Source organism: Corynebacterium sp. LK14 (assembly GCF_008042215.1).
GTDB lineage: Bacteria > Actinomycetota > Actinomycetes > Mycobacteriales > Mycobacteriaceae > Corynebacterium > Corynebacterium striatum.
On record NZ_NOVQ01000006.1, the window covers coordinates 1 to 57,671 of the forward strand.

The following is a 57,671-nucleotide window of genomic DNA, read 5'->3' on the forward strand; positions in this document are numbered from 1 at the left end:
GAAGGAGCACAACCCACCACAAGGGAAATGCTCCTTCTTTTCGTCTTTCTGGAGGGCCCGTTCCTGACTACAACGTCAGGGACCAGCCCTCTTTTGAACGTTTTGCCAAAGTTGACCACGGCCTTAGCGATGAGCAGTGCATCAGTACTTGGACGTCTTCTGGTTCGATCCAGGTGCCGGCACTCGGAACGATATGCACCGAATGATTTGAATTTTCTCTCCTACGACTCTCTTAGAAGGGGCGGGTTTGAAGAAGGTGTTAATGACGGTTGAAAAGTAGCCCAGTAGCAGCGGTCGAATAGTAGCCCATTCAATCAAAATTGGAAAGGTGATTTCCATGGATAATTGGGCGCAGATTCGAGTACTGCGCGCGGAGGAAGGCGATTGGTTGTGCGCGTCGGCTATATGTTTCCTCGTCTTATTCTCTGATATCGGTCGGCCTAGCTGGTTGTCTTTTTCTCCATTTGGGCTCCAGGGGTGGATCGGGCCGGGTTTCTATAACTCCGTATTCAGTCTCTTCTGTTTCAAATCACATCATTCCTTTGGCCCGGCGTGGTCTCGTTTCAAGTCTGGTGTCGTAAGGGGAATGCTGGAGTGTTTGTATTGAGGTCGCCCGTAGCCTTGGGCGGGGCATTTTGTCGATCCGATAGGTTTTAATGCCTGGGAGCGGGAACGCGACTAGTGGTTTCCGCTTTCTGTTGTAGCGTCGTGGTCGAGTCTTTGGGAGCTGCGTGGGGTTAGGCCTCAGATCGGCGGGGCTTGTTTTGTTGATATTCCTATCGCGCGTTGGTGCATGGGGCGCCTTCGTGTTGGTGTGCTCGGAATTGGGGCAGGATTTGATCCTGGGTGTTGATCGCGGGTGGAGGTGCATGCCACCTTATTGGCTGGGGCTCTAACCTATGGACACAGTGACGTTAAAGTTTAGTCCGGTAGGCGAGCTAGGCGAGCCTATTTGCGTCGTGCTCTATCCCGCTGCGTGCGATTAGGGCCAAGCGTTTGTCGCCTAGAAGTCGTTGTTTGCGACTTTAGGTGAGGCCAACGTCTCCGTTGATGGTCTGATTTTCTCGTTATTTTGGGAAATTAATCTTGGGCAACTGGGTGTTTATTGCTTGTTTCTGTGTTTGGGCGTATCAATAGCCGTGTTCGGTTTGGATCATTTCCGCTGCTTATTTTGTCGCTGGGATCGACGTACGAATTACAACATTTATGGGTGGAGGAAATGATGGGCTACTAAAGGTAAATTCGAAACGAATTCCCTTGGTTTTCCAATCAGAGGATCGATGAACTCGATGCGTGTCGCGGTGAGATGCATTGGTACGCGCATGTCTTCGGCGTCGGCGGGGAAGGTAACCGGGTAGACGGGGTCGCCAAGGATCGGCACACCGGCATCCCACATATGTAGGCGAAGCTGGTGCGTCTTTCCGGTCTTCGGCTTGAGCGTGTACTTAGCCAAAGGCGGCTGCGGACCGTGAATAGCTTCGTAGGGTTCGTTATCCACGGGGTTAACGCCGGCAACCTCAGTGAAAGCATTTGGTTCGCCCGCTACCAGCCTGCCCTGGATCTCACCCGGGGTTTTCTCAATGCGTGACTCCCACATGGCGCCGACGGGGACGTCGGAAAGTGGGGCGATAGCCTCGTAAGTCTTGTGGACTCGTCGTTCCGCAAACAGTGTTTGGTAGGCGCCACGAATTTCTTTGGTCTTTGTAAACACGAGGATGCCTGACGTGAGCCGGTCTAGCCGATGCGCGGGCGACAGGTCATCGATGCCCGTGATGCGCCGCATCTGAACCGTGGCGGACTGCACGATGTGCTTGGCACGCGGCATCGTGGCCATGAAAGGTGGCTTGTCCACCACCAGCAAATGCTTGTCTTCAAACAGGATCGGAATGTCGTAAGGCACCGGCGCCTCCGGTGCAGGAATCCGATAGAAGAAGACGTCCTGGTCCTTGGTGAGCAGTGTCTCTGGTTTCAGCACGGTTTGATCGCGCAAGACCACTTCGCCTGCGTCGAAGCGTGCTTGGAGCGCCGCCGCGTTGTCGTTTGGGTGCCGGTGGCGTTGAGACTGAATGAGGTGCTCAAGAAAAGCCCAGGCTGAAATAGAGCCTTCCGGTACACGTGCACGGGTGGGGTTCAACCCATCTTTAATCGGCAACGGGCTGAAGCCTTTGCGCATATGTACTAGTCTGTTCTCCATGGATTTTGACTCTCTTCTTGCACCGGTAATTGAATTCTTCTCCACCGGCATTGGCGCTGTAATTGCCAAGGTCGCGGAGTTTATTTACAGCGTACTTTTCCCAGCTAACGCAGGCGCTGCAACAACTGCGGAGATTGGTTAATACGTACTACACTTGATGGTATAACCACCTGAAAGGAAAGAACATGGCCAAGGAAGACATTGTTGTTGTTGCCGTAGATGGTTCGGAAGCCTCCAAGAACGCTGTTCGTTGGGCAGCAAACACTGCCCTCAAGCGTGGTATTCCTCTCCGCATTGCCTCCAGCTACACGATGCCACAGTTCCTCTATGCAGAAGGCATGGTTCCCCCAAAGGAGCTCTTTGAGGATCTGCAGGCTGAAACCCTCGAGAAGATTGAAGAGGGTCGCGCGATTGCGCACGAGGTTGCTCCAGAGCTGAAGATCGGACACACCGTCGCAGAGGGTTCCCCGATTGATATGCTCCTGGAGATGTCCCAGGACGTCACCATGATTGTCATGGGCTCCCGCGGCATGGGTGGCCTCTCCGGCATGGTGATGGGTTCTGTTTCCGCTTCCGTGGTTTCCCACGCTGCCTGCCCGGTTGTTGTTGTCCGTGAGAACAACAACGTCACCGAGCTGAACAAGTACGGTCCGGTTGTTGTCGGTGTCGACGGTTCTGAGGTTTCCCAGAAGGCCACCGCGTACGCTTTCAAGGAAGCTGACGCTCGTGGCGCAGAGCTGATTGCGGTTCACACCTGGATGGACATGCAGGTTCAGGCTTCCCTCGCCGGACTGTCCGCAGCCCAGGCTGAGTGGGCAGAAGTCGAGAAGGAACAGGCGGAGCTGCTGACCGAGCGCATCGCTTCCTTCCAGGAGGAGTACCCGAACGTTCAGGTAAAGAAGCTCATCGCCCGTGACCGTCCGGTGCGTGCGCTTACCGACGCCTCCGATGGCGCCCAGCTGCTCGTCGTTGGTTCCCATGGACGTGGTGGCTTCAAGGGCATGCTGCTCGGATCTACCTCCCGTGCACTGCTGCAGTCGGCGCCTTGCCCAATGATGGTTGTGCGCCCAGACTCTGCTTAATAGCTGGCAACCAGCCGAATTGGCTGGCAATCTACTAACGATTGAGACACGATTTTAGGAGCGACCTGCGGAAAGACAGATCGCTCCTTTCTTTTCCCAAAAATGCTGGAACCATGGTACCTGTAGCTGAAACAACTGATACTAAAAGGAGAAGATTGCTATGGGTATGGGTCTAGGATTCTTTGGTTCGATTATCGTGGGTATTATTGCTGGCTGGTTGGCTGAGAAGATCATGAAACGCGATCACGGCCTGCTGACTAACCTTATCGTCGGTGTGCTTGGCGGTCTCTTGGGCGCAGGCATTATGTCCTTCTTCGGTTCGAGCTCCCCGAATGGCTGGATCATGATGATCGTCGTCGCCACCTTGGGTGCTTGTTTGCTTCTGTGGATTGTTGGTCTCGTTACCAAGAAGTCGGCGAAGTAGATCCGAATCTAATTCGCAAACATACCGGTTTGTCTATATTGTGTAGATGAACCGGTTTCGTCGTTTTAGGAGAGGATATGCCAGAAAAGAAGTCGCGCAGGAATCGTCCGAGCCCGCGCAGCCGACTCCTCGAGTCCGCGACCAATCTCTTTACCACTGAGGGCATTCGTGTCATCGGCATCGACCGCATTCTCCGCGAAGCTGACGTGGCTAAAGCATCCCTTTACTCCCTCTTCGGCTCAAAAGACGCACTCGTCATTGCGTACGTAGAGTCCCTCGATGAGAAGTACCGAGCTGACTGGGAAGCGCGCATTGAGGGGCTTACGGATCCGCACCAGAAGGTGCTTGCGTTCTTTGATAAGGCAATCGAGGAACAGCCCGATATGGAATTCCGCGGCTCGCACTTCCTCAACGCAGCGGGCGAATACCCGCGCCCCGAAACTGATGCTGAGCGGGGAATCGTTGCAGCCTGTATGGAGCACCGCAATTGGATGCACTCCACTATGACGGCACTGCTGACTGCGAAGAATGGCTACCCCTCGGCAACACAGGCTAGCCAGCTACTTATTTTCCTAGATGGCGGCATGGCGGGTGCTAGGCTGACCCGCGAAATATCGCCTCTTAAGACGGCGCGGGAACTCGCTATTCAGCTTCTTTCTGAGCCGCCTGCTGACTATTCAATCTAATTTGCTTGCGCGCCTCACCTAGGATCTGGGCGTGGTGCTTGCGCTTTGCACGTAGGTCTTCCTTGCTGAGTCCCTCGGGATTCTTATTCTTTTTAGTCTCCTTGTTGCGCCAGGCGCGGAAGCTATCACGCCGCAGCTGTATCACGGCGTCGGTAAGCGGGTAACGGCGGTACATGATGTATTCGTAGACCAAGGTCTGGACCAGTGTGTAGAGATAGGTCCAAGCCCAATAGAAGATGATGGCGACAGGGATTGGTCCACTCATTGCTGTGCTCCACAATATCCATGGCAGCAAAATGATCATCGCGAACATTAACCAGAACACGCGTCGCGGCACCTTCTCATCGAACTGCAAGGTGAGGAAGCTGCGGTATTGGGTGATGATCATGTTAAGAACGGTGAAGCCGATGGCCAGCACCAGGAGGGGAACTACGAGATCACGGTGGTCACGGGCAAAGTCCGTAATCGGCACGCCGTTGAGTAGCGCAGCGCGAAATGACGTGACATCGCCAGGCGTGAGCAGGCCGACGTGGTCCACCTGCCCGATGCGCGAGGCACGCAGCACAACTTGGTAGAGGCCGAGGAAGAAGGGCACAATGATGAAAACAGGTAGACAGCCCACGAGCGGGTTGTACTTATAGCGCTCGTGTAGTTCTTTTTGATCCTGTAAGGCTGCGACAGCCTCTTCTACCGTGGTTGCAGCGTTAAGTCTATCTCTAATTGCATAGGCTTCGGGGCGCATCAAAGCACTGATGCGACCCGAGCGAACGGACAGCCAGTTCAGTGGTGCGATGAAGCTGCGAACAGTAAGAACGAGGAATACGATCGCCACGAGCCAGGCCATGGATTCATCAAGAAAAGAGGCAAAGAGCAGGTGCCATAGTTTCAAGATGCCGGAAACGGGGTACATGAAAACTTCGAGCATGATTGTCCTTTGCGATCCATGGATAGGGCACTCTTACTGTACAGCGGTTAAGGTAATTCCATGACTAAGACCGGAGTGAGCACCGTCATCGGTGAGTTGATGCTGACCGCTGGCGTGATCTTGCTGCTTTTTTCCTTCTATGAGGCGTATTGGACCAATCTAGAGTCCGGGAAGTTGCAGGACAAAGCCAATGAGAAGCTCGATACCCAGTGGCACAACCCTCGCGGTAAACTAAAACCCGAGCTTGGCGAGGCTTTTGCGCGTATGTATATTCCTACCTTCGGGTCCGATTTCCACTTTGCCATCTTGGAAGGCACGGAAGATGAAGACCTCTTACGCGGACCTGGACATTATGCCGACACCCAGATGCCAGGCGAGTTAGGAAATTTTGGTGTGGCGGGTCACCGCGTGGGTAAAGGTGCACCTTTCAACGATTTGGGCAATCTTGAGACCTGCGACGCCATTGTGATTGAGACCCAAACAGAATGGATTACCTATCGCGTCATGCCAATCGATGGCGTGCAAGCCGATTGTTTTACCCCGGAACAGCAGGCTAAGCCCGAATACCAGGGCATCAATGGCCGCCACATAACGCTGCCCGATGATGGTGCCGTAATTAACCCCATCCCAGGGATGGATACGCCAGTGGAGCAGGCATCAGAGGCCTTGCTCACCCTAACCACTTGCCACCCGCAGTTTTCGAATGCAGAACGCATGATCGTCCACGCGATGGAAGTCGGGCACGAGCCGAAGGTAAAGGGACAGACCCCGGCCGTACTGGAGGAGAGTTAAATGTACCGCGCACTTTGGAATCTTTTGCCAGGCCCCACAGTGGTCAAGGTGATACTCGCGATTGCGATTGCGGTTGGAGTGTTCTTCCTTCTTATGGAAGTTGTTTTCCCGTGGGTCTCGACGATGATGCCGTACAACGACGTCGCAGTCTAACGTCGCTTCAACTCCTGAGGGCTTAGAGTGCCAAGTTCTTAATCGTTTCCTTGGTAATAAGCTCCGCCTTCAAGGTCTGCGCCTGGTTGGACCAGACGAGCACGGCCTTGTTGTCCTTTTGCACCGCGAAGACCGAGTAGGAATCCTCGAAGACACCACGTCCGCCGGACCAGCCATCGAATTCCGCAGGCTCTGTGGAGTCAACGGGCGCTGCCCAGTCAACCACCGCACGAGCTTCTTCTACCGAGGGCATTTCGCGAACGATGACTGTGGCCTGTGGGTCCTCTGGGTAGGACCAGAAGATGCAAGCGGGCGTCTTAAAGCGCTGATCGACGGCCACACGGGTCATTCTCTGGCCGTTGGTATCGGCAACCCACTGGGAGTCCAGGTAAGGGCAATCCTGGTCGGCGCTGGCCTCTGCGGTGGTATCGATGGGCAAACCGTCGTTGGGTAGTGCCGCGGCGGTGGGGGAGGCGTCGTCAGGCGCTGCCGAAAGTTCGGGGGAAGATAAGCCTTGGGAATCGCAGGCAGATAGGGCGAGCGTGACGACCATGAGGGAGGACAGTAGGCTTTTTCGCATGATGTCCACAATAGATCAGCGCTCGCCAGATACGGAGGCCTTGCGCAACGGCATCCATATTCTTACTGCAACGTTGCTTATCGTTGCGATTTTTACCACCGTGCGTTTGCCGCTGTGGCAGGCAGTCATCAACCTGTTGTTGTTGACCGCTTTTGCAGTGGTTTACTTCGCGGGTTCCGTCTACGTGGAGCAGTGGCCGCGTGGGGCGCGGTACCTGTGGCTCGTCATTCTGACGGTGGTGTGGCTGGCGGACATGTTCGTAGCTCCGGCAGCTATCTACTTGGTCTTCGCCCTTTTCTTCCTCTACCTTTACGTGCTCGACTTGTATGCGGGTGTGGTCTGCGTAGTTATCGCGACGATCATTTCCGTTACGGTGCAGATTCCTGGGGGTCTGACCTTCGGTGGCGTTATGGGCCCAGCGGTCTCTGCACTGGTGACCGTGGCGATCTATTATGCGTTTCGTGCCTTGTCCCTGATGAACCGTGAGCTGATTGAGACCCGCTCTCAGCTGGCAGAGTCAGAAAGGGAGAGCGGAATGATTGCTGAACGCCAGCGCATTGCGCACGAAATCCACGATACTCTCGCCCAAGGCCTGTCCTCCATCCAAATGCTGCTGCACGCAGCGGATCGAGATCTCGACACAGAAGACGTGCCGCGCGCCAAAGAGCGTATCGAACTTGCACGCCGCACCGCAGCAGATAACCTGCATGAAGCGCGCGCCATGATTGCAGCACTCCAGCCGCCAGCGCTTGCTGAGGCCTCCCTGGAAGGGGCGCTCACGCGCATGGCGGAGAACTTCGCTGCCACGAGCGGGCTTGACGTTGAAGTCGACTCTGAGGGCGACGTGCTCAAATTGCCGATGAAGGTCGAGGCTGCCCTCTTGCGCATCGCGCAGGGAGCGGTGGGCAACGTGGTCAAACATTCGGAGGCAACACGTGCGCGCATTACCGTAACTTACGCGCCGGGTGAAGTGCGCGTGGACGTAGTCGATAACGGGCACGGTTTTGACGTAACGGCAGTACAGAACAAACCGGCGGGGTTGGGGCACATTGGGCTCTCGGCGATGCGCCGACGCGCGGAGGAGCTCGGCGGCGAAGTGATCATTGAGTCCACCCCGGGGTCAGGTACCGCGGTGTCAGTTAGTATGCCCTTAAATAACCCTGTAAATTAAACTTTTGGATGATTTTCTCAACCACTTTAGGAGGAAGAGCACGTGATTAGGGTCTTGCTGGCAGATGACCACGAGATCGTTCGCCTCGGGCTGCGATCTGTGCTCGAAGGCGCAGAGGACATTGAGGTTGTCGGCGAGGTAGCAACGGCGGAGGCTGCGGTTTCCGCGGCGCAGGCCGGCGGTATCGACGTGATCTTGATGGATCTTCGTTTTGGCGCAGGAATCGAGGGCACGCGCGTGATGGGTGGCGCTGAGGCAACCGCGGCCATTCGCTCCTCGATGAGCACTCCACCAAAGGTCCTGGTGGTAACAAACTATGACACGGATGCAGATATCCTCGGCGCCATCGAAGCAGGCGCTGTGGGATACCTGCTGAAGGATGCGCCGCCGCACGAGCTGCTGGCTGCCGTGCACTCGGCCGCGGATGGTGACTCTGCGCTTTCGCCGATTGTGGCGGACCGTCTCATGACGCGTGTGCGCACCCCTCGTACCTCGTTGACTCCACGCGAGCTAGAGGTACTCAAGCTCGTGGCCGCGGGCGCGTCAAATCGCGAGATTGGACAGGACCTTATGCTTTCGGAAGCCACGGTGAAGTCGCACCTGGTACATATTTACGACAAGCTGGGGGTGCGCTCCCGTACTTCTGCTGTAGCAGCAGCCCGCGAACAAGGCGTTCTTTAGAAGGGGCTTTTGTCGGAACTTAGTCCTGTAAACGCTTCTGGATTTCAGCAGTGATGTTATCGATCTCGCCCTCGATGGTCTTGTGAACACGGCGGCGCTGCTGATCGGTCATGAACTCAGCGTTATCGATGGAGGCTTCCACCTCGGTCAGGCGCTCCTTGATGTCGCGCTTAAAGCCAGCCGGAAGGTTGGATTCCTTAAGGGAGTTACGGATACCTGTGGTGCGTGCCTTCAGGGAAGCTCCATGGCCGGAGAAGGAAGCGAGCTGGTCAGTAGTCAGGCCTGCCTTTTTGGCACGGTTGGCCTCCAGCTGGCCTTGAGCGGCTACGACGCCGCGGTAAATGAGCGGCAGGAGCAGCGGCGCAGCGGTTCGCAATGCGCCTGCGTAGCGCTTGACATTGTTCTTGTTTAGACGGCCATTCTTGAGCTTATCCAGCTCCAGCTGTGCCATCTTCTTTTCATGCTTGCGGCGCTTCTTTAACCCCTTTTCCTCGGACTTGATGAGTGCCTTCTCTTGCTTTGCCAGCAGCTTCTGCTGGCGCTTCTGTGCCTTGGAGGCTTCCTTAACTTCCGCCTTTACGCGGGTTTTAGCTGCTTTGAGCTCCGCGCGTGCTTCGCGGCGGGCCTTCTTAATCTTCTTAATAATGCTCATTTTCATCCTTTGCTTTTTGTCTGGGTTCAACTTTACCTTGCTGTTCTATTAAGCTCACCCGTTGTGAAGGATGTGCTTGGTGCTGCGGACCTCGTGGGGTGTCGTTATAGGCTCGTGCAGCGGCGTGCCCACCCGGAGATTCCGCGCACGCATGCTTCGCTGGCTAGGGCCGAGCGGCATGCTGCGGCTGTCGACGCAGCCTTGGCGAATTTGCCGGTTAAGGCACCCGGGCGTTTCCGACGCATCGATATTGAAGGGGATGAGTGGGAACGCTCCATGGCCACGCTGGAGGCGCTGGCTTATGGCTACACGCACATCACTAATGCCGTCTTTGCCACCGATGAATGGAAGGTGGAGGTAGATCTTCTCCTGCAAGAGGGCGAAAAGTACACACCAGTTATCGTGTCGAATCACCGCGTCGCTCGGCGCAATGAGAGGGCACGCACTCTGGCGGTGCCGACTCATCGCATCGGTTTGAGCGAGCCGCTTGAGATGCCGTATAAGATTCGCCACCATGCCGTGGATGGTTACCGGCTGGCATTTGCGGCGCTGGCGCTGGAGGAGTTGGGCTTGAACTCTGGCCGGGGCGGCGCGATAGGGCAGGATCGCTCCCAAGCCTTTTTTACTGACACGTCCCGTTACAACGTTGAGGGTGCGCTAGCGCAGCCTCTGCCGACGGGGCCGCGTCGGGTAAAAGAATGTGCGACGTGCCGTTTCTGGCAGCTTTGCGAGCCTGAGTTGGTAGAGCGCGATGATATCTCGTTGTTCTTGCCGGGCGATCGTGCGAACCCATACCGGGAGCGCGGCATTGAGACAGTGCAGGCGCTTATCGATGCCCACCTTGGCGAACCCTCTCAGTTGGCCCAGGCCTGGCGGGAAGGGCAGCCGCTGCTGCGGCGCGCGGCGGCGTCGCCAAGCGTGGGCATCGAAGTGCCCCGTGCCGACGTGGAAGTAGACGTGGACATGGAGGCCTATCTCGACCAAGGCGCCTATCTCTGGGGTGCTTGGTACCAGGGCGAGTATCGCGCATTCGTGACGTGGGAGCCGCTCGGTGGCAGAGCTGAGGCGGCAAACTTTGAGGAATTCTGGTCCTGGCTCATGGGCCTGCGCGCGGAAGCACACGCTGCGGGTAAGACCTTTGCTGCGTATTGCTACTCGGCGCACGGGGAGAACCACTGGATGCGGATGTCAGCGAAGCGCTTTGGCAGACCTGCCCTGGCGGAGGTGGAGGAATTCATCTCTTCGGGCGAGTGGGTCGATATGTTTGTGCATGTCAAGCGTAATTTCGCGGGCCCTTATGGCCTGGGGCTGAAGACGGTGGCGCCGCTGGCCGGATTTGAGTGGCCGGAGGACTTCGACGGCGAGGAATCCGTCAACGCAAGGCGCGAAGCTTTGGCAGGGGATATGGAAGTTCGCCAGCAGATCCTTGACTACAACGCAGGCGATGTACAAGCCACCCGCGCAATCCGCGAATTCATGAGCGCCGGCGCGCCAGGCGTGCCCAACCTTGGAGCCATTTCCGTCCCCTAAGCCTTAGACCTCTTACCTTGACGGTGAGCCCTGTCTGGCCCACCGACGACAGTGAATACGACTCTGACTACGAGCCCGAGACTGGTACGGGCTTTTAGAGGAGCAGAAGCGGGGCCAAGATGACGAGGCCAAGTGCGACCTGCTCCCAGGGGACAGTGGTCTCTGGGGCTGGACCCTCGGCCTTTTTCTGTAGAACGGCTTTTTGCGCCTTCACGGCCCGGACGATGAAGATGGGGTAGACCGCGAGCGAGCCGAGACACAGCAGCGCTGCCAGAATCATGGCCCACGAGCTGGAGGTACCCATCCAGATGGCCACGCCGCCATTGATGAAAGTCGCGCGCAGCAAGCCCGCGCGGTTAAGCTCACGCAGGCCAGCGCGGGTAGCAGCGGGTCCGCCGCCCATCGTGGTGGGCAGCAGGTAGCTCATCACACCGAACAACAACTGCGCGGCGAAGCCAATCACCAAAGCTAGCGTTGGGATAGCCGGCTCAGAACTAAAGAAGTGCTGCACCGTGTAATAGGTCAGCGCGCCCACCAACCAAAAGGCGGCAGCCAGTATGGAGACAGACGGGTAGTTGATGCGCCCGCGCGGATCTTTGGCCACAGTGAGGACATTGCCTACCCAGCCCTCGAGGCTAAGTATCCAGCCCAGGCAATAGACGATGAGTCCGGCTTCAGGGTGGTTCACAATCGTGCCCAACAGGGTGACCATAACGCCCACCGCCAGCAGCGTGAAGCTCGAGCGCATCCGCTTGTTGACGCCCTTGGTGCGCCAGATGGAGGGGAACAAGATGGTCAGCGAACCTGCGGCTGCCAGCCCAACGAAACCGCCAACGTTGGCGGTGACGTGCGCGATGAGTAGGCGTGGATGTGCCGGATAAACCGAAAGTAACGCGCCCAGAGTAGCGCCCACCGCCAAGAAGAATGCCGAGGCTACATAGGCCGCAATCACCGGACGGAAGCGCTTGTCCTTTGCCCCACGCCATTGCCCAAAGAGGGAAACTCCATGCCAGGCCACCATTGCGGCAACAATCGTGGCGCCCACCTGCGTCAGAATCCAGTGCTGCTCCCAAGCCTTGTGGAGGAGTTGGCCGATGAGGACCAAGACAATGCCCGCATTGAGGGTATAGATGCGATAGAGCTGGCGCGGCCGGGCGGAATCAGGAAGGCGTGCTTGGACGAACTTCTCAGTCAGGTGCTGCGACCACACCACGATGGAATTGGTCAGGATGCCCAGCGTAAACAGGTGAATGAGCACCCAGCGGGTGTTAGGGGTGAAAGTATGGATCGCACCCACGATGATGAAGACCATCATCCATACCGTCACGGGACGAGAAGCCCGTCGATGCCACGTGCGTGCTGACCACTTATCCATAAAACACGAGTTTATTCGTTTTTTCTCAAGGTCAAAGTCAGCACAGTAAGCACCACCGCGAGTCCCGTATAGACTACGACGAAACCGGCCCAGGGGAGGGCGTCGAAAAGCAGCCCTGCCACCGCGCCCACCACGGAAGAGCCGAAGTAATAACAAAACACGTACATGCTTGAAGCCTCAGCGCGGTCGTGCGTGGCAAGGTGGCCCACCCAGCCTGAAGCCGTGGAGTGCGCTGCGAAGAATCCCACCGTCAGTGCCACGATTCCTACCAACACCACCGGCAGCGGGCCGGCGCATAGCGCGATGCCCACCGCGAAAAGCAGCGACGAGGCGAACAACGTCTTGCCATGACCAATCTGCTGCACCAACTTGCCCGCGCGTGCTGAGGACCACGTGCCGGTGAGGTAGAAGAGGAACACCGAACCCGCCAACGCCGGGGCGAGACCGAAATGCTCAATGAGCCTAAATCCCAAGAAGTTATACATGGACACGAAGGTGCCCATCGCCAAAAATGCGACTAGGAACAGGGGTGCGAGCTGGCGATTATGCCAATGGGCGAAGATGGCGCGGAGCTCATTGCCCAGGCGGATGGACTTCGGCGTGAAGTTGCGCTGCGCAGGAAGCAGGATGATGCAGATCACCGCAAAGAGCAGGGAGACGCAGGCAGAACCGAATAGCGCCCAGCGCCAAGAACTAAATTCCAAAATTCCCGTGGGGATAAGACGCCCGCTAAGGCCCCCAATGGAGGTGCCGGCAATATAGAGACCCATCGCACGGGCAAGATCCTTGGCGTCGAGTTCTTCCGAGAGCCAGGCCATTGCCGTGGCAGGTGCGCCAGCCATCACTGCACCTTGGAGGCCGCGCAACGCGATGAGCGTGGCGGCATTCGGGGCTAGTGGCACCACGAGCCCGAGCACCGTCGCTGCGATGGCGGAGATGATAAGCAGACGCCCGCGGCCGAAGCGCTCCGACAGGATCGAGGCGGGGACCACGCATACAGCCAGCGAACCGGTCGCTGCAGAAATCGTCAGCGCGGCTTGCGTGGAGCTTAGACCCATCTGGGCGACCAAGGTCGGCAGCATGGCCTGTGTGGTGTACAAACAGGAGAAGATTGCGAGGCCCACGAAGAGCATCGCGAGTGTGGCGCGCCGGGTTCTGGTCATGCATCTAGGATGCTCGCTTCCAAAGCATGTGTAAAATGTGTGAAACCATATATTTCCATGCATGACATGCATGATGAGATGCGCATGGCGTGATATGCATGATTTTGCTCGGCAGGAAGAAAGTACAGGAAGAATCCAAGCGATGAATCTCGAGGATGTGCGCGGAGTAGTCGCCGTGGCCGAGCAAGGCTTGGTGGGTGCTGCAGCTGATGACCTGGGGATCTCCCAATCGGCGTTGACTCGGCGTGTGCAGCGAATTGAGCAGCAGCTCGGGGCGAGCTTGTTCTCCCGCACAGGGTGGCGGCTGGTCCTCAACTCCCGCGGGGTGGCCTTTGTTCAACATGCGCGGACTATGCTCAACGCGCAGACCGCTGCGCGCGATGCGGTGGCACGCCTTATGGATCCTGAGCGGGGAACCGTGCGCCTTGACTTCATGCATTCGTTGGGCACTTGGATGGTCCCTGACCTGGTCAAGGCCTATCGCGCCCAGCACCCGCACGTCGATATACGGCTGCACCAAGGAGCCGCGCGTGAGCTCGTCGAGCGCGTGCTTGCCGGTGAGTCGGACCTCGCCCTTGTGGGCCCGCGTCCGGCAGGGGTGGCGCAGTCAGGCGAATCGGCGCCTTCATCGAGCGTGACGGAAATTGGCTGGCACCAGATTGAGCTGCAGCGTCTCGGCCTCGCCGTGCCTGAGGGGCATTGGGCAGCGGGGTGGGAAAGCGTGGACATCGCTGATTTCCGCGATGAGCCATTCATCGGCATGTTGCCTGGCTATGGCACGCGCATGCTTCTCGATGCCCTCGCTGCCAAGGCGGGGTTCTCCCCGCAGCTGGTGTTCGAATCGATGGAGCTGACCACTGTGGCCGGGCTTGTCGACGCCGGACTCGGCACCGCACTGCTTCCCCTCGACGACCCCTATCTCCAAGCCCGCAACCTCATCCCGCTGGAGCCGCCTGCCTTCCGCGAACTCGGCCTCGTGTGGCGCCCCGGCGATGACGCCCCGCCCGTGGAGCAGTTTCGCGACTTCATCGTGGCGCGCTCAGTCTGACGGCTTAAGGGACATTTGGCCCTTAAGCCGTCAGACTGGGGCAAGAAAAAGACCGCCCGAAGGCGGTCTTAACTAATGCAAGCTAACGCGTATGCGGCTTACTTGGAAGCAGCAGCGAAGCGCTCTGCAACGTCATCCCAGTTGAAGACGTTCCAGACAGCCTTGACGTAGTCAGCCTTAACGTTCTTGTACTGCAGGTAGAAAGCGTGCTCCCACATATCGAGCATGAGCAGCGGGGTGAAGTTGATGGAGGTGTTGCCCTGCTGATCGGTCAGCTGCTCAACGAGGAGGCGGCCAGCGATGTGGTCGTAACCAAGCACTGCCCAGCCGGAGCCCTGCAGGCCAAGAGCCGCAGCGTTGAAGGCCTTCTGGAAAGCCTCGAAGGAACCGAAGTCACGGTTGATAGCCTCTGCCAGCTCGCCGGTTGGCTCGCCGCCACCATTAGGGCCAAGGTTCTTCCAGAAGATGGAGTGGTTGGTGTGGCCACCCAGGTTGAAAGCAAGGTTCTTGTACAGAGCGCGGAGGCGGTCTGCATTGCCCTCGCCCTTAATCTCAGCGTCGATAGCCTCGAGAGCTGCGTTTGCGCCAGCAACGTAGTTTGCGTGGTGCTTGGTGTGGTGCAGCTCCATGATCTCTGCGGAGATGTGTGGCTCGAGAGCGTCGTATGCGTAGTCGAGTTCTGGAAGTTCGTAGACAGCCATTGTTAATTCCTTTCTTTGGGTACGGTGCCCAATGATAGGAGCGCTGAAAGAATTCCGCCACAATTTATCCGGAACGAAATACACTCGGGGCGCGTTAAAACCTATATGGCCGTCATGGGGCGGTGTGCGAACGCCTGCCCCGTGGGCAAAGTTGCCGCCCAAATGCCCCCAGACAACGAGCAAGGAGATGTCATGTCGTGGTTGTTTAAGCCGGAACCAAAGATTGTGAACAGGGAAGATGCCCTTCCCGGCCGTGCGGAGCCGATCCTGGATCCACGCCCGCACGCGGTGCTCGGCACTCCGATCACTGGCCCGTGGAAAGAGGGACAGAAGTCCCTTCTGATCGCTATCGGCTGTTTCTGGGGCGCGGAGAAAATGTTCTGGGAAACCCCCGGTGTGGAGTCCACGTCCGTTGGCTATGCCGGTGGCACCACCCCGAATCCTACGTACTACGAGGTCTGCCGCGGCCTGACTAACCACGCTGAGACCGTGCAGATTACCTATGATCCCGCGCAGGTTAGCCTGCGTGACTTGGTGGTCAAGGCCTTGGAAGCCCACGATCCCACCCAAGGTTTTCGGCAGGGCAATGACGTGGGCACGCAGTACCGTTCCGCGTTTTACCCAGAGACTGAGGAAGAGCGTGCGGAGATCCAGGAGATCGTGGATTCCTACGCAGGCAAGCTTGCCGACGCCGGCTTCGGTGACACCACCACTGAGGTCAAGCTCCTCTCAGAGACGGACTCCGGTGCCTACTACCTCGCCGAGGACGAGCACCAGCAATACCTGCACAAGAACCCCAAAGGCTACTGCCCGCACCACTCCACTGGCGTCAAGTGCGGCTAGAACCGCTTCCTTACTTGGTGGCGGAAATCTGAGGGCTTGTTGAGCTGATCGCGTTCCACGAACACGCGCATTCTCTCCGCCAGCTCTGGCGTGAGCTGGGTGCGTGCTTGTGAACCGAGGACGCAATCCCAGTACCAGAATGTTTCCTCAAAGTAGTTGTGGCCGTGGCCGCCCGGCACATTGAGGGAGTTGAGCTGATCGAGGGCTACCTGCCAAAAAGTGATGAAAGGTACCCACGGCAGGCGTTTGAATGTATCGGCATACAGCGTGTTTGGTGCCGGTTCATGAATCCAGTCTGGGCGCATGAAGATAAGGCGGCGATCCCACCACACGATGGCATCGGATGCGTGCTGGCCAAAGACCACGCGGGGACGGTGCCAGCGCTCATAATCGCTGCCGAAGGCATCGTGTTCCATGTGCGCTGGGGTGGAGGCAAAACGCACGTGCTTGCCGGCGTCGATAAGCGGCAGGCGCTCCAAGGAACCGCGATCACGCCCGCGGGCCAGCCGCCGCGTAAACGTAGTCATGCGAGGAGGGCCGGTGAATACCGCACCGTCGCAAGACTGCAGGAGATCGTCTAGGTCACGGTAGTTTTCCACGATGCCGTAGCAGCCCAGGGATTCGCCGGCGAAGTACAGCTTCGGGCGATCGTCTTCGGGCAGCGTCGAAAGCCGCGACTGCACAGCGTTGATGAGCTCCCGCGCGGCGTCGACTGGCGCCTGACGGTCAACGACGTAGCAAAACACCGAAGGCAGATAGGAGTACTGCAGGGTGACCGTGGCGCAGTTGCCATGGGTTAAGAACTCGTATGCTGAAACCGAATAGTTGTTGATCCAGCCGGAGCCAGCGGGCAACTGGATGGCGATGGTCTCCCGGCGAAAAGCGCCGGTGCGTTCTAACTCGGCCAATGCCTGCTGAGCGGCGCTGATGGGGCCGCGCCCTTGGACTAAGCCGACGAAGATGCGGATGGGCTCATGGGCGCGGTTGCAGATCATCACCTCTTTAATGTCGTGCGCACGCGGGCCGCGGTCCAAGAAGGCGCGGCCTTGGGAACCGACTGCGGTCCACGGTTCAAGGGACCATGGGCTGCCACTTCGCTCCGGTTCCCATGGCATGACCGAGCCGGGATAAACCAGCTTGTTGAGCTGCAGTGCTTTTAGGGAGGCGTCGTGGATGAACCGGCGCCAGAGCATGCGATTGCTGAGGAAAGCAGCGGCGTAGCTGACCGCGGCACCGGCCAGCGGCCAAGCGACCCACCGGGGGAGCCACCGCTGGACCCCGCGGGAGAGCTGAGTGACAGTGATCTGTGCGGCTTCCCCGACGATGAGCAGCGTGCCGTAACCAACTGTTCCGAGGGCAATGCCGAGAAAGGCGGATTCAGGGCCGCGCTCGTTGTGCTTGCTGACCAGCTTTGCCTGTGCGCTCTGGTTGCGAAGGGAACGCACGCCTACGGCCAGGGTGATGGCGCCCAGGGCAAGGTGCGTACGGCTGCGCAGGGTAGGGCCAACGTGATCCTGGGGGCGTTTCCCGGTGTAGCGCAGGCCGCGTTTGGTGATGAACGCGGCCGTGGTCGCGGCCAAGTGGCCTACGCCTTGCCCGATGGCGACGTTGGCGGCCGTGACCCACCACGGGCGCGGAAGGAGCGAGGGTGAGACCGCCGCCCAGGTGGCAATCTCGGCGGCAAAGATGCCGGGCGCCATGTTCTGTGGCAAACGTCTCCTGCCAGTCATGCGTACACCAGGTGTAAGATCGCTGAGCACTTCCAGCCCAAAAACCGCAAATGACAAGGTACGAATCGCTGCGGCGCGGGCGAATTTGCGGGCGAGTTGGCGCATGGGCACCATTCAACCAGCTCGGAAAGCACCCTGCAGAGTATGTCCGATCGGACATTTTGTGTGTGAGATCAGACTGCCGACTATGTGAGATCGGGCGCACAACGGGCACAAATCAGAAATAGGGGGCACAATGGGAGCCATGGGAAATCATGTTGGAAACAAAGTTGTACTCATCGGCGCAGGCGACGTTGGAATTGCCTACGCATTCGCATTGGTAAACCAAGGCACCGTCGATCATCTTGCAATCATCGATATCGACGAGAAGAAGCTCGCCGGTAACGTAATGGACCTCAACCACGGTGTTGTCTGGGCGCCATCCCGCACCCGTGTCACCAAGGGCACCTACGAAGACTGCGCTGACGCCTCCATGGTCGTCATCTGTGCTGGTGCTGCACAGAAGCCGGGCGAGACCCGCTTGCAGCTCGTGGACAAGAACGTCAACATCATGAACTCCATCGTTGGTGACGTCATGAAGAACGGCTTCGACGGCATCTTCCTCGTGGCCTCCAACCCGGTGGACCTGCTCACCTACGCAGTGTGGAAGGCCTCCGGTCTGCCGCACGAGCGCGTCATCGGCTCCGGCACCATCCTGGACTCCGCTCGTTACCGCTACATGCTCTCTGAGATGGATGACATCGCCCCGACTTCCGTACACGCTTACATCATCGGCGAGCACGGCGACTCCGAGCTCCCGGTTGTCTCTTCGGCCAACATCGGCGGTGTGTCCTTGTCCCACCGCTCCGAGAAGGACCCGGGCTACAACGAGCGCATCGAGAAGATCTTCGAAGAGACTCGCGACGCTGCCTACACCATCATCGACGCTAAGGGTTCCACCTCTTATGGCATCGGCATGGGCCTGGCACGCATCACCCGTGCAGTCATCCAGAACCAAGCAGTTGTGCTTCCGGTTTCTGCGTACCTGCAGGGCGAGTATGGCGTTGAGGATGTCTACATCGGCACCCCAGCTGTCATCGATCGCTCCGGTATCAACAAGGTTGTTGAGCTGCAGCTCGACGAGCATGAGAAGGAGCGTTTCAACGCTTCTTACGAGACGCTGAACGAAATTAAGACCAAGATTTTCGGCTAGTGAAAATTGTCGCCCACAGGGGATACTCCGGTAAATATCCGGAGCTATCCCCGCTCGCATTTGCTAAGGCGCTCGAGCTGCCTATCCACGGCGTCGAGTGCGATATTCGTTTGTCCAGGGACGGAAAAGTTGTGGTCAACCATGACCCCACCTTGGATCGCACCGCAGGTAGGCCCGGCCGCATCGCGCAGATGGACTGGGACGAGCTGCGCCACGTCGACATCGGCGATGGGCAGAACATGCTACTGCTGGATGAGCTGCTAGAGATGCTGGGCGATAATCCGCACCATCTCTACATTGAGACCAAGCACCCATCTGGCCAAGGTGATGTCCTCGAGGAGCAGCTGGTGCTGCGCTTGCGCTACGCTGGGCTTCTCGACGACCCCCGCATCCACATGATTTCCTTCTCCCATAAAGCAATCCGCCGGATGCAGTCCCTTGCCCCTCAGGTGGACCGTTTCTACTTGCGGCGTGACTGGGAACGCCATTTCCCAGATATCCTTCTGTCTCGTCCGACGGGGCTGGGAATGTCACTGTTGCGTGCAAAAATGCGTCCCGATGACATTGGGGCGTTCGACCTGCCCACTTATCTGTGGACCGTGGATAGGTCCGACGATATGAAGTGGGCGTGGTCGAACGGCATCGATATCCTCGCCACGAATCAACCAGAAGTAGCCCTACACGCCATAGAACTGTAGGCAGCAGGTAAATTGGTGGGCATGGCCAAGAAGAAAAAGAACAACGAACAGCTGCCTGAGGGCATGTCCCGCCGTCAGGCAAAGCTCGCTGCTCGCGCCGCTGAGCGCGCTGCCCTCGAAAAGGATCCCCGCCCCTTCGGCGGTTTCGCCGCTGAGGCGTCCCTCGTTGCTATGCAGGAATTCGTTCCTTCCGCAACGGCAAAGCTTTCCCTGAAGGGCTTTGACAAGGACGTTTACGTTTCGACCGTGCTCCCAGGTGCATCCGCGGCCCTCATCCGTGATGAGGAGTTCGGTGGTGAGGCATTCGTGGGCCTGCAGGTCCAGTCCCATACCCACAACCCTGGCCGCGACCTCGCTTATGCGCTTAATTGGGTAAAGAACAACAAACCTGGCTCCACTCTGGAGTCCACCGCTGCGGACGGCTCCGAGCCGGCCTTGAGCGAGTTGCTTGAGGAATCCGCTGAGCTGGATATCAATGTCTACCAGGACTTCGCTTGGTGGATGCCGGAGGGCGCGCAGATCACCCCGCAGGTGGCGCAGTCCATGCAGATGGCCAACGATTCCGTCATTGAGTCCCACCAGGTGGGCAACGACATTGAGGGCATCGCATTCTGGGCTAACGCTGGCGGCGGCAAGGCACACATCCGTTGGGTCCGCCCTAACGATGATGAGAACGCTTTCCTCAACGCTCTGGCTCGCGTCGCTGCACGCGGCGAGCTGAACCTGGGCGAGGGTACCAAGTTCGCTGGTGTCTTCCGCACCCACGGCCTCGTCGCGCCGGTCTTCGACCTCAAGCCTGAGGTGGCCCACGACTCTTACGAGGTTGAACTTGCCCGCGTGGACAAGGCGCTGGCCGAGGAGATCAAGAATGACGCTAACCTCACCGCTGACGAGCGCAAGCAGCTGGAGAACATCAAGTCCCGCCAGGTGACCCTGCGCTAGAGGCAGCTTAAGATACTTAGCCTGAGCCTTAGTGCTACACGGCAAAGGGGAGAGAAACCAAGATGGCTTCTCTCCCCTTTTATTTTGTTGCGCAGCTTACTTCATCGAGTCCCACAGCTGCTGCGCTGCCTCGTCATCCCACAACACCACGTTGCCCACGGTGGTGTCTTGGAATCCGCCAATTGGCACGGTCTCAGTTTCCACGCCGCTGGCCATGGCTAAGGCCACGCGAGCGAGGTGCCACACGTGATCCTTTTCACCCACTATGAAGGAGCTTGCGGTGTGGTTGACCAGGGATATCGTGCGGAACGGGTTAATGAGCGTACCCGGTGAGGTGATCTTGTCGAGCAGCGCTGCGAAGAATTCGCGCTGACGCTGCACGCGGTCCAGGTCGCCCATTGCTGTGGCACGAGTACGCACGTAACCCAGCGCATCACGTCCACGTAGCTCCTGACATCCAGCCTGCAGGTTGATGCCCGCTAGTGGGTCGTCGATGGGCTCCTTGACGCAGATGTCCACGCCGCCGACGGAGTCGACCACGTTGGCAAGTCCGCCCATACCGATTTCCGCATAGTGGTTGATGCGCAGGCCAGTGGATTGCTCTACGGTTTCGGTGAGTAGCTGCGGTCCGCCGTAGGTAAAGGCGGCATTGATCTTGTCCATGCCAAAGCCAGGGACCTCAACGTAGCTATCGCGCGGGATCGAGATGAGCTTCGCCTTGCCGGAGGAAGGGATGTGCAGCAGCATGATGGTGTCAGTACGGCCCACGCCCACGTCACCACCGGTTCCGAGCTCTGCTTGTTCTTCTTCGGTGAGGCCTTGACGGGAATCGGAGCCCACCAGGAGCCAGTTGGTTCCGGCGGTTTTGGCCACCTGCTCAGCCGGCATGGCCTCGATGCGGGTCAGGCGCGAGTCCGTCCACAGGGTAAACACGAGCGTGAAAACGAGCAGAATAGCCACGGCCCAGCCAAAGCAGCCCAGGGATTGCCTGATGGGGTTGGCCTTTTTGCGGCGTCGGTGTGGGCGTTGCTTCGGCGCCGATTCGGGCGCACGATAGCTGCGTGGCACCTCGGGAGTGGGGCGGCGTGGGGCGGGAGCGGCCGGGGTGCTCCGATATCCGGTGTTCTGAGCAGGGCGCTGGTTGCGCTCCATGTAGGCGCCGACGTCGAAGCGAGTTTCCTCTGCGCGCTGTGCTGGGAGCGAGTTAGCCCGCGGCGTAGCACGCGACGCGGAAGGGGAAGAAGCGACGGCAGAGGCGCTGGAGGAACCTGCACGAGGTGGGCGCTGCTGCGCTTGGCGACGCCGCACCGGGCGGCCGTAGCGGTCCCTGATGGGTTTGCCGTCGGCGCCGAGGACATAGTCGGCGGGCGAGCTGGAATTCGAATCTGCTCCAGGGGCGGGGACAGGGCTATCGCCTGCGCGGCGCGCCTCGCGATGCGGGTCTCGTCCAGATTCAGTCATGCGCTCAACCTTACAACGAATTCACATCCGCCCCACAAGGCACACACCGCCCTCCTCCTCATAAACCAGGAGACGGGTGGCGCCGCGGAATGGTTCACAGACCTCGGGGTAGTGATGTGGGTCTTAGAAGAGGAAAGCGTATCCCACGAACGCTACCGCGTCGATGAGGAAATGCGCAATGACAAGCGACCAAACTTTTCCGGTCTTATGGAAGAAGTAGCCGTAGACCAAGCCCATCACAATGTTGCCGAATCCAGCGGATACGCCCTGGTAAAGGTGATAAGAACCGCGCAGGATCGAGGAGGTTGCGAGAGTTGCTGGCAGGCCCCATCCCGATTGACGCAGGCGCGTCATAAACCAGTAGACCACCACGACCTCTTCCGCAAAGGCATTGGCCGCAGACTTCACAAGCAGCACGGGCATCTCCACCCATGCATTGTCGAAGGAGGTGGGCACTACCTCCTTGGTCCAGCCAAAAAGCAGCGCGGTGTAGTATAACGCCAAACCCGGGAGTCCAATTAGCGCTGCTAGACCAGCGCCTTGCAGCCAATCCCTGCCCCAGGGGCGAACCCGAGTGCTCGGCTGAGCATCGCTTCCGCCGAGCATAGTGCGCGGCGGCATGTGCACGTGCAACAAGTACAAAGCCAACGCACCCCAGGCAAAGAGCACTGCAGCAGAGCACAACTGGAGCCCGATATCGATGAGCGGCAGGGTGGATTGGCTCGCGTTAATCGTCACCGACTGCTCGTTGAGCGGAGCCGGATTGAGCAGCGCATCGGTCAAACGTAGTGCGGAACGAACACCGGAAATGCCAAAGGTGATGACGAGGACTATCAGGATTTCGGTCCGGAGCGCCTTTCGCGTCTTAAGCGATTTTGCTGTGCTCATATCCTTGGTCATCGGTGGAGAGCCTTCGCTAGGCCGAGAAGCTCGGCGTCGTCAAGCGTGATGCTTCCCAACTGGACGCCAACCGGTGGGTGATCGCGTACCGGCCAGGGAATCGATACCGCCGGAAGCTTGGCCACATTAAACAACGAGCCCCACGGCGACCAGCGCGTCTGCTCGTCGAAGTTCTCCTGATGTTCCAGCGACAAGAAGGTGCCGCGCCGGGGAGGGTCGTAGGCCAGCATCGGGCTTAAAACCGCGTCTACCTGCCAGTACTGCGCCAGAAGCTCAGGCAGTGCTGCCGCATGTAGGCGCGCGGCCGTGTGCTCTTCCTTACTGATTAATTTGCCCCGTTGCCTGACCCAATCGGTGTAGCCGGCAGCATCAGGAAGCGTGGCCAAGCGCCACATGAACAGGCGCTGGAAGGTCTCGAAGGTCTCAGCTGCTTGCGGATATGGCGAGATAGCCACCGTCTCAAAGCCTTGCGCTTCAAGCGCGGTCGTTGCCTCTTTAACTGCGTGGAGCATGTGCGGTGCAATTTCCACGTCAGCAAAGAGCGGCTGCGTCAGCACGCCAATGCGGGCCCGCGGCGTGCGGGGAGTGAGGCCGTGGAGAAAAGCGGCGTCGGCAAGCGTGCGCGTGATGAAACCCTGCACCGAGAGATCCTCCCCCGCGGGCTTGAAGCCCACCACACCGCACGCGGCTGCAGGAACGCGGATGGATCCGCCGCCGTCGGAAGCGTGCGCGGCCCGGAGCAGACCGCGCGCTACCTGCACGGCTGCGCCACCAGAAGAACCACCTGGCGTGTGTCCCGGATACAACGGATTGTCTGGATGCGGCAGGCCTACCGGCTCCGTGTCCACGCGCAAACCCAACTCGGGGGCTGCCGACTTGCCGATGAAAAGCGCGCCCTGCGCCTCCAAGTCCGCGATGAACGGGTCCGTGACGTCGGGAAAATACGTGCGCGCCTTATGCCCCAGCGTGGTGGGCATTCCCACGACGTCGTTCAAATCCTTGGCCGAGAGAATCCAACCGCTCAGCCTTCCCTGCGTCTGCGGGCGGCGGTCCAAGTCGAGGTGGGTGAAACCATGCTCTTCTGCGGAAAGAGAAGACACAGACTCGCGCAGCTTTTCCAGGGTGAACTCCATGGCAGCACAGTCTAGTGGGCTAAGGTTTCCCCTATGAGCACCACCACAAAAGCCAGCACGAAGATTGCTTTCTTGGGCCCTGCGGGGACCTTTACCGAAGCCGCTATGCAGCAGTTGAGCGTGCACTTTGAACAGGTGGAACCCTTGCCTGTGAGCTCGCCTTCGGAAGCCCTGGCCGCGGTGCGCGCAGGTGTTGCTGACTTTGCTTGTGTGGCGATTGAGAACTCTGTCGATGGCGCTGTGACTGCGGCTTTCGACGCCCTCGTGGAAGGCGAGCGTGTGCAGGTCTACCGCGAGGTGGACCTCCCAGTGGTGTTTAGCATCATGGTGCGTCCAGGAATGCAGCTTGGCGACGTCGCGACATTCGCCACCCACCCCGTGGCTTATCAGCAGGTGCGTGGTTGGCTGAAGGAGAACCTGCCAGGCGTGAAGTTCGTGCCGGCTAGCTCCAACGGTGCCGCTGCCCAGGCGGTGGCGCAGGGGGAGATTGACGCAGCGGCCGCGCCCGCGCGTGCGGCTGAGCTCTTTGGCTTGGACACGCTTGCCGACGGCGTCGCAGACGTCGCAGACGCTACCACCCGGTTTGTGCTGGTTGGGCCTGCTGGCAAGCCGACTGCGCGCACGGGGCACGACAAGACCTCGGTGATTTTTACGCTGCCTAATGAACCTGGTTCGTTGGTCGGTGCGTTGGAGGAATTTGCTCACCGTGGCGTGGATCTTTCCCGCATCGAGTCGCGCCCCACCCGCAAGACCTTCGGTACCTACCGCTTCCATGTGGACCTCATTGGGCACATTGAGGACCAGCCGGTAGCAGAGGCGCTGCGCGCGGTGTGGCTACGCGCAGAGGAACTCATGTTTGTGGGCTCGTGGCCGTCTGTTGCGGAAATTGGTGAACAGCCGCGTGATCTCGATCGCTTGGTGGCCGCGGATGAATGGGTAGCGCAGGCGCGTCAGGGCAAATAATGTAGGTGCCATGTCCGGAAGAATCTTTCTTGTGCGCCATGGCCAGACGTTTTCCAACGTAGAGCGTCTCCTCGATACCCGCCCTCCGGGAGCCGAGCTTACTGAGCGCGGCCGTGACCAAGCCACTGAGGTAGGCCGCGAGCTCGCGGAGCTGACCGCAGGCCGCAAGGTGCGCTTCTACTGCTCCGTGGCACTCCGTGCGCAGCAGACTGCGATGCTGGCAGCTGCCTCATTTGCGGAGGCTACCGACCAGTTCCGCGTCCCGGTTGAGGTCAAGGCTGGGCTGCACGAGATCTTCGCAGGCGACTTTGAGATGGACGGCAGCGAAGAAGCGCACCGTTCTTACATGGTGGCGTTGCGCGGCTGGATTGACGGCGACGCCGCCGCCTGTATGGAGGGTGGCGAGACCTATTCCGACGTCCTGGCCCGCTACCAGCCGGTGGTTGAGGAGATCGCGGCGGAACTCGGTGACGATGACGACGCCGTGATTGTCAGCCATGGCGCGGCCATGCGCGTGGTAAGCCGCCATGCCACCGGCATCGATGCCGACTTCGCGTACACCGGATACATGCCCAACGGCAGATTTACCCTCATGGAGCCAGGCGGCAGGCCCTTTGGCCAGTGGACGCTCAAGCGCTGGGCCGACACCGATATTGATGAAGCCAGCGGTGTCGCACCGACCATGTACTAAACAGGCGATGGGGAGGAGGCTGACTAACCCCAGCCCAAGTGGTGGAGCTCGTGCTCTTCAAGGCCGAAGTAATGTCCCAACTCGTGGAAGACGGTTACTTCGACTTCATGCGCGAGCTCTTCTTCGCTGTTGCACCAGTGCTGCAGGGCGCCGCGATAGATAAAGATGGTATCGGGCAGAAAACCCGTGTGGTCGAAAGTGCGTTCAGGGAGTGCGACCCCTACGTATAAGCCCAACAGGTGGGGGTTGTCCTCGTTGTAATCCTCCACGAGGATGGCCAGGTTTCGCATGCGGTGCACGAATTCATCTGGGATCTTGTCCAGGGCATCCGTGACCATCTCGTCGAAGCGTTCTTCACTGACCAGGTACATAAGCTTTCCGATGTAGACCGAGGCAGACCGAGGCGTGAACCTACTGACCTGGTGCTACCGCAGGGGTTGGTGCTGCCGCGCCAGGGGCCGCAGATGGTGCAGCGGACGGCGCAGCCGAAGCGTTGTTGCGGATCGGGTTGCGCTCAGGCTGCTGTGCAGGTGGGGCACCATCGATGGTCAGCGCAGCGCGGCCACCCGTGGCCGAGCCCGTGATAATGGAGAAGGAACCATTATTAGGGTGCATCAGCGAGCAGTTCACTGAGCGGGAGCCACCGTTCCAGGAGGCCTCGCTGACAGAGCCCCAGAATGGCTGCAGCGTGGATTGGTAGAGGTTTTCTTCCCCGCCCAAGTACTTCTCAGCGGCAGCGGTGCAGGTCTCGTTGAGGTAGGTGTCGAGCTCCTCGCCGGCTGGGTAACCGTTAGGGAAGCGTTCGCCCAAGTTAACAACGGATACGGTCTCAAGCTGGTGCGGTTGAGCGCAGTCAACGGTGCGCATGATCTGCTTGTCATCGATGCTGCGGCACTCGCCGGCCTTGGCCACGACAGCTTGGTCCACTGCCTCCACGTTGCCGGTGCTCAGCTGCGGTACACCAGTTTCATCAGTGGTTTGTAGGCCGCACAGTAGGGTGCGGTCGCCCTTGTCCCAAGCGTTAGACGGCGGCAAGACTGAGGCGATGTCATACTTTCCTGCCGGATCCCATTTGCTGTTTAAGTAACCCAAAGTGCTGGACGCGCAGAGCTCATCGCGTAGCGCGTTCTGGCGGGTGACGTCGGGGCGTTTGGCGGTAGGGCCAAACTCGCTGGTGGGGTAGGTGCTGAGATCCTCGCGAGCGGCGACCTCAAAGCGGTGCGGTTCAGCGCAGGAGATGGATTGGAAGTTAGAGATTTCGCCCTTGGGGTCGATGTCCCATGTCAGGCAGGTTCCAGACTCGGCAGAGGTAAAGGAGGCAACTCCCATTTCGGAGGTCGGCGCGGTCTTATCCGTTGAGGTTTCGCCCGCGGTGGTGCCGGTGGAGGGGCTCCAAAATCCATATGCGCCCAAGAAAGCGGCCGCGGCGAGGGCGGCCACTAGGAAAAGGCGGACGGCAAAGGATGAGCGCCAAGGGGAAGTTTTACTCATAAGGCCTCCTATAGTACCCGCTAGTGCTGCATAGCTCGGAAATCCTGGGAGGCCGCTCGCCCATGCGGCCTGCGTGGAAGAAGGTCGCTAGTTCTCGAGGGCGCGGCTCACGCGGGTGGTGAGACGGTAGCGGTCGGTCCGATAAACGGAGGAACACCACTCGACGGGACGGTCGCCTGAGCGGGACTTGCGGATGATGTGCAGCAAGGGGGTTCCAGGTTCGACGTCGAGAAGCTCGGCGATCTCCGGGTCAGCCGCAATAGCAGTTACTGTCTGGTCTGCCTCGGTAATCGGCAGATCGAAATTAGAGTCCAAAATGGCGTAGACAGAGTTGTAAATATCATTTTCTAGGAGGTTGGGGACAAAAGAAGAGTTGTACCAACCGTCGTCGATGGAATAGGGTTCCCCGTCGCCCAGTCGCAGGCGTCGAAGGTGAGTGTGGGTCAAAGTGGAATCGGTGCCGAAGAACTCGGATACCTCATCTGGGGCTGATGCCCGCCCGCCTAACAAGATTTTGCTCGAAGCGTGGACGTGCTGTGCGCCCATTTCGTCGGAAAAAGAGGCCAAGTGAAGGCGTGAAACGAGGGGATTAGGGGCCACGAAAGTGCCTTTTCCGCGTACTCGCCGTAGGCGACCAGCGGCCACAAGATCACCGATGGCGCGGCGAACCGTGATGCGGGAAACGCCATACGTCTCCTCCAAAATGCGTTCACCAGGGAGAATGTCCCCTGGCTTGAGCGTTGTGTTGCACAGCTCAGTGAGGATGTCACGAAGCTGGGCATGCTTGGGGACTGGTCCGTCGGTGATGATTTGTGCGGTCATATTCACATAATAATTCGCTGGTTATTACCACTGCAAGGCTCATGTAGTGCGGTAAGCTTTTCAACGTGATTGATCTTAAGTTCCTCCGCGAAAACCCAGACGTTGTCCGTGCCTCCCAGGTCACCCGTGGGGAGGACCCAGCTCTTGTCGATCAGCTCCTGGCTGCCGACGAAGCTCGCCGTTCCGCTATCTTGGCGGCAGACGAGCTGCGTTCCGAGCAGAAGGCGTTTGGCAAGAAAATTGGACAAGCTTCCCCAGAAGAGCGTCCTGCTCTTCTGGAGGGCTCCAATGAGCTGAAGGAAAAGGTCAAGAAGGCCGAGGCTGAGCTAGCTGAGGCTGAGGCAAAGGTTAACGATCTTCAGTTCCAGATCTCGAACGTGGTCGAGGGAGCACCAGCGGGCGGCGAGGATGACTTCATCGTCCTTGAAGAGGTTGGCGCTATCCCAGAATTCGACTTTGAGCCGAAGGATCACCTCGAGCTCGGCGAGTCCCTTGGACTTATAGACGTCAAGCGTGGTGCCAAGGTTGGTGGCGCTCGCTTCTACTACCTCACCGGTGACGGTGCCTTCCTGCAGCTGGGCATGCTCATGCTGGCCGCGCAGAAGGCGCGTGAAGCAGGTTTCCAGCTGATGATCCCGCCAGTTCTGGTTCGCCCAGACATCATGGCTGGCACCGGTTTCTTGGGCCAGCATTCCGATGAGATCTACTACCTGCCTGCTGATGATTTGTACCTGGTTGGTACCTCCGAGGTCGCCCTCGCTGGCTACCACAAGGATGAGATCCTGGACCTCAGCGATGGCCCTCTGAAGTACACCGGTTGGTCCTCCTGCTTCCGCCGTGAGGCTGGTTCCCACGGTAAGGACACCCGCGGCATTCTTCGCGTCCACCAGTTCGACAAGCTGGAGATGTTCGTCTTCTGTAAGCCAGAAGAAGCAGAGCAGATGCACCAGATGCTGCTGAATATGGAAAAGGACATGCTTGCTGCGATGGAGCTGCCATACCGCACCATCGATATCGCTGGTGGTGACCTCGGCTCCTCTGCCGCCCGCAAGTTCGACAACGAGGCATGGGTTCCTACCCAGGGCTGCTACCGCGAGCTCACCTCGACCTCGAACTGCACCACTTTCCAGGCGCGCCGCCTGCAGACTCGCTACCGCGATGAGAATGGTAAGACCCAGTACGCTGCAACACTCAACGGCACCTTGGCCACCACCCGTTGGCTTGTAGCCATCCTTGAGAACCACCAGCAGGCTGACGGCTCCGTTGTTGTTCCTGAGGCACTGCGCCCATTCGTGGGCAAGGATGTTCTGCGTCCGAAATAAGGGACTGTAAAAAGTATTGATTATGTACGCCTCTCCCCCGGGTTCTTGCAGCCCGGGGGTCCGTGTATCCCAGACCCTTTAGCGCTTTGATTTCACTGCTCTATCCAATCCGCCACTCGTCAGGGGACCATGATGAACGCAATTAAAGACTTCTTTTACCAACGAATTGTCACCCTGGCCCGAGGTGTCACCATCGCGCAGGGGTTGCAGATCCGTACGTGGGGCGAAGAGAACATTCCTGACAAAGGCGGCGCAGTGTTGGTGGTCAACCACACTGGCTACATGGACTTCGTATTCGGTGGCTTCATTCCGCATCAAAAGAAGCGTCTGGTGCGTTTCCTCGCCAAGGCCGCCATATTCAAAACCCCAGTTGTGGGCCCATTGTTGAACATGATGGGTCACGTTCCAGTCGATCGCATCGACGGGGGCGAATCCATCCGCTGCGGGATCGAGCTGGCGAAGGCGGGCGAGCTTGTCGGCGTTTTCGCCGAAGGTACGATTTCCCGCAGTTTTGAGATTCGCAGCATGCGCAGCGGCGCGGCCCGCATCGCCTATGAAGCGGGCGTCCCCGTCATTCCCATGGTGGTCTTTGGCTCGCAGCGCATCTGGACAAAAGGGCAGAAGAAGAACCTGGGCCGCAGCAACACCCCGCTATTGATCCGGGCACTGGAGCCATTTACGCCGACTGGCGACGTCGAGGCAGACACCGCCGAAATCCGTCGCCGCATGCAGGCCGGTGTTGAGGGCCTGTGGAAGGATTACGAGGCCGAGTTTGGCCCCATGCCCAAGGGCGCTTTCTGGGTTCCTGCCCGCATGGGTGGAGGAGCGCCCACCCTGGAGGAAGCCGAGCGCGAGGACAAGGCCGTGGAGTCGGAGCGCTACCGTGTGCGCCGCCTCCGTGACGATCTGATGGGGCTCAAGACCCGCATCACCGAGGCAACCTCCGAGCTGCTCAGGGAACGTCTTGCTATCACCGCCAAGCCTTCGACGGACGAACTCGAAGAGCTTAAGCATACGGCCCCAGAGACACTTGATTGGGTCAAGGAGAACTTGAACTCGGTCCTCGAGGAGGCTACCCGCGGGCTTGAGGAAGGGCGCGACAAAGTCACGGAGATCATGGCCCAACTCAAGCTCGACGTTGCAGAAGCTCAGGCTAATCTTGCGACAAGCAGCAAGGAGGTCTTCGCCGGTTCTGTCGTGGAGCAGGGCTTGCTCAGCGCCGCGACGCAGTCGCGCCTTATCGTCTCCCGCCTGCCGCATCGCATGAAGGCTAACTTCACGCAGATCCCGCGCATCGTTGTGGCCGATGAGTCTGCGATGAACTATGACGGCGACTCCATCACCACGCGTCTGCACGATGCATTCGCTGGAATCTATCCCGAGTCGGAGATCCTCATCTTGGTGTCGCCGCAGGCGGCGCAGCATCCTGACTCGACCTTTGATCCGATCCAACAAGAACTATGGAGGATTGAGCATCAGGGAGGCGTCGTCAAGCACGGCTCCGAAGTGATCGCCGTGCATGCGCTTGACGACGCCACCGTCACCGCCATCGAATCCATCCCTCACATGGTCGTCGAGTGGTCGCGTGAGGGCGATGACATTGTTTCCGGTCATATCAAGCGCGAGCTGAATGAAGTGGCGGAGCAGCTCGGAGAGGTGCCAGGTATCGGCCTCATTGATACTCCTGCTGGTCTCGTCGTGGTAGCAGCTGAGGTTAATCGCTGGAATGCAACGCAACGTATCTTGGACACCGTTGCCGCTGAGCCTAAGGACATTACTGTCTTTGCAGGAGAGGATGGCGACGAGGTCTATCTCGACCATGCGCAGGTAGTGGCCCTGGAGACCGCACCGATTGAGCTGGTGAAGGAGGCGTCCTCGGTGACGTATTCGGCGGATCGTGCCGGCATTCCTGAGGTGCTCGAAGCAATGGCGAAGCTTAATACGCGCCGTTAGTACCACCCGCATCAACCAAGGGGCTCTGGATATGACCAGACGCCCCTTCTTCTATGTCCACTACTCCCCCTTAATTGGGGTGAAAGAGCTTTGTTTCCTTTATAAAAACTCGTGAAAATTGCTGGTGGCCCACGCGAAAGTTACGGGTGAGTAGCTTCACATTCGCGACCACGCCGTGACCTTTAACATGAATCCCAGGAGAAAAGATCTTCAAGGCCCGAGGCGGGGAATGGACCACTTTGGGCGACGATGAGGCTCCATTAGCCACCGTAGCGTCCTTGCACAAGGTGGCGCCAGGGGCAAGAGAGGAGATGAGGTCAGTAATGGCCACGCTAAGCAATCAAAGTTTCAATCCGGAGTACTACGAGAAGGCTTGGGAGAACTATTCCACTGAGGAATACGACGTTGTCATCATCGGCGGCGGTTCCGTGGGTGCGGGTGCTGCCGTTGACGCCGCAACCCGTGGCCTGAAGACGGCAGTAGTGGAGACCCGCGATTTCGCAGCAGGTACCTCCTCGCGTTCCTCAAAGATGTTCCACGGCGGCCTGCGCTACCTGGCCATGCTCGACTTCCGTCTCGTAGCCGAGTCACTCCACGAGCGCGAGCTCAACATGTCGACTCTCGCGCCGCACCTGGTTAAGCCACTGAAATTCATCTTCCCGCTCACCCACCCAGTCTGGGAGCGCGTCATGATGTTCGGTGGCTTTACTTTGTATGACCTCATGGGCGGTGCAAAGAGCGTTCCTATGCAGAAGCACCTGACCCGCAAGGGCGTGCTCAAGGTTGCGCCGGGTCTGAAGGACGACGCTGTCGTGGGCGGAGTGCGCTACTACGACACGCTTGTCGACGACGCCCGCCACACCATGACCGTCCTGCGTACCGCCGCCGAGTTCGGCGCCAACGTGCGTACCGGCACCGAGGTTATCGGCTTCGAAAAGGATCGTGGCGGCCGCATTATCGGTGCGCATGTTCGCGACCTCGCAACCGGCCGCGAGGCCACCATCAAGGGCCGCGTCTTCATCAACGCCACTGGCGTCTGGAATGACAAGATTCAGGAGATGGCCGGCGTGGAGGGCAAGTTCACTGTTCACGCCTCCAAGGGCGTGCACATCGTTGTGCCGAAGGATGCCCTCGACGCTGACGCAGCCCTGTGCTTCGTCACCGAGAAGTCCGTGCTCTTCGTCATCCCATGGGGCGAGTACTGGATCATCGGTACCACCGACACCGACTGGGAGAAGGGTCTGTCCTTGCCAGATCCAGCACCGACCAAGGCTGACATCGACTACATCCTCGACCAGGTCAACCAGCGCGTTACCCGTACTATCACCCGCTCCGATATCGTCGGCGTCTACTCGGGCCTGCGCCCGCTTTTGACCGGTAAGTCCGACACCACCACCAAGCTGTCCCGCAACCATGCCGTGGCCAAGGTTGCTCCGGGCCTCGTCTCCGTTGCAGGCGGCAAGTACACCACCTACCGCGTCATCGGTAAGGACGCCGTTGACCTGGCCGTCAAGGAGCTGTCCTTCGACGTCCCAGAGTCCGTCACCGAACGCACCCCAATCCTGGGTGCCGAGGGCTACCATGCGCTGGCTAACCAGGTACCGTCCTTGGCTAAGCGCTACGGAGTGCACCAGGACGTCATCGAGCACCTGCTCGGCCGCTACGGTTCCCTGCTGGGCGAAGTCCTGGCTCCAGCAGAGGACGACCCTGAGCTGCTCAAACCGCTGCCGAATGCGGAGCACTACCTGTGGGCCGAGGTGCGCTACGCCGTCACCCATGAGGGCGCACTGCACCTCGAAGACGTTCTCTCCCGCCGACTGCGCATCGCCATTGAGTACGCCGATCGCGGCGTCGATTCCGCCGATGCGGTGGCCGACTTCATCGCGCCTTTGCTGGGCTGGGATGAGGCTACCAAGCAAGCAGAAATCGCTGCATTCAAGGAGCACACTGAGGCTGAGCTCCAGGCTGAGGCAGCACTTACCGATCAAGAAGCAAACGACATCCTCGTGCGCGCGGCAGGTAAGCCGCAGGTATAAGGACCATTCAAGAGAAAGACTAAAAGCATGACCGCAATGGATGCTTTCCTCTGGGAGTTCATCGGAACTGCCCTGCTCCTCCTGCTGGGTAACGGCGTGTGCGCCTTGGTCAACCTGCGCACCTCCGGTGCTAAAGGATCTGACTGGATTGTCATTGCCCTGGGCTGGGGCATGGCAGTTTTCGTGGGCGCCAGCGTGGCGGACCCATCCGGCGGCCACCTCAATCCGGCCGTGACCTTGATGGTTGCCATCAACGGCGGCCTTGAGTGGAACCTCGTTCCTGCCTACATCGCAGGCCAGCTTTTGGGCGCAATGCTCGGCGCCTTGCTGGCCTGGGCGGCCTTCAAGCAGCTTTTCGACGCCAATAACCTCGACGAAGCTGGCAATGAAACCGGTGCGAACGCCTCCACTGGTGGCATCTTCTTCACTGGCCCTGCTCACCCGAATAATTTCTGGAATGCGGTCACTGAGTTCATCGGTACCTGCGTACTGTTGATGTTCATTGCCTTTGGTCCTTCCGGCGGTGAGATTGGTGCACTGAAGTATTTCGCAGTCGCATTCGTCGTCGTTTCGGTCGGCCTTTCCCTGGGTACCCCAACCGGCTACGCCATCAACCCGGTCCGTGACCTGGGCCCGCGCTTGATGTACGCATTCGTCCTTCCCATCAAGGACAAGGGAAGCGCCAACTGGGGCTATGCCTGGGTACCAATCGTCGCCCCGATGCTCGCTGCAGTAGCCATCGGTTTCCTTTCCATGGCTTTGGCTTAAATACGCATCTCACCGCATCTTTAGAAATACGCAAGGAGTAAACCCATGAGCGAAAACAAGTTCGTAGCAGCAATCGACCAGGGCACTACGTCCACCCGCTGCATCATCTTCAACCACGACGGCGAGCAGGTCGCTGTCGGCCAGTTCGAGCACGAGCAGATCTTCCCGGAAAAGGGCTGGGTTGAACACGACCCGAAGGAAATCTGGGACAACACCCGCCGTGCTGTCGGCGAGGCTTTGGCCAACGGCGACGTCGCCGTCGAGTCCATCGTTGCACTGGGCATCACCAACCAGCGCGAGACCACCGTTGTGTGGGATAAAAACACTGGTGAACCGGTCTACAACGCAATCGTCTGGCAGGACACCCGCACCACCCAGATCTGCAAGGAGCTGGCGGGGGAAGAGGGCCCGGACAAGTGGCGTCGCCGCACCGGCCTGGTCATCAACTCCTACCCGGCAGGCCCAAAGGTCAAATGGATCCTCGATAACGTCGAGGGTGCTCGCGAGCGCGCCGAGGCTGGTGACTTGCTCTTCGGCACCATCGATACCTGGCTGCTGTGGAACCTCACCGGCGGTGCTGAGGGCGATGGCGATGAGCCAGCTCTGCACGCAACCGACGTCACTAATGCGTCCCGTACCCTCTTGATGGACATCGAGACTCTCAAGTGGGACGAGGAACTGTGCAAGGAGATGGGAATTCCTACCTCCATGCTGCCGGAGATTCGCCCGTCTCTGAGCGACTTCCGCACCGTGCGTTCCCGCGGTTCGCTGGCGGGCGTTCCGATTCACGCCATCCTCGGTGACCAGCAGGCAGCTATGTTCGGCCAGGGCTGCTTCCGCCCAGGTTCTGCAAAGAACACCTACGGCACCGGCCTGTTCCTCCTGCTCAATACCGGTACCACTCCGAAGTTCTCCGAGAATGGCCTGCTGACCACGGTTTGCTTTCAGCGTGAAGGTGAGAGGCCGGTCTACGCACTCGAGGGCTCCGTCTCCATGGGTGGCTCCCTGGTTCAGTGGCTGCGTGACAACCTGCAGATGATTCCTAACGCTGCGTCCATTGAGAACATGGCTCGTTCCGTGAAAGACAACGGCGGCGTCTACTTTGTTCCTGCTTTCTCTGGTCTGTTCGCACCGTACTGGCGTCCGGACGCACGCGGTGTCATCGTTGGCCTGACCCGCTTTGCAAATCGCAACCACATTGCACGTGCGGTCCTGGAGGCGACTGCCTACCAGACCCGTGACGTGGCAGATGCCATGGTCGCTGACTCCGGCGTGGAGATTACCGAGCTGCGCGTGGATGGCGGCATGACCCACAACGAGCTGCTGATGCAGTTCCAGGCCGACATCCTCGGCGTGGAGGTCCACCGTCCGAAGAACGTGGAGACCACCGCAACAGGTGCGGCCTTCGCGGCTGGCCTACAGGCCGGTTACTTCGAGGACCTGAAGATCCTGGACACCGGCGCCGGCGAGTTCAAGGTCTGGAAGCCGCAGATGGAAGAGGGGGAGCGCGCTGGCCTCTACAGCGAGTGGAAGCGCGCCATCAAGCGCTCCCTCGACTGGGAGGATTCGGACGAGGATGACACCATCCAGTAGTCGCAGTTAGGTACTGAAACTGCTGACTGTAGTTAGAACAAAACCTCCGTGGCTCCACATCTTAAGATGTGGAGCCACGTCCTAAGCTGTGGGGCACGTAGACTATGAGGCATGGTCCATCCCCAGTCGGCACCGCGCCTTATCGCCAGTGACATTGATGGAACTCTTTTGGACAGGAATCACCGTGTCACGCGGCGAAACCGTGAAGCAATCGCCCGCGCAGTTAGTGCGGGTGCCTACTTTGCGCTTTCGACTGGGCGGCCTTTCCGCTGGATTGCGCCCGTTCTTGAACAGCTCACCGTGCGCCCTGTATGCGTGACGTCGAATGGCGCCGTGATTTATGATTCCGCCGCCGATACGATCCTCAGCGCACATGAATTACAGCCCGCCGCCATCAGTGATGTTATCGCCGTGGCCCAAGAAGCCTTGGCGCCTTATGGGGGAGTGGGGTTTGGCGCCGAGCGCACCGGTTCCTCGTTGGCGGACCCAGTCGAAGAGCTCTTTGTGGTGGAGCCCCACTATTCAGAGAATGCGCTCTTTGACGGATTCGGCCTCGTAAGCATCGACGAGCTTGCCTCCCAACCCGCGGTAAAACTGCTGGTCCGCAACACTCACTTCACTGCTCCTGAGCTGTATTCACTCATCGCCCCACGGGTTGACCCAACGGTTGCGCATGTCACCTACTCGATGAACGAAGGAATCCTCGAAGTTGCGGCGCCGAATGTAACCAAGCGCAAAGGGGTGGAGTGGCTCGCCGAGCGTTTCGGTGTGGCCCGTGAGGACATCATCGCGTTCGGGGATATGCCCAACGACATTGAGATGCTCTCCTGGGTGGGTCACGGCGTGGCGATGGATAATGCGCATCCCTACGTCAAAGAGGCCGCAGATGCAGTGACCGTGGCCAACCACCAATCCGGCGTCGCCAAAGTCTTGGAGCAGTGGTTCTAAACCGATAGCAAAAGGAGCCGTCTCCTCCTCAACTCCGGTGAGGTAGGAGGACGGCTCTTTCTATGCTGTCTGCGGCGCCTTAGTTGGTGAAGACGTTAATCTTCTCAGTCGCAGGGTCGTACTGAATGTAGCCGCCCTGGAAGTTGACGCGGATCTCGCGACCGTTGCCGGTGGAAATCTCATCAGTCGTCGGCAGTCCGAGTTTGGTGGAGTTGTCGTTCTCAGCCCAAGTCTTGGCGACCTTGCCCACCAGCGCGTGGGTGCCGGTTTCCTTGGAGGAGAGCACCACGCCGTTTTCGAAGAGCTGCGAGACAACGCCAGCGTTGACATCTGGGCCGCCTACTGCCAAACCGAGAACCGGTCCGAAGGCATTCAAGATGGCGGTCCAAGACTTCTGGAGACCTGGGGTGCCGGAGAGCTGGACGACCTTGTTGACCACAGTCGGAACCTCAGCGGCGGTGAGACCGCCGACGACTTTCTGACCGCCATCAATGCTTGTGCCTGAACGCCTGAGCAGGACGGCAACCAATGCAGCGGCAATGCCTGCGACGGCCTGGATGACGGCGACCGGAACCTGTGTGCCGCCAAGGGAAGACTGGACGCCGGCTGCCGGCGGCGGGGTGTTGCCGCCAGTATTGCCGCCAGCGTTGCCGGTGCCCGGGGTGACCCAGGAGCCGGTACCGGAAGAGCCGCTCTTTACAGCCTGGTACTTCTTGTAAGTCGCATTACGGATCTCATTCCAGTGCTGAACGGTGTAGTTGCCTGGACAAGTGTGATAGTGCAGGTCGCGGTGTCCGTGGAAGACTGGAACGTGAGCTATCTGTCCCGCGGCAAACTTGGAGCCGCTGAAACCGCCGGAGCGTAGGTCCGCGTAACCGCGAGGGTCGATGTTGGAGATAGCGGCCTTCCAGCCAGCGATCTCAGCCACGGAGTTGAGCATTGCCTGGGTTGGTTCAGCCTGATCGTAGTTACCAATCATGGAGATACCCCAGGTGTTCGAGTTGAAACCGCCGACATGTGCGCCCTGGACAGCCTTGTCGAGTCCGCCGTAGCGGCCCTCATAGATGGTGCCGAACTTGTCCACGAGGACGTTGTATCCGATGTCACACCAGCCGAGGTTCACGGCGTGGTACTGGTAGATGCCGCGCATCTGTGCAGCCGCGTCAGCCTTGGTGTAGTTGTTGTTGCCCGCGGTGTGGTGCAGGGTCATGGCCTTGACGCCGTTGTCGTAGGTCGGGCCCATGCAACGCTTGGACTCGTCAGCACCCCAGCCCGCGCGGGAGACAACCTTCGGCATGCCGTCGGTAACGGCGGTCTGCTCGATAGCCTCGCCAGCTTGTGCGTTGCCGTCGATGAAGACAGCTTCCATGCCCTCGACGCTGGTGTTAGCAGCGTCCGCCGGCTGCCCTGCCGGTTGCTCGGGGCTTTCGGCACCGAGCTCCTCGACGTCAGCTACAGGAGCGATGGCGCCCACGTTGTATGGCAGCGGAGCCGGACGAGGGTTGGCGGCCTGCTCGGCGGCTTGTTCGGCTGCCTGGTCGAGAACGGAAGTCTCGGAAGGTGCGGCCTCAGAAGGTGCCGCTTCGGAAGGTGCAGCAGATTCGGTTGGAAGGGACTCCGCGGCACCCGGCTCCACCTCGGTCTCCTTGAAGCTCTCATCCAGGTTGGAACCAGAGACGAGGTCCACATTGCTGATGGAAACCTGCACGTCGTTGGTGGTTCCGGTGTAGATCAGCTCGGTGCCGTTGACGGCGTTGGGGTCGTCGTTGTTGTAGCTCAACGAATCCATGTCGTACCACTGCGTCCACGAGCCGTCGGCCTGCTTTGCACGCACGAATGCTGCCACGTCGCGGGGGCCCTTCCAGGTCACGGCGAACATAGAGAAAGGCTCGTCGCGGTGGAACTGCTTCACGGCGCGGGGGCCGTCGCCCTCGCCCTGTGCGGAGATGGCGGCGTCTTCGACAATGACGGTCTCGCCATCGCCAAAGCTGGTCGAGGCCGAGGAAACGTCAATTGGGCCGGAGCCGTTTTCCTGCGTGCGCAGGACCTGATTGCTGCCGAAGGCAGCGGCCGCGACCATGGAGATCGAGGTGACTGCGGCGATGAGCGGCGTGGACCACTTCGACTTGGTGGGAACAATGCGGCGTCGTAGTCGTAATTGCACGTTTTCTCCCTAGGGTTTTGCGTAGCGTGTGTGGACTGCACGTGATGGATGCTCACGCACCGAGAGCGCTTAGCGCACTACGCGGGGAAAGCTGGAAATGGCAGTTAACCAGTGCAGGAGGTTTCGACAGCTAAAAACCGCATACAAAAGTTAACAGTTGGGCAAGATGTTACTTCTGTTATTGCTGTGAATTTTGTTGCGACACGCATCGAGAGTGCATTCTTGGGAAGACTTCTAATGCGTGTTATCTGGGTGTCCTCCGCGGTAGTGAGCGGGATCTGCAATAAGGTGGTGGCATGACTTCTTATGACCTCATCGTTGTTGGATCTGGATTCTTCGGCTTGACCGTGGCCGAGCGTGCTGCCTCGCAGCTGGGCAAGAAGGTGCTCATCGTCGAGCGCCGTAACCACCTAGGCGGAAACGCCTACTCCGAGGCCGAGCCAGAGACCGGCATCGAGGTGCACAAGTACGGTGCGCACCTGTTCCACACCTCTAACGAGCGCGTGTGGAACTACGTCAATCAGTTCACTGATTTCACCGACTACCAGCACCGCGTGTTCGCCATGCACGATGGCACCGCTTACCAGTTCCCGATGGGTCTGGGCCTTATCAATCAGTTCTTCGGCAAGTATTACTCGCCGGATGAGGCGCGTCAGCTCATCAAGGATCAGGCAGGCGAGTTCGATGTCGATGAGGCACAGAACCTGGAAGAAAAGGCCATCGCACTGATCGGCCGTCCGCTGTACGAGGCTTTCATCCGCGACTACACCGCCAAGCAGTGGCAGACCGACCCGAAGGAGCTGCCGGCCGGCAACATCACCCGCTTGCCGGTTCGCTACACCTTCAACAACCGCTATTTCAATGACACCTACGAGGGCCTGCCAGTAGACGGTTACGCGGCATGGCTGGAGAACATGGCAGACCACGAGCTTATCGACGTCCAGCTGGACACCGATTGGTTCGAGGTTCGCGAACAAGTTTGCGAAGAGAATCCGGATGCGCCGGTTGTTTACACCGGCCCACTGGATCGCTACTTCGACTTCTCTGAGGGCGAGCTGGGATGGCGCACCCTGGACTTTGATCTTGAGGTCTTGCCGACCGGCGACTTCCAGGGCACCCCGGTGATGAACTACAACGATGCTGACGTTGACTACACCCGCATCCACGAGTTCCGCCACTTCCACCCGGAGCGGCAGGATAAGTACCCGAAGGACAAGACCGTCATCATGAAGGAGTACTCGCGCTTCGCTGAGTCGGGCGACGAGCCTTACTACCCAATCAACACTCCAGAGGATCGCACCAAGCTCGAGGCTTATCGACGCCGCGCTGCGGCCGAGGCGAAGGAGAACCAGGTTCTCTTTGGCGGCCGCCTGGGCACCTACCAGTACCTCGACATGCACATGGCGATCGCCTCTGCGCTGAGCATGTTTGACAACAAGCTGGCTCCGTTCTGGAACGAGGGCAAGGCGCTTGAGCAGGAGCGCGGCCACTAAGCCGAACTCCGTCAACAGAACACTTAACACTCAACACACCACCCAACACTCCACTCAACACACCACACTATGGAGTGTTGGGTGGTGTGTTGTATGTGGTGTTGTGTAGTGTTGTGCAGACCGGGAAAATATGATTGACCTGCGAAATCATCCCGTACTGTGAGAATTTCGGACGAGGAACGCGCATGAACATTACACACAACACCCCACAGTGTGTGTAGTGTTGTGTGTAGTGTTTGAGGGTGTTCAGGAGCGTTGAGCGCTGATAGGGGGTGAGTGATTGTGGTCTGGGACGATGACCAGGCGGAGATCGCCGAGATCATTGGAAGCCTGCGATCTCAGGACACCGATACGCGCGCCGTCGAGGTCAAGGCAGCTGCGGGAGGTTTTCCCAAGAAGCTCGTTCGCTCTATCTCTGCCTTTGCTAACGGGACCGGTGGAATCATCATCTTGGGGCTGGATGAAGACAACGGGTTCGTTACGGTATCAGGCTTTGATGCTACTGCCATGGCGGATGCCCTGGCTGGCGCATGCGCAGACCACGTGACCCCGTCGGTTCGCGCCCAGATCGACATTGTTGAGTGGGAGGGCGCGAGCATTGTCGTTGGCACCATTCCCGAATGTGCTCCTTTTGAGAAGCCTTGCTGGGTCGTTTCCCAGTCGAAGTATCACGGCAGCTATATCCGGGTCCATGATGGGGACCGCGTACTAAAGCCATACGAGATTGACCGGCTGGAGGAAAACAAGACCCAGCCGGAATGGGATCTGGAGCCGGTTCCGGCTGCTGACATCGACGATCTGGATCCTGACATTGTGGCCGAGATCTTGGCCCGCGAGCGCTCCATCCATGAACGCATTTTTGGACGGTTGAGCGATGAAGAGGCGATGTTAGCGCTCCACCTGATTACCCGGAATGACAACGGAAAACTAGTGCCAACTCTGGGCGGACTTATGGCAGCGGGCACTTACCCGCAACAGTTTTTCCCGCGGCTCAACGTGACCTTTGCAGCATATCCCGGCACCGATAAATCGGCCGGAATAGGCAAGCAGCGCTTCCTCGACAACGAAAGTCTGGTGGGGCCCATTCCGGTGCTGGTCGCGGATGCCGTGCGGGCAGTCCGACGCAATATGCGCGTCGGAGGCGTAATCGAGGGAGTCTTCCGTAAGGACTTGCCGGACTATCCACCGGAGGCTGTGCGTGAGGCAGTCGCTAATGCGCTTATGCACCGTGATTATTCGCCGCAGGCGCGGGGCACGCAGGTACAAGTGAACCTGTATGTCGACCGGCTGGAGATCCTTAACCCCGGTGGTCTTTATGGAACGGTCACCGTTGATCGGTTGGGCACTGCGGGTATGTCTAGCGCGCGCAATCAGCATTTGTCTGCGTTGCTGGAGGTGACTCCTGCCGGTGGCGGAGATGGGTACGTTGCGGAAAACCGTGGTACCGGATATATCGAGATTCTCGACCAACTGGAGCGGCAGCTGCTGCCGCCGCCGGTACCACGGGATTCATTAACCGAATTTGAACTCACCTTTGCGTGGCGAAATCCGACTACCCCGGAGCGCACCGCGGCGTTGGGCGGCGGAACCCGCGGGCGCGTGCTCGACTATCTTCGCGAACACAGGACAGCGTCCAGCCGCGAATTGGCAGGGGCTGCAGGGCTGTCCCTCAACGGCGTGCGCAGGACCATCAACGGACTTGTTGAGGAAGGCGTCATCGTGCGCACTGAGCCGCTGAAGAGCCCGAAGCAGCGCTATCGGCTGCAGGGCTAACCACGGTGTTCAACGTCACCTTGTTCGCGTGCCGCCGCTGAATACCTTGGCGCGAATTTCTCCATCTGTTCAAGCACGAGCTTGATGGCCTCCGGCGCCTTGTCCGGTGGATACTTGTAGTCGCGTAGCAACCTGCGGACCGAGCGGCGTAGTTTCGCACGCACGTCATCGCGTACTGTCCAGTCGGTCTTCGCATCGCGGCGCAGCATGGAAACGAGCTGGCGTGCGATTTCAGCAAGAACTTCGTCGTCCATGAGCTCGGTTGCGGATTCGTTTGTCGACACCGCGTCGAAGAAGGTGAGCTCGTCATTGCCTAGTGGCGGGGTGAATTGTTCACCGCGTTTGCTTTCCTTGACAATCTCCTTGGACAGGCGGATGAGTTCGGCGATGATTTCAGCGGCCGTGAGCTGCTGATTGGTGTACCGATTCATCAGCTCGGTGATCCGCTCGGAGAATTGCTTGGAGCGCAGCTCGTTGTTTCCTGTGGCGGTGCGGGCTTCCTGCTGGAGCTGGCGGCGCAACGCATCGATCAGCAACGAGACCTCAGAGGGGGATTGTTTGTCCTTGAACAGGTCGACGGTGAGATCTTGCAAGTTCGGAATCTCAATCCCGGCCTGGCGGTAGATGTCGATGACACCGGTGGCCTCAGCCGAATCAACGACCAGCTTGCCTAGGGCGTTGCGGATGGAGTCGCTAATCGGCTCGCCATTGGCCACACGGTCGCTCGCATCGAGCTTGATGAGCCAGTTCTTGACCTCGGAATAGAACTGCACGCTCGGACGGAATTCATCGGCGGCAGGGCTGTTGGACGCAAGCGCCCATGCACGCGCGAGCCTTCCAGCCTGACGCTTGAACTCATCAGCGACGGGACGCGCGTTTGGCTTCTCGGGGTCGTAGTTGCCTTCGGTTCTTGGATTGCGAAGGAAACCAGTGACATCGAGCAGGGCACGACGAAGGTTGGCGTCATCGATGAAAGCGGTGTTCTTCCATTCGATTCCCACAATGTCGTCGAGACGAGCCAGGAATCCCTTCGCCAGAGTTAGTGCTTCCTCAACGTCCTGGCCTGTGACCTTGGTTCCGTCGTCGGAAGGGTTAAGGGTGAACTCCGCAAGAGCTTTTTCCAGGTTCTCGACCAGCGGAGCATAGGCGACAAGGAGGCCATCCTGCTTGTCCCGGAACGTGCGATTCACACGGGCGAGCGTCTGCATCAGCAGCGCGCTCTTGAGCGAGCGGTCAATGTAGAGCGTGTGCAGGGGCGGCGCATCGAAACCGGTGAGCATCATGGACTGAACGATGGCGATTTCCAGCTCGTCGTCGACGTCCTTGATGCGGTTCTTCACGGCCTTGAGCGCGCTCGGGCGGCGCATATGAACCTTGAGCTCTTCAGGATCCGAAGGCGCGGCAGAGTAGATGACCTTGATTTTTCCCTTGTCATCGGCATCCGAATGCCACTCAGGGCGCAGCGCCACGATCTTGGAGTAGAGGCGTGCCGCAATGGAACGCGTGGCGGTGACAATCATCGCTTTGCCCGGTGCACCGATGAATTCCCGCATGTTTTCGCGCCGGTCTTCCCAGTGGCGAACAAAGGCCTCAGCGAGCGCATCCAAGCGGTCGTCGGAACCGTAAATGATTTCCAACGCGGCGACGGAGCGCTGAATCCGGTCGCGCTCCACCTCGTCGAGACCCGTGAGCACTTCCTCGGCAGAGTCATCAATATCGTCATCCGTGATTCCAGCAATGCGCTTGAGTGGGATGAGGCGCGGCTCGAAGTAGACGGGCACCACGGCACCGTCCTCGACGGCGCGGTTCATGTCGTAGACATCTACGTCGTCACCGAAGACCTTGCGCGTATCGCGGTCCCACTCCTTGAGCGGGGTACCGGTAAACGCCAGCATGGTGGCGTTCGGTAGTGCATTACGCAGGTGCTGTGCGTAACCATCAGCCGCGGTATCGCCAAAGCCATAGTGGGAACGGTGTGCCTCGTCGACGATGACCACGATGTTGCTGCGGTCAGAGAGCAACGGGTGCTCGGTCTCACGCAACTCACCCTGCCCGTTCAAGCCAAACTTCTGGAGCGTGGAGAAGTAGATGCCGCCGGAGGTCTTCTGCGAGAGCAGCTCACGCAACTCAGCACGCGACTCGATATTGCGCGGTGCCTCCGGCAGGATGGTGGACCGGTTGAAGGTCTCAAAGAGCTGCTCATCCAGCTCCGTACGGTCATTGAGCACAATGACGGTCGGGCTGAGCATCTCGGACCGACGCATAATCTTGGCGGTGTAGAGTTCCATCTCCATGGACTTGCCGGCACCCGTCGTGTGCCAGATGACGCCAGCGCGCTTGTCGCCGCGCGCCGCCGTGATCGTGGAACCCACTGCCTTGGTCACCGCGAAGTACTGGTGCGGCTTCGCTATGCGCATGACTAGCCCCTCGGCCGTGTCATCGAACGCCGTGAAGTCGCTGTAGAGCTGCCCAAAACGCTCCACATTAAACAGGCCATCAAGCAACAGGTCCAGCTGCGTGACCGGCTCGCCAGCCACAACCATGTTGTCGGATGGGACAGGACGGCCGTCCTCATTCACGTTCCACGGTGCGAAGTGGTTCCACGGAGTAAACGGCGTGCCGTACTTGGCGCTGAGGTCATCCGAAGGAATCACAATATTGGCAAAGCGGAAGGCCATGCCGAATTCCTTGACGTAGGTCTGCAGCTGGTTGTGGGCGCCTTCGATTGAGGTATTAGCGCCCGTCTTCTTCAGCTCGATGAATGCCAGCGGCATGCCGTTGACGTAGCAGACCACATCAAAGCGACGCTCTCCATCAAGGTTCGCAACGGTGACCTGGTTGAGCGACAAATAGTCGTTCATGTGCGGCTGCGAGGACAGGAAGATGATGGTTGGGTTCTGGATATTGCCCTCGTGGTCGATGTACTCGATACCGCGGTAGCCTTCCACCAGAATCTGGTGAATGCGCCTGTTCTCCGCAATCGCGGACTGCGACTTCGGCGTGATGACCTCACCGATCGCCTGGTCGAGGTACTCCTCCGGCACATCTGGGTTGAGGTTGCGCACGGCGTTGCGCAGACGCCCGCGCAGCACGATGTCATTCCACGTGTCGCGCTCGCCGGAGCCCGGCGCAAAGTCCGGGCCGTGTCCAGCCTGCCATTCCAGTTCAGCCAGGTGGTCCTGGACAATGAGTTCGAGGGCCTCTTCACTCAACATGATTATCTCCTTTGATAGTTGTAGGGGGATAGGGGCTGCTTAGCTTTCCGACGCCGCCTCATCCGCAACGTCCTCCGCCTCACCGACCGTAATGCGGCCGCTCATGAGGAGAGGAAGGAGCTCGTCGCGGGTCCGGGCGAGGGCTTGGTTTTCCAATTCGGCAGCGATGATGCGGCTTTCAAGGGTATTCAGCAGCGTGTGCAGTTCATCGAACTGAGGATTGAACACGTCGGGAACCGTGCACTCATTGATTTGGTGCTTCGTGATCGTCGAAAAAACGGAGCCGTACGATTTCGCCTTCAATTCTGCAACCACGTCCGATAGTGCGAGTCGTAATGCTGGTCCATAACCTTCAGGCGGAACGAAACCGTATGCAGATTGATTGAAAGACGTTGGCTTAGTTGTGGAAACAATACGTCCGACGGTGCCGCGCGCGGACATCAATATAGCCCCTGTTGGTAGCGGTGAAAATCGTCGAGTCTGAATTGCATCGTCGCTGATCTTTTCCGCAGTGTCGACCAGATGAGAGTGAGAAGCTTTCGTCATGTCGGCGACGGATGCCCAGAGGTTGGTTCCTTCCCAGAGTGCTTCATCGGAGCGCTTTGGTGTACCGCCCAAAACCGGTGAGGTGATCTCAGAAAGATCGATGCTAGGAACGCCGACTAAGGCTTTTAGCCAATGTGCGCGTTGGAGCTCGAGTGTGCAGTCTACGATTCTATTGTTCGCGTTGATTTTGTCGTCGAGCGCTCCTAGAACCTTTGCAATCTTCTTCTGAGCTTTTAAGTCGGGAATTTCAAACGAGAATTCTGAAATTGTTGAGGGAGAGGTGTGATGGACTGTCGAGCCAGTAGAGGTTCCTACTATGTAATCGTGATAGTCAGCGAGTTGCAAGCGGTAGTAGAGCCAGGTTTTATTGACTTCAGGTGAGAGATTGGTGATCTTGCCGATTCTCTGGTTGTGTAGCAGCGAGTAATCGGAAGTAGAAGGGACCAAAAGGGGGGAACCGAGTGTGTCGATACCTCGGCTTAAATCTGTCATTAGCAGAAGAAGTTCACTCGGATTTAAGACAAATTCCATAGGAATCGGGCCGGCGAAATATTTTGGCTTATGTGGCCGGTAGCCTCCCCGGGGCTGAAAGTTGCCAGGGGTTAAGAGCATATAACTGCCCTTTTCTTCCGTGAAATACTGGCTCTTAAAGGCGAAACCATGCTTAATTTTTGCAACTTCGCCCAGTCGGATAGTTGTCATTTTTACTTCAACCTCCCCAGCTGTTCGCGCACAACCTTGTCGAGGCGGGCGGCGTCGTCAAGCGCGGCGGTGAGCTCGTTGGTGAGGCGGGTGATTTTCTCGTCGATGGGCTCGTCGTCTTCTTCGGCTTCGGCGAAGCCGACGTAGCGGCCGGGGGTCATGGCGAAGTCGGAGTCGCGGATGTCGTCGAGGGAAGCGGACTTGCAGAAGCCGGCGATGTCTTCGTAAGTCTCGTCCTTCGGTGCGGAGGTGCGGCCGCGCCAGAGGCGGTAGGTGTTTGCAATCTTCTCGATGTCGTCGTCGCTGAAGGTACGCTCCGTGCGGTCAATCATGTGGCCGAGCTCGCGGGCATCAATGAAGAGCACCTGGTTGGTGCGGTCGATGGTGCCCTTGGAGCCAGCTTTCTTGTCCTTGGCGAAGAACCAGACGCAGACCGGAATCTGCGTGCCGCGGAAGAGCTGTGCAGGAAGTGCGATGACGCAGGAAACGATGTCGTCTTCCACCATGGCCTTGCGGATGTCGCCTTCACCGGAGGAGTTCGACGTCATCGTGCCGTTGGCCATGACAACACCGGCCTCACCTTGAGGGGTGAGCTTGGAAATGATGTGCTGCATCCACGCGAAGTTTGCATTGCGCTTGGGCGGGACGCCGTACTTCCAGCGAGTGTCTTCCTCGTTGCGCGACCAGTCCTTGATGTTGAACGGTGGGTTGGCCATGACATAGTCCATCTTTTTATCCGGATGGATGTCGCGAGCGAAGGTATCGGCCCAACGCTCACCCAAGCCAGCAGAGCTAATGGCGTGGATGGCCAGGTTCATCTTGGCCATGCGCCAGGTGCGTTCGTTGAGCTCCTGACCGTAGATGGCCAGAGCAGTGCGGTCCTTCTCCGTGGTCTCGAGGAACTTCTCTGCCTGCACGAACATGCCGCCTGAACCACAGCAGGGGTCGTAAACACGACCCTGGGTCGGCTCCAGGATTTCTACGAGGGTACGTACGACAGGGCGGGGAGTGTAGAACTCGCCGCCACGCTTGCCCTCAGCACGGGCGAACTTCTCCAGGAAGTACTCGTAGACCTCACCCAGCAAATCGCGTGCGCGTTCTGGCCCCTCCGCGGTGAAACGCGTGGTGCTGAATAAGTCGATGAGTTCGCCCAAACGACGCTGGTCAACGCTTTCCGAGGCGAAGTTCGTGGGCAGGGTACCTAACAGCGACTCATTGTCCAGCATGAGCTGCTTCATCGCGTTATCGATGAGCTTGCCAATGGACTGGTACTCCTGGCCGGCGTCGGCCGACTTGCCCTTCGAGTTGTCACGCAGGAAGGTCCAACGAGCGATGGGGTCGACCCAGAAAACGTTCTTCTCACGGTAAGCGTCGATATCCTCCAGGTCTTCCTGGATGTACTCTTCGCTATCCCCGCGCTCCTCGCCTTCAGCACGCAGCTCCGCGCGCCGGGCATCGAAAGCATCAGTGACGTATTTGAGGAACACCAGTCCTAGGACGATGTCCTTGTACTGGGAGGCGTCCATGGAACCGCGCAGCTTGTCTGCTGCCTTCCATAAAGTGTCCTTGAGCTCTTTGAGGGTGGTGGCGGAGGCAGCCTCTACGTTCTGCTCATCCTTGACTGAGTTAGTCATTTTTTCTCCTTACATATAACGGTGTTTGTGTGTTTGAATGTTGAACTCTGTTATTAGCCTGGTGGGGATTGTGCACGAGATTCAGCGATGGTGACAGCACCGGTACCTATCGACATGACGAGGCCGTGCTCAAGTTCATCGAGGCTATGTAACTGTTCTAAGAGCTGCTGGCGTCGTGCGCGGAGCTGTTGCTCGACTGTGCTGAGGTGCTGCGCATTCTTGCGAGGCAATACGGGGAAGTACACCGATCCCAACTCGGAGGAGACAGCTTCGTTGATAGCCTTCTCTACGAGGTAGGGAATGCAGACCTGTTCCAAGGGAGTGTGGCTGCGTCCACGGAAGGTGCGGCATCGTAGTGCTTGAGCCGGTGCAGTGACTAGCTTGCCGCCTTCCTCATCGATGAGTGCGCGTGGTCTTGGGCTCTTGATGAAGACCACGTCCCCTGGTTCTGTGAGGGTGCCGCGCGGTGCAATGTCTTCCAGCCGGAGACGATCGATGCAACGTGCGCCCTGTGGAATGCTCCCCAGAATTTCGGGCTCACCGATGAGTTCCAGTTTTGCTATTGCTTCAGGGGCGAGATCACGTTCGGCAATGCGGGAGCCGCTGAGTTTCTGCAGTACCCCAGTGCGAGCGTTGGTCGCGGCCTTCCACGGTAGGTACTCAAGGCGTGTTGCCCCCGACTCAGCGCGCATACCAATCTTTGGCTGCGCGTCCTCCAACCCTGCTGAACTGATGTCTAACCCTGCCTGATGCGCGGTGTGCATGAGATCGGCGGCGGAAGACGTCGACGTAGAAGAAAAGACCGAGTCATCGAGAGAATGAGTACGACTGCGCCAGGCATCAGCGGCGCGAAGAATACGACCGCGGACAAAGGTGTGCTTGCGCGCTTCATCCGGTGTGGTGAGCATGGTTGCCCAGTCTGAGACGAGACCGGGTGTCTTAAGGTCCGGCACGTCAGCGATAACGGCAGCAGCATCGGCAGGGTTGCCTATGGCCTCGCGATTAGGGCGCTTGAGAATCCATAGTGCGCCCTGCTGCTGTCCGCGGTCCGGAAAAATGCCTCGGGGCAGCCGTGCGCTGTAACGCAGCGGTGCAATCGCGCCGGTTTCAGTCGGTGCGAGGAAACGCCGTCGGACGACCTCCGCTAAAGAGTCCTCGATAAGCATGTCTGCGGTGGAAATGCAGAACATCGCGCCGCGCTCGTCCAAGTTGTCGAGCAAGTCCTGGAGGTGCTCGAAGTATTCGGGCGCATTCTTGGCAGGGGAAGGAGCAGCGTGGACGATGAGAGAATTCGCTGGGATCTCCTCGCTAGCGTCGATGAATTCCACGTTTCGGCACGCTAGTTCCGCCCAATAGAGAGAGTCTGGTGCGCAGTCCTTTCGGTATCCGATGTTGAGCGCCAGCGTTTCTTCGAGTTCCCGGGCGAGTCCAGTGACGAAACCTAGGCTGTATTCATCAGTAGGGATGATAGGTGGAGTTGGGTTCTCTAACGTGAGGGCTTCCGATACTGCTTGCATAGCGCGGGAAGTAAAACGGGAAGAGAGTGTTACCTGGCGCTGAGCACTGAGGTCATCTGCAAGACGGGCGAGCGCGGTCGCGGGCCCGAAAGCTGCCTCGGCTACCTGCTCTGCTGCTTGTGCGATGTCAGCTTCAGAGGCATCAGAAGGAATGTTGTCTGCTGCGCGCTGGTACGCCGCGGTAAGAGAGTCGATTACTGCAGCAGAGGGCGAAAAATCCTGAGGGGAGGAAGCCGTGTTGCAGTTCAAAAGGCCCAACGCCGCGCGTGCCGGATTGCGGAGCAGCATTCGGTAGAGCGAAGAATAAAAGAGGGCATCTTCAACGGCTGTGTCGCGGCGGCCGAGCTTAGTTGCTCGCAGCCAATCTTGAATTTCGGTGATGGCGTAGTAGGGGTGGCCATCATGTTCTCCGCAAGGGGAGGGGAAGGGCGCGATGGATTCTGAGTTAAAGCGCTGAATCCACTCGTTGACCGCGGGGCGCGTAACGCCGGTCAGCCGGGCGACATCGGCGAGTGTCAGTGTTGCGGTCACTTGAGGCCTCCTTTCATAGGGTAGTGATGGGGAACAAGGGCGAGCGGTCATCGCTGATCGCTCTGTCCAATACGTTAAATGAACTCGATTAAAGTACCCAGCTTTTAGTCTGTTAATTATCCTGAAGGGGGCTTAAGGCCGATTAATTAATAATAAAAGAGTGTTGCCCAAGAGTGGTTTGGTTTTCGTGGGGATCGGGCCTCAAAGTCGACATGCACATGGCGATCGCCTCTGCGCTGAGCATGTTCGACAACAAGCTGGCTCCGTTCTGGAACGAGGGCAAGGCGCTTGAGCAGGAGCGCGGCCACTAAAACAGCTTGCCTGCTTCAATCCCCGCCGACGAGGAGCTTTGAATCTTCTTCGGCGGGCTTTTTGTGTCTGTACGCCGGCGCTTTGCCGGTTTACGCGTGTCGCGAGTCGGTGTTGAAACCGGTGGCAAATCTCCGTAAGGTTAACATTAGGTTAACAAACAGAGAACAGAAAGTAATTGGGTGAGTACCATGACGCATCTCAATGATCACCGCCTCGCGACCCTGCGCCAGGACCTCCACGACCTGTACGGCAACACTCACGCTGCCGCGGAAATCGACGCCGAGGTAGACGCGGCAATCGCGCGCCATACTGCCGGTGCAACGGTCGAAGAATTCATCCCTGTTCTGGTTGAACGCGAGGTAAAGGAATACTTCGGCGGGCACCGCATCCATGTCCGTTTCTCTGCCGGCACCAACCACGCCCTTGCGGAGAAGGTTGTTGAATTGACCAAGGAACAGGCCGGCGACGCCTTGCTTGCCGACGCCGCTCATTTCCACACCGAGGTTGACCCCAACAACCGCATGGTCAGCATGCCTGACTTCATCGTGTACCTAGGCCGCGAGATCCCACGCGACGAAGCAGGCAAGGACGTCAAGATTTGGGATATCGCTGCGGCCAATACGCCAGAGGAAGAGCGCGAACTTATTGATGACCTCGGCGCCCGCGTGCTTTACATGTTGGGCAAGCTGGGCATCGAGCCAGTAGGCGATAAGGCCCCTGTCGAGGCCTAATCTCCCAACTAGAAGCGATAGGCCGAGTGCCTCCGATTCTTGGCGCAGAGTTGATTCATCCGAGGGCGAAAGCAGATGACCTTCATCGAAAGATAGAAGGCTCTGCTTTTTAATAGATGGAGAATGCGAGCGCCTTTATGGCCTTTTCGGTGCGGATTAATCGTCGTGCTCACGGCCAGATTGTGTTAAATGCGCGTCACTGCAGCCATGAATCCGTGTGGAAGCGAGGTTATCGGCCACAAACCACTAGGCTGTTTGACTGAATATTGTCATAAAACCGTTTGGAGAATCGAAGTAATCGTGACTGCCAACAATTCCTCCGCCAGCGCCGCTGGCAGCGAAACCCGCGTTTTCGAACCTGTTCAGCGAATCTTGCTGCCCAAGCGCGGCGAGCCTTTTGACGTCCGGATGCTCTATCTCATCGAGTCTGAGCAAAACCGCGAGCGCCTGAGCTGGACCAACCGCACCGCGGTGACGATTCCAGCGGGTGAAGAGGCTTCTTTCGAGACCTACTTCAACGCTTTCCCTGCCTCCTACTGGCGCCGCTGGTCCCAGCTGAAGTCCATCGTGCTCTCCCTCGAACTCGAAGGCCAAGCCAACGTCTCCATTTACCGCTCCAAGCAGGACGGTCAGCGCATCTCCGTGGCTAACCATCTGGTCGGCAGCGGTCACCACGACTTCGAACTGCCGCTGAAGAATTTCGAAGACGGCGGCTGGCTGTGGTTCGACATCACCGCAGAGAAGGAAACCGTCCTTTCTAATGCGGCATGGTGCGCTCCACACGAGCCAGGCCCGCAGATCATGCCGGACGGTACGGAGATCCCGGCGTCGGAAAAGCGCGTTGCCGTGGGCATTCCTACCTTCAACCGCCCAACCGACGCCGTCGCAGCGCTGCAGGCTCTCGCCGAGGACCCAGTGGTCGACGGCATCATCGACTACGTCCTCATGCCGGACCAAGGCAACCAGCACCCAGCCGACGAACCCGGCTACGAGCAGGCCGTCGAGCACTTCGGTGAGCGCTTCCGCGAGTTCCGCCAGGGCAACCTGGGCGGTTCCGGCGGCTACTCCCGCATCATGTACGAGGCGTTGGAGAACACCGATTCCCCGTTCATCCTCTACATGGATGATGACATCGCCATCGAGCCGGACTCCATCCTGCGCGCAGTGCAGGCCGCGCGATACGCCGCCAAGCCGATCATCGTTGGTGGCCAGATGCTGAACCTGCAGGAGCGCTCCCAGCTGCGCACCACTGGCGAGCAGGTCAACAAACACGACTTCATGTGGGGCGGGGCGCCGCACGCGGTCTACGACCACGACTTCGCCAAGTACCCATTGCGCGCTATTGGCGACGCCCAGTCGCACCTCGACCCACGCAAGTACGACTCTCGTGCTCTCCATCGCCGCGTCGATGTCGAATACAACGGCTGGTGGATGTGCCTCTTCCCGCGCGTCGTAGCTGAGACCAACGGCCAGCCGCTGCCGCTGTTTATCAAGTGGGACGACACCGAGTACTCCCTGCGCGCAGCGGCTAACGGCTTCCCAACTGTCACCTGGCCGGGTGCCGCAATCTGGCACATGGCATGGGCGGACAAGGACGACGCCATCGACTGGCAGGCGTACTTCCACCTGCGCAACCGTCTCATCGTCGCTGCGATGTACCACGACGGCGACGTCAAGGGCATTACGAAGTCCATCTTCAAGTCCACCCTCAAGCACACGATGTGCATGGAGTACTCCACCATGGCTATCCAGCTGGAAGCTATGAAGGACTTCCTCGCCGGTCCGGATCACCTCTTCGACATCCTGGAATCCTCCCTGCCGCGCATCGCGGAAATCCGCAAGAACTACTCCGATGCCGTCATCATCGAATCCGCCGACCAACTGCCGGCTCCGACCGGCGCGCCGGGCGTGCCAACCCGCAACATCGGCGGCCGCCTCGGCAAGGTCAAGAAGCTGCCATGGCTGCTGAAGTCCGCGAAGCACCTGGTCACCAAGGAAGACCGCGCGCACCACGAGGCGCCGCAGCTCAACCTCACCCCCGACGAGGCGCGCTGGTTCACCCTGTCCCGCGTGGACTCCGCAACAGTTTCCACCGCAGGTGGCACCGGCGTGGCCTTCCGCAAACGCGACCGCGATCTGGCCACCGACCTCGTCAAGCAGACCCGCGGCCTGCTCAAGGAAATCGAGGAGAACTTCGACGATCTGAAGGCGCAGTATCGCGCTGCGATGCCGGAGCTGACTTCCCGCGAATCCTGGAAGAAGGTATTCGATGCCCAGTAAGCTTTCTGTAGCTGAATCACATGTTCTGGAAAGCATCCAGAACGCAGCTTTCGACGTCCCTGGTGTTGTACCTGCCGCCCGCGGCCTTAGCCACTTGGGTGAGCATGCCCTGGGCTGGATGGGCACTTCCGCTCTCATGTACGCGGTCAATCGCGCGGACAAAGCGCGGCGTCGCCAGTGGGCATACGTCGGCGCGAGTGCTTTTACCGCCCATGCGGCCAGCGTTGTAATCAAGCGCATCGTGCGCCGCAAGCGCCCTGACTACCCCTACGTTCGCGTCGGCGTGGGCACCCCGTCCAAGCTGTCGTTTCCTTCTTCCCACTCGACGTCGACAACCGCGTTCCTCGTGGGCGTCGCACACCTAACCGGCAATCCGTTGCCGCTCCTTGGTGTGCCTGTGATGATGGCTTCGCGTATGGTGCTCGGAGTGCATTATCCAACGGATACCGCGGTTGGAGCTGCGATCGGTGCAGCCACCGCAGAGGCATTCACTCGCTATGAAAGGAAGACCGCGTGAGCGAGACACACCACGAAGACGGTTCGCAGCGGGTATTCCACTCTGAACCGCATACCTCAGGCATCGACACCGGCCGCAAGCGTAAGCCACCGAAGAACCTCGTCGACGGAATGATCAAGGCGCTGCGCCCAAAGCAGTGGGTCAAGAACGTCCTCGTCCTCGCCGCTCCAGCAGCAGCGGGTGCGGACGCACTGTTCCATTCGCGCGTGCTTCTCGACGTCCTCCTTGCCTTCATCGTCTTTTGCATGGGCGCGTCCTCGATTTACCTCATCAATGACGCTCGCGACGTCGAGGCTGACCGGGCTCACCCGACCAAGCGCTTCCGTCCCATCGCGGCCGGCGTGCTGCCGGTGGGCCTGGCGTATGCGATGGCAGCACTGCTCATTGTCGGTTCCATCGGCTTGTCCTTCTTGGCCACCGCTGGCCCACAGCTGGCAATCGTGATGGCTGTGTACATCGCTTTGCAGCTGGGCTACTGCTTTGGCTGGAAGCACATGCCGGTCATCGACATCGCGCTGGTTTCCTCCGGCTTCATGTTGCGCACAATGGCCGGTGGCGTGGCAGCGGGCATCGTGCTTTCCCAGTGGTTCCTGTTGGTGGCGGCATTCGGTTCGCTGTTCATGGCTTCCGGTAAGCGTTACTCGGAGATTCTTTTGGCCGAGCGCACTGGTGCGAAGATCCGCAAGTCCCTTGAGGGCTACACGCCGACCTACCTACGCTTTGTCTGGACCCTTGCGGCTACCGCTTTGGTTATGTCCTACTCGCTGTGGGGCTTCCAGCTTTCCAACGCCGCCGATGGCCCAGCTGGCGTCTGGTACCAGGTTTCGATGGTTCCGTTTACCATCGCTGTGCTGCGCTATGCTGCCGACGTCGACCGCGGCAATGGCGGCGCACCTGATGAAATCGCGCTCGAGGATCATGCCTTGCAAGTACTCGCCCTTTTGTGGCTGGCTTGTATCGCAATGGCGGTTTATATTATCCCAATGTTTTAACGCCGTGAGCGCCGCGAATACGGTCAAATCTAAAGGGGGATGTTAAACTTTTTCCCCATGAATAACACTGATAACAGGAATCTGCTTCGGTATAGCGCCGGTGCGTCAGCTCTTGTTATTGGTGTTTTTGCGTTTTGGGGTGGCTTCGCCCGCCGGTGGATTTCCGATGACGGCCTCATCGTCCTGCGCACGGTCCGCAACCTAGAAGCTGGGAATGGCCCAGTGTTTAACGCCGGCGAGCGAGTAGAAGCCAATACCTCGGCGCTGTGGCAATACCTCATCCTTCTCGTGCGATGGGTAACAGATGCGGATCTGTCAGGTATCGCCATCTACTTGGGCTTGTTCTTTTCTGTCGCCGCGATGTTCATCGGCGCTTGGGCTACGAGCAGGGCCCACCGCACCGCCGTTCTAGCTCCGGCGGGCGGCCTCGTTTATCTAGCGCTACCGCCCGCGCGTGACTTCTTTACGTCCGGTCTCGAATGGGGCTTGTCCATCTTCTATCTGGCGGTGCTGTGGTGGATGTTGGTCAAGTGGTCCCGCGGCGTCGACAATGCAAAAGAGTGCGCTAGTGACTCTATGCCGTACTGGCTAGCGCTGTGGGCGGGCATTTCCTGGCTTGTTCGACCTGAGCTTGCGCTTTATGGCGGCCTGGTGGGACTTTTGCTGCTCGCTACCCACCGCGGGTGGAAAGCCTGGCTAGGAATCGTGGCCTCCGCGCTGCCCTTGCCGGGCGCATATCAGATTTTCCGCATGGGCTACTACGGCCTTTTGACTCCCCACACTGCGGTGGCTAAGTCGGCGTCGGAAGCTGCATGGAGCCATGGTTTCCGCTACCTTGGTGACTTCGTCCTCCCTTATGCCCTCTATATTCCAATCCTCGTGTTGGGCGGCTGGGCCCTGTGGACCTATCGTTCTAGCCTGCGCCCAACGCGGCTTCGCTCCCAAGCCAGCATTACATACTTGTTGGTGGGCGCAGCGGTTTTGCACTTTGTCTACATCTTGCGCGTCGGCGGGGACTTCATGCATGGTCGGATGCTCTTGCTACCGCTTTTTGCGATGTTGCTGCCAGTGTTTGTCCTCCCGTTGCGCTCCGCAGTGTCTATCAGTGCGGCACTCTTTTGCGCAGTTTGGTCCGTGGTGATTATCCTGCGCGGGCACCCCACGGATTGGAATACCTACCAAGGGAAAATCAATATTGTCGATGAGCGCGACTTCTGGACCTATTCCGTCAAGCGGGAACCAGGCGATCCGCCTCGCTCTGAGAGGGACTTCCTTCCTATGCGGCAAATGGAGGCCTACCAAGAGGGCATCGATGATCTTGAAAAAGGTGATGCTCTCGCTGTTCTATATGCGGTTCCACGCGAGGAGAACAAGTATGCGTGGAAAGGCGTTGCTCGCGAACCCGGCCGGGACGAGCCGCCTACTTTGTACTTCATCAACATGGGCATGACTTCGATGAATGCCCCGTTGGACGTGCGCGTGCTCGATAACATTGGCTTGGCGACGCCCCTCGCCGCCCGCCAGCCACGCATAGAAAACGGACGGATTGGCCATGACAAGGACCTGCCTTCGTACTGGCAGGCTGCTTTGACGGGGGTGGATATCGATTCGCTGCCACAGTGGTATGACAAGAAGGAAACTGCTAAGGCTCGTCAGGCGTTGCAAACGTCAGATTTCCAAAAGCTCTTTGCAACCTATAAAGACCCGCTTGATGCGCACCGTTTCTTTGAAAACATCAAGTTTGCATTGACGGATGGGCGGACTCTGACTTTTTCGGCGGATCCTGACGATTACCTTGTGAAATAGCGGAGAGTTTTCCCACACTTCGGCGTGTCGCCACCTATAGACGGATCGGCCACCGTAGTGCGCGGGGGGTACAAGGTGGGAGAAATCGGGCTGAGTGGGTTAAGCTGCTAAAGATTCCTCGTTATATTTCCGTGACGTTAACGTTCAGGCATGTGGCGACGATAAGTGTGAATAGCACTAAAAATTTTTCTTGATCTCGAAGTTGAGAAGTACAAAAGGAGAGACATGACTGCACTGAGTTCGGGTCTCAAAGCGCGTATACTCACAGTGGTAATGACCGTTGCGGTCGCGCTTGGCCTCGTCGTAGCTACAGGCACCCAAGAAGCCGCGGCAGCAAACCGTGACTGGCTGCGTGCCGATGCCACCGGTTCTTGCGAATGGGACGGCGTGGGTTGGTGGGTTCAGCGTTGTGACGTTTGGTCGCCAGCAATGGGCCGCAACATTCCAGTCCAGATCCAGCCTGCGAAAAACGGTGGCAACGCTGGCCTGTACCTGCTTGACGGTTTGCGTGCTACCGACAGTACCAATGCTTGGGTTAACGATGTGAATGCTGCCCGTACCTACGAGCCTCACAACATTACCCTGGTTATGCCGGTTGGTGGCGCAGGTTCTTTCTACGCTGACTGGAACGGCCCGGCTACCTATGACTTGGTTACGCCGACCAACTACCAGTGGGAAACCTTCCTGACCTCTGAGCTGCCGGGCTACTTGGAGCGTAACTTCGGCGTTGCCCGCAACAACAACTCTATTGCTGGTCTGTCCATGGGTGGTACCGCAGCCATCACCTTGGCCGCCAAGCACCCGGATCAGTTCCG

49 protein-coding genes (1 of these 49 running past the window's edge) are annotated in these 57,671 nt (G+C 58.8%); 30 read left to right on the forward strand and 19 right to left on the reverse strand.

Features of this window, described 5'->3' with window-relative positions:
- Positions 1–1,204 precede the first annotated feature (1,204 nt).
- Positions 1,205–2,245 (reverse strand): pseudouridine synthase, encoded by a 1,041-nt coding sequence (locus CHU71_RS01415; RefSeq protein ID WP_187271985.1) that lies wholly within the window; start codon positions 2,243–2,245, stop codon positions 1,205–1,207.
- Between CHU71_RS01415 and CHU71_RS12735 the strand changes: the two genes are divergently transcribed.
- The 4 genes from CHU71_RS12735 to CHU71_RS01430 all read left to right on the forward strand — a co-directional run bounded on the left by CHU71_RS12735 (position 2,193) and on the right by CHU71_RS01430 (position 4,386).
- Entirely contained in the window at positions 2,193–2,336 is a 144-nt protein-coding gene (locus CHU71_RS12735; RefSeq protein WP_005529397.1) for a hypothetical protein, read from the forward strand. The genes CHU71_RS01415 and CHU71_RS12735 overlap by 53 nt on opposite strands.
- Before the next feature lie 43 nt (positions 2,337–2,379).
- A complete protein-coding gene (locus CHU71_RS01420) occupies positions 2,380–3,276 on the forward strand; it encodes a universal stress protein (protein ID WP_005529399.1) in 897 nt (298 codons plus the stop codon).
- Positions 3,277–3,436: 160 nt separating this feature from the next.
- Entirely contained in the window at positions 3,437–3,700 is a 264-nt protein-coding gene (locus CHU71_RS01425; protein ID WP_005529400.1) for a GlsB/YeaQ/YmgE family stress response membrane protein, read from the forward strand.
- Between the two features lie 77 nt (positions 3,701–3,777).
- Entirely contained in the window at positions 3,778–4,386 is a 609-nt protein-coding gene (locus CHU71_RS01430; RefSeq protein WP_147759940.1) for a TetR/AcrR family transcriptional regulator, read from the forward strand.
- Here CHU71_RS01430 and yidC read toward each other — a convergent pair.
- The gene (yidC, locus tag CHU71_RS01435) at positions 4,343–5,311 is read right to left on the reverse strand and encodes a membrane protein insertase YidC (RefSeq protein ID WP_147759941.1); all 969 of its coding nucleotides are present in this window, start codon (positions 5,309–5,311) and stop codon (positions 4,343–4,345) included. The genes CHU71_RS01430 and yidC overlap by 44 nt on opposite strands.
- A gap of 60 nt (positions 5,312–5,371) precedes the next feature.
- Between yidC and CHU71_RS01440 the strand changes: the two genes are divergently transcribed.
- Together CHU71_RS01440 and CHU71_RS12740 are read left to right on the forward strand one after the other, a co-directional pair.
- The gene (locus CHU71_RS01440; protein ID WP_147759942.1) at positions 5,372–6,103 is read left to right on the forward strand and encodes a class E sortase; all 732 of its coding nucleotides are present in this window, start codon (positions 5,372–5,374) and stop codon (positions 6,101–6,103) included.
- A complete protein-coding gene (locus CHU71_RS12740; RefSeq protein ID WP_046645857.1) occupies positions 6,104–6,256 on the forward strand; it encodes a hypothetical protein in 153 nt (50 codons plus the stop codon).
- A 22-nt stretch (positions 6,257–6,278) separates the two neighbouring features.
- Here the strand turns inward: CHU71_RS12740 and CHU71_RS01445 are convergent, their stop codons facing one another.
- A complete protein-coding gene (locus tag CHU71_RS01445; RefSeq protein WP_049146823.1) occupies positions 6,279–6,836 on the reverse strand; it encodes a DUF2020 domain-containing protein in 558 nt (185 codons plus the stop codon).
- Here CHU71_RS01445 and CHU71_RS01450 point away from each other — a divergent pair.
- Both CHU71_RS01450 and CHU71_RS01455 read left to right on the forward strand, forming a co-directional pair.
- Entirely contained in the window at positions 6,835–8,007 is a 1,173-nt protein-coding gene (locus CHU71_RS01450) for a sensor histidine kinase (protein ID WP_049160077.1), read from the forward strand. The two genes, CHU71_RS01445 and CHU71_RS01450, sit on opposite strands and share 2 nt — an antisense overlap.
- A gap of 42 nt (positions 8,008–8,049) precedes the next feature.
- Complete coding sequence (locus CHU71_RS01455; protein ID WP_005529414.1) at positions 8,050–8,688, forward strand: response regulator transcription factor; 639 nt, start codon at positions 8,050–8,052, stop codon at positions 8,686–8,688.
- 19 nt (positions 8,689–8,707) lie between these two features.
- Here the strand turns inward: CHU71_RS01455 and CHU71_RS01460 are convergent, their stop codons facing one another.
- Complete coding sequence (locus tag CHU71_RS01460) at positions 8,708–9,340, reverse strand: DUF6474 family protein (protein WP_034657035.1); 633 nt, start codon at positions 9,338–9,340, stop codon at positions 8,708–8,710.
- A 63-nt stretch (positions 9,341–9,403) separates the two neighbouring features.
- Here CHU71_RS01460 and CHU71_RS01465 point away from each other — a divergent pair, with 63 nt between their 5' ends.
- Positions 9,404–10,870: a TM0106 family RecB-like putative nuclease gene (locus tag CHU71_RS01465; protein ID WP_187271986.1), complete on the forward strand. Its 1,467-nt coding sequence runs from the start codon at positions 9,404–9,406 to the stop codon at positions 10,868–10,870.
- A 94-nt stretch (positions 10,871–10,964) separates the two neighbouring features.
- On the opposite strand, the gene CHU71_RS01470 is transcribed toward CHU71_RS01465, so the two are convergent.
- Together CHU71_RS01470 and CHU71_RS01475 are read right to left on the reverse strand one after the other, a co-directional pair.
- On the reverse strand, positions 10,965–12,245 hold the full coding sequence (locus CHU71_RS01470; protein WP_236593640.1) for a copper oxidase: 1,281 nt from the start codon (positions 12,243–12,245) through the stop codon (positions 10,965–10,967).
- 11 nt (positions 12,246–12,256) lie between these two features.
- Positions 12,257–13,408, reverse strand: a complete 1,152-nt coding sequence (locus CHU71_RS01475; protein WP_147759943.1) for an MFS transporter — start codon at positions 13,406–13,408, stop codon at positions 12,257–12,259.
- Between the two features lie 142 nt (positions 13,409–13,550).
- Between CHU71_RS01475 and CHU71_RS01480 the strand changes: the two genes are divergently transcribed.
- Positions 13,551–14,456 carry a LysR substrate-binding domain-containing protein gene (locus CHU71_RS01480; protein WP_147759944.1) on the forward strand — a complete coding sequence of 302 codons (906 nt, stop codon included), beginning with the start codon at positions 13,551–13,553 and terminating at the stop codon, positions 14,454–14,456.
- Positions 14,457–14,554: 98 nt separating this feature from the next.
- Here the strand turns inward: CHU71_RS01480 and CHU71_RS01485 are convergent, their stop codons facing one another.
- Positions 14,555–15,157, reverse strand: coding sequence for a superoxide dismutase (locus CHU71_RS01485; RefSeq protein WP_005529425.1), 603 nt, complete (start codon positions 15,155–15,157; stop codon positions 14,555–14,557).
- Between the two features lie 192 nt (positions 15,158–15,349).
- On the opposite strand from CHU71_RS01485, the gene msrA reads away from it, so the two are divergent.
- Positions 15,350–16,000 carry a peptide-methionine (S)-S-oxide reductase MsrA gene (msrA, locus tag CHU71_RS01490; protein WP_049191713.1) on the forward strand — a complete coding sequence of 217 codons (651 nt, stop codon included), beginning with the start codon at positions 15,350–15,352 and terminating at the stop codon, positions 15,998–16,000.
- Here the strand turns inward: msrA and CHU71_RS01495 are convergent.
- Positions 15,997–17,844, reverse strand: a complete 1,848-nt coding sequence (locus CHU71_RS01495) for an alpha/beta-hydrolase family protein (RefSeq protein WP_187271987.1) — start codon at positions 17,842–17,844, stop codon at positions 15,997–15,999. The two genes, msrA and CHU71_RS01495, sit on opposite strands and share 4 nt — an antisense overlap.
- A gap of 130 nt (positions 17,845–17,974) precedes the next feature.
- On the opposite strand from CHU71_RS01495, the gene CHU71_RS01500 reads away from it, so the two are divergent.
- The 3 genes from CHU71_RS01500 to CHU71_RS01510 are packed head-to-tail and all read left to right on the forward strand — an operon-like array spanning position 17,975 to position 20,562.
- A complete protein-coding gene (locus CHU71_RS01500) occupies positions 17,975–18,922 on the forward strand; it encodes an L-lactate dehydrogenase (protein ID WP_147759945.1) in 948 nt (315 codons plus the stop codon).
- Complete coding sequence (locus CHU71_RS01505) at positions 18,922–19,620, forward strand: glycerophosphodiester phosphodiesterase family protein (protein WP_049191711.1); 699 nt, start codon at positions 18,922–18,924, stop codon at positions 19,618–19,620. Before CHU71_RS01500 ends, CHU71_RS01505 begins: the two co-directional genes overlap by 1 nt.
- Before the next feature lie 21 nt (positions 19,621–19,641).
- Entirely contained in the window at positions 19,642–20,562 is a 921-nt protein-coding gene (locus CHU71_RS01510) for a DUF5926 family protein (protein ID WP_147759946.1), read from the forward strand.
- A gap of 96 nt (positions 20,563–20,658) precedes the next feature.
- Here the strand turns inward: CHU71_RS01510 and CHU71_RS01515 are convergent, their stop codons facing one another.
- The 3 genes from CHU71_RS01515 to CHU71_RS01525 all read right to left on the reverse strand — a co-directional run bounded on the left by CHU71_RS01515 (position 20,659) and on the right by CHU71_RS01525 (position 24,056).
- The gene (locus CHU71_RS01515; protein ID WP_147759947.1) at positions 20,659–22,023 is read right to left on the reverse strand and encodes an LCP family protein; all 1,365 of its coding nucleotides are present in this window, start codon (positions 22,021–22,023) and stop codon (positions 20,659–20,661) included.
- Positions 22,024–22,146: 123 nt separating this feature from the next.
- Positions 22,147–22,911 carry a CPBP family intramembrane glutamic endopeptidase gene (locus tag CHU71_RS01520; protein ID WP_147759948.1) on the reverse strand — a complete coding sequence of 255 codons (765 nt, stop codon included), beginning with the start codon at positions 22,909–22,911 and terminating at the stop codon, positions 22,147–22,149.
- Positions 22,912–22,919: 8 nt separating this feature from the next.
- Positions 22,920–24,056: an amidase gene (locus tag CHU71_RS01525; RefSeq protein ID WP_147759949.1), complete on the reverse strand. Its 1,137-nt coding sequence runs from the start codon at positions 24,054–24,056 to the stop codon at positions 22,920–22,922.
- 33 nt (positions 24,057–24,089) lie between these two features.
- Between CHU71_RS01525 and pheA the strand changes: the two genes are divergently transcribed.
- On the forward strand, positions 24,090–25,019 hold the full coding sequence (gene pheA, locus CHU71_RS01530; RefSeq protein WP_049160071.1) for a prephenate dehydratase: 930 nt from the start codon (positions 24,090–24,092) through the stop codon (positions 25,017–25,019).
- A 10-nt stretch (positions 25,020–25,029) separates the two neighbouring features.
- Positions 25,030–25,710, forward strand: a complete 681-nt coding sequence (locus tag CHU71_RS01535; RefSeq protein ID WP_110332795.1) for a histidine phosphatase family protein — start codon at positions 25,030–25,032, stop codon at positions 25,708–25,710.
- A 23-nt stretch (positions 25,711–25,733) separates the two neighbouring features.
- Here the strand turns inward: CHU71_RS01535 and CHU71_RS01540 are convergent, their stop codons facing one another.
- The 3 genes from CHU71_RS01540 to CHU71_RS01550 form a co-directional block, all read right to left on the reverse strand.
- Positions 25,734–26,081 (reverse strand): metallopeptidase family protein, encoded by a 348-nt coding sequence (locus tag CHU71_RS01540; RefSeq protein ID WP_005529444.1) that lies wholly within the window; start codon positions 26,079–26,081, stop codon positions 25,734–25,736.
- Positions 26,082–26,121: 40 nt separating this feature from the next.
- Positions 26,122–27,201 carry a septum formation family protein gene (locus tag CHU71_RS01545; RefSeq protein ID WP_147759950.1) on the reverse strand — a complete coding sequence of 360 codons (1,080 nt, stop codon included), beginning with the start codon at positions 27,199–27,201 and terminating at the stop codon, positions 26,122–26,124.
- Positions 27,202–27,288: 87 nt separating this feature from the next.
- On the reverse strand, positions 27,289–28,023 hold the full coding sequence (locus CHU71_RS01550; RefSeq protein ID WP_131771495.1) for a GntR family transcriptional regulator: 735 nt from the start codon (positions 28,021–28,023) through the stop codon (positions 27,289–27,291).
- A 65-nt stretch (positions 28,024–28,088) separates the two neighbouring features.
- Here CHU71_RS01550 and serS point away from each other — a divergent pair, with 65 nt between their 5' ends.
- The 6 genes from serS (at position 28,089) to CHU71_RS01580 (ending at position 36,643) form a co-directional block, all read left to right on the forward strand.
- Positions 28,089–29,345: a serine--tRNA ligase gene (gene serS / locus CHU71_RS01555; RefSeq protein ID WP_049064282.1), complete on the forward strand. Its 1,257-nt coding sequence runs from the start codon at positions 28,089–28,091 to the stop codon at positions 29,343–29,345.
- 129 nt (positions 29,346–29,474) lie between these two features.
- On the forward strand, positions 29,475–31,298 hold the full coding sequence (locus CHU71_RS01560; RefSeq protein ID WP_147759951.1) for a 1-acyl-sn-glycerol-3-phosphate acyltransferase: 1,824 nt from the start codon (positions 29,475–29,477) through the stop codon (positions 31,296–31,298).
- Positions 31,299–31,621: 323 nt separating this feature from the next.
- Positions 31,622–33,334, forward strand: coding sequence for a glycerol-3-phosphate dehydrogenase/oxidase (locus tag CHU71_RS01565; RefSeq protein WP_147759952.1), 1,713 nt, complete (start codon positions 31,622–31,624; stop codon positions 33,332–33,334).
- A gap of 27 nt (positions 33,335–33,361) precedes the next feature.
- Positions 33,362–34,102, forward strand: a complete 741-nt coding sequence (locus CHU71_RS01570) for an MIP/aquaporin family protein (RefSeq protein ID WP_005529455.1) — start codon at positions 33,362–33,364, stop codon at positions 34,100–34,102.
- 45 nt (positions 34,103–34,147) lie between these two features.
- On the forward strand, positions 34,148–35,695 hold the full coding sequence (glpK, locus tag CHU71_RS01575; RefSeq protein WP_147759953.1) for a glycerol kinase GlpK: 1,548 nt from the start codon (positions 34,148–34,150) through the stop codon (positions 35,693–35,695).
- Positions 35,696–35,806: 111 nt separating this feature from the next.
- On the forward strand, positions 35,807–36,643 hold the full coding sequence (locus CHU71_RS01580; RefSeq protein WP_114976688.1) for an HAD family hydrolase: 837 nt from the start codon (positions 35,807–35,809) through the stop codon (positions 36,641–36,643).
- A gap of 79 nt (positions 36,644–36,722) precedes the next feature.
- Here CHU71_RS01580 and CHU71_RS01585 read toward each other — a convergent pair whose 3' ends face one another.
- Positions 36,723–38,807, reverse strand: a complete 2,085-nt coding sequence (locus CHU71_RS01585; protein WP_147759954.1) for an N-acetylmuramoyl-L-alanine amidase — start codon at positions 38,805–38,807, stop codon at positions 36,723–36,725.
- 296 nt (positions 38,808–39,103) lie between these two features.
- On the opposite strand from CHU71_RS01585, the gene glf reads away from it, so the two are divergent.
- Together glf and CHU71_RS01595 are read left to right on the forward strand one after the other, a co-directional pair.
- Positions 39,104–40,300: a UDP-galactopyranose mutase gene (gene glf, locus CHU71_RS01590; RefSeq protein WP_147759955.1), complete on the forward strand. Its 1,197-nt coding sequence runs from the start codon at positions 39,104–39,106 to the stop codon at positions 40,298–40,300.
- Positions 40,301–40,576: 276 nt separating this feature from the next.
- On the forward strand, positions 40,577–42,073 hold the full coding sequence (locus CHU71_RS01595) for an ATP-binding protein (RefSeq protein ID WP_255456370.1): 1,497 nt from the start codon (positions 40,577–40,579) through the stop codon (positions 42,071–42,073).
- Here CHU71_RS01595 and CHU71_RS01600 read toward each other — a convergent pair.
- From CHU71_RS01600 to CHU71_RS01615, 4 genes are read right to left on the reverse strand one after another with little or no spacing between them, the layout of a single operon-like run.
- On the reverse strand, positions 42,070–45,288 hold the full coding sequence (locus CHU71_RS01600) for a type I restriction endonuclease subunit R (protein ID WP_147759956.1): 3,219 nt from the start codon (positions 45,286–45,288) through the stop codon (positions 42,070–42,072). The genes CHU71_RS01595 and CHU71_RS01600 overlap by 4 nt on opposite strands.
- A 39-nt stretch (positions 45,289–45,327) precedes the next feature.
- Positions 45,328–46,536 (reverse strand): restriction endonuclease subunit S, encoded by a 1,209-nt coding sequence (locus CHU71_RS01605; protein ID WP_147759957.1) that lies wholly within the window; start codon positions 46,534–46,536, stop codon positions 45,328–45,330.
- 2 nt (positions 46,537–46,538) lie between these two features.
- Positions 46,539–48,170 carry a class I SAM-dependent DNA methyltransferase gene (locus tag CHU71_RS01610; RefSeq protein ID WP_147759958.1) on the reverse strand — a complete coding sequence of 544 codons (1,632 nt, stop codon included), beginning with the start codon at positions 48,168–48,170 and terminating at the stop codon, positions 46,539–46,541.
- Positions 48,171–48,223: 53 nt separating this feature from the next.
- On the reverse strand, positions 48,224–50,218 hold the full coding sequence (locus CHU71_RS01615; RefSeq protein WP_147759959.1) for a hypothetical protein: 1,995 nt from the start codon (positions 50,216–50,218) through the stop codon (positions 48,224–48,226).
- A gap of 500 nt (positions 50,219–50,718) precedes the next feature.
- Between CHU71_RS01615 and CHU71_RS01620 the strand changes: the two genes are divergently transcribed.
- The 6 genes from CHU71_RS01620 to CHU71_RS01645 form a co-directional block, all read left to right on the forward strand.
- On the forward strand, positions 50,719–51,261 hold the full coding sequence (locus CHU71_RS01620; protein ID WP_129720796.1) for a three-helix bundle dimerization domain-containing protein: 543 nt from the start codon (positions 50,719–50,721) through the stop codon (positions 51,259–51,261).
- 300 nt (positions 51,262–51,561) lie between these two features.
- Positions 51,562–53,541: a glycosyltransferase gene (locus CHU71_RS01625; RefSeq protein ID WP_147759960.1), complete on the forward strand. Its 1,980-nt coding sequence runs from the start codon at positions 51,562–51,564 to the stop codon at positions 53,539–53,541.
- Positions 53,531–54,058: a phosphatase PAP2 family protein gene (locus CHU71_RS01630; RefSeq protein WP_147759961.1), complete on the forward strand. Its 528-nt coding sequence runs from the start codon at positions 53,531–53,533 to the stop codon at positions 54,056–54,058. The genes CHU71_RS01625 and CHU71_RS01630 overlap by 11 nt, the downstream gene beginning before the upstream one ends.
- Positions 54,055–55,050, forward strand: coding sequence for a decaprenyl-phosphate phosphoribosyltransferase (locus CHU71_RS01635; RefSeq protein ID WP_147759962.1), 996 nt, complete (start codon positions 54,055–54,057; stop codon positions 55,048–55,050). The genes CHU71_RS01630 and CHU71_RS01635 overlap by 4 nt, the downstream gene beginning before the upstream one ends.
- A gap of 57 nt (positions 55,051–55,107) precedes the next feature.
- Positions 55,108–56,856: a flagellar motor control protein ZomB gene (gene zomB, locus CHU71_RS01640; protein ID WP_147759963.1), complete on the forward strand. Its 1,749-nt coding sequence runs from the start codon at positions 55,108–55,110 to the stop codon at positions 56,854–56,856.
- Positions 56,857–57,081: 225 nt separating this feature from the next.
- Positions 57,082–57,671 carry the 5' portion of an alpha/beta hydrolase family protein gene (locus CHU71_RS01645; RefSeq protein ID WP_187271989.1) on the forward strand. Its footprint extends 433 nt past the window's final position, so only the first 590 of its 1,023 coding nucleotides appear in the window; it begins with the start codon at positions 57,082–57,084; the stop codon falls past the right edge of the window.

Coding starts and splice junctions, on each gene's coding strand:
- zomB (WP_147759963.1), top strand. CDS start 55,108: ATGAATAACACTGATAACAGGAATCTGCTTCGGTATAGCGCCGGTGCG.
- CHU71_RS01620 (WP_129720796.1), top strand. CDS start 50,719: ATGACGCATCTCAATGATCACCGCCTCGCGACCCTGCGCCAGGACCTC.
- CHU71_RS01445 (WP_049146823.1), bottom strand. CDS start 6,836: ATGCGAAAAAGCCTACTGTCCTCCCTCATGGTCGTCACGCTCGCCCTA.
- CHU71_RS01570 (WP_005529455.1), top strand. CDS start 33,362: ATGACCGCAATGGATGCTTTCCTCTGGGAGTTCATCGGAACTGCCCTG.
- msrA (WP_049191713.1), top strand. CDS start 15,350: ATGTCGTGGTTGTTTAAGCCGGAACCAAAGATTGTGAACAGGGAAGAT.
- CHU71_RS01475 (WP_147759943.1), bottom strand. CDS start 13,408: ATGACCAGAACCCGGCGCGCCACACTCGCGATGCTCTTCGTGGGCCTC.
- CHU71_RS01515 (WP_147759947.1), bottom strand. CDS start 22,023: ATGACTGAATCTGGACGAGACCCGCATCGCGAGGCGCGCCGCGCAGGC.
- CHU71_RS01540 (WP_005529444.1), bottom strand. CDS start 26,081: ATGTACCTGGTCAGTGAAGAACGCTTCGACGAGATGGTCACGGATGCC.
- CHU71_RS01480 (WP_147759944.1), top strand. CDS start 13,551: ATGAATCTCGAGGATGTGCGCGGAGTAGTCGCCGTGGCCGAGCAAGGC.
- CHU71_RS01535 (WP_110332795.1), top strand. CDS start 25,030: ATGTCCGGAAGAATCTTTCTTGTGCGCCATGGCCAGACGTTTTCCAAC.
- CHU71_RS12740 (WP_046645857.1), top strand. CDS start 6,104: ATGTACCGCGCACTTTGGAATCTTTTGCCAGGCCCCACAGTGGTCAAG.
- CHU71_RS01500 (WP_147759945.1), top strand. CDS start 17,975: ATGGGAAATCATGTTGGAAACAAAGTTGTACTCATCGGCGCAGGCGAC.
- CHU71_RS01550 (WP_131771495.1), bottom strand. CDS start 28,023: ATGACCGCACAAATCATCACCGACGGACCAGTCCCCAAGCATGCCCAG.
- CHU71_RS01560 (WP_147759951.1), top strand. CDS start 29,475: ATGATGAACGCAATTAAAGACTTCTTTTACCAACGAATTGTCACCCTG.
- CHU71_RS01415 (WP_187271985.1), bottom strand. CDS start 2,245: ATGCCGGTGGAGAAGAATTCAATTACCGGTGCAAGAAGAGAGTCAAAA.
- CHU71_RS01605 (WP_147759957.1), bottom strand. CDS start 46,536: ATGACAACTATCCGACTGGGCGAAGTTGCAAAAATTAAGCATGGTTTC.
- CHU71_RS01565 (WP_147759952.1), top strand. CDS start 31,622: ATGGCCACGCTAAGCAATCAAAGTTTCAATCCGGAGTACTACGAGAAG.
- CHU71_RS01545 (WP_147759950.1), bottom strand. CDS start 27,201: ATGAGTAAAACTTCCCCTTGGCGCTCATCCTTTGCCGTCCGCCTTTTC.
- glpK (WP_147759953.1), top strand. CDS start 34,148: ATGAGCGAAAACAAGTTCGTAGCAGCAATCGACCAGGGCACTACGTCC.
- CHU71_RS01510 (WP_147759946.1), top strand. CDS start 19,642: ATGGCCAAGAAGAAAAAGAACAACGAACAGCTGCCTGAGGGCATGTCC.
- CHU71_RS01610 (WP_147759958.1), bottom strand. CDS start 48,170: ATGACTAACTCAGTCAAGGATGAGCAGAACGTAGAGGCTGCCTCCGCC.
- pheA (WP_049160071.1), top strand. CDS start 24,090: ATGAGCACCACCACAAAAGCCAGCACGAAGATTGCTTTCTTGGGCCCT.
- CHU71_RS01440 (WP_147759942.1), top strand. CDS start 5,372: ATGACTAAGACCGGAGTGAGCACCGTCATCGGTGAGTTGATGCTGACC.
- CHU71_RS01495 (WP_187271987.1), bottom strand. CDS start 17,844: ATGGTGCCCATGCGCCAACTCGCCCGCAAATTCGCCCGCGCCGCAGCG.
- CHU71_RS01525 (WP_147759949.1), bottom strand. CDS start 24,056: ATGGAGTTCACCCTGGAAAAGCTGCGCGAGTCTGTGTCTTCTCTTTCC.
- CHU71_RS01470 (WP_236593640.1), bottom strand. CDS start 12,245: ATGGATAAGTGGTCAGCACGCACGTGGCATCGACGGGCTTCTCGTCCC.
- CHU71_RS01520 (WP_147759948.1), bottom strand. CDS start 22,911: ATGAGCACAGCAAAATCGCTTAAGACGCGAAAGGCGCTCCGGACCGAA.
- yidC (WP_147759941.1), bottom strand. CDS start 5,311: ATGCTCGAAGTTTTCATGTACCCCGTTTCCGGCATCTTGAAACTATGG.
- CHU71_RS01450 (WP_049160077.1), top strand. CDS start 6,835: ATGATGTCCACAATAGATCAGCGCTCGCCAGATACGGAGGCCTTGCGC.
- glf (WP_147759955.1), top strand. CDS start 39,104: ATGACTTCTTATGACCTCATCGTTGTTGGATCTGGATTCTTCGGCTTG.
- CHU71_RS01485 (WP_005529425.1), bottom strand. CDS start 15,157: ATGGCTGTCTACGAACTTCCAGAACTCGACTACGCATACGACGCTCTC.
- CHU71_RS01425 (WP_005529400.1), top strand. CDS start 3,437: ATGGGTATGGGTCTAGGATTCTTTGGTTCGATTATCGTGGGTATTATT.
- CHU71_RS01420 (WP_005529399.1), top strand. CDS start 2,380: ATGGCCAAGGAAGACATTGTTGTTGTTGCCGTAGATGGTTCGGAAGCC.
- CHU71_RS01600 (WP_147759956.1), bottom strand. CDS start 45,288: ATGTTGAGTGAAGAGGCCCTCGAACTCATTGTCCAGGACCACCTGGCT.
- CHU71_RS01630 (WP_147759961.1), top strand. CDS start 53,531: ATGCCCAGTAAGCTTTCTGTAGCTGAATCACATGTTCTGGAAAGCATC.
- CHU71_RS01460 (WP_034657035.1), bottom strand. CDS start 9,340: ATGAGCATTATTAAGAAGATTAAGAAGGCCCGCCGCGAAGCACGCGCG.
- CHU71_RS12735 (WP_005529397.1), top strand. CDS start 2,193: ATGGATTTTGACTCTCTTCTTGCACCGGTAATTGAATTCTTCTCCACC.
- CHU71_RS01580 (WP_114976688.1), top strand. CDS start 35,807: ATGGTCCATCCCCAGTCGGCACCGCGCCTTATCGCCAGTGACATTGAT.
- CHU71_RS01430 (WP_147759940.1), top strand. CDS start 3,778: ATGCCAGAAAAGAAGTCGCGCAGGAATCGTCCGAGCCCGCGCAGCCGA.